The 54,710-nt window shown below is 70.0% G+C and carries 64 protein-coding genes (1 of these 64 running past the window's edge); 42 read left to right on the plus strand and 22 right to left on the minus strand.

Annotated features, from left to right (window positions below):
* Window positions 1-693: leucyl aminopeptidase family protein (locus GPZ80_RS24600; RefSeq protein ID WP_222719818.1), on the plus strand; the 693-nt coding region annotated here is incomplete at its 5' end.
* On the opposite strand, the gene GPZ80_RS24605 is transcribed toward GPZ80_RS24600, so the two are convergent.
* Together GPZ80_RS24605 and glgA are read right to left on the minus strand one after the other, a co-directional pair.
* Entirely contained in the window at window positions 618-1,121 is a 504-nt protein-coding gene (locus GPZ80_RS24605) for a GtrA family protein (protein WP_187223460.1), read from the minus strand. The genes GPZ80_RS24600 and GPZ80_RS24605 overlap by 76 nt on opposite strands.
* A 17-nt stretch (window positions 1,122-1,138) precedes the next feature.
* Window positions 1,139-2,311 carry a glycogen synthase gene (glgA, locus tag GPZ80_RS24610; protein WP_187223461.1) on the minus strand — a complete coding sequence of 391 codons (1,173 nt, stop codon included), beginning with the start codon at window positions 2,309-2,311 and terminating at the stop codon, window positions 1,139-1,141.
* 142 nt (window positions 2,312-2,453) lie between these two features.
* On the opposite strand from glgA, the gene glgC reads away from it, so the two are divergent.
* Window positions 2,454-3,671 (plus strand): glucose-1-phosphate adenylyltransferase, encoded by a 1,218-nt coding sequence (gene glgC, locus GPZ80_RS24615; RefSeq protein ID WP_187223462.1) that lies wholly within the window; start codon window positions 2,454-2,456, stop codon window positions 3,669-3,671.
* A 21-nt stretch (window positions 3,672-3,692) separates the two neighbouring features.
* On the opposite strand, the gene GPZ80_RS24620 is transcribed toward glgC, so the two are convergent.
* A complete protein-coding gene (locus GPZ80_RS24620; protein WP_312880551.1) occupies window positions 3,693-4,319 on the minus strand; it encodes an O-methyltransferase in 627 nt (208 codons plus the stop codon).
* A 244-nt stretch (window positions 4,320-4,563) separates the two neighbouring features.
* Between GPZ80_RS24620 and sigE the strand changes: the two genes are divergently transcribed.
* Genes sigE through GPZ80_RS24645 form a run of 5 tightly spaced genes read left to right on the plus strand, consistent with a single transcriptional unit; the run spans window position 4,564 to window position 8,558 of the window.
* On the plus strand, window positions 4,564-5,136 hold the full coding sequence (gene sigE / locus GPZ80_RS24625; protein ID WP_176926794.1) for an RNA polymerase sigma factor SigE: 573 nt from the start codon (window positions 4,564-4,566) through the stop codon (window positions 5,134-5,136).
* A 28-nt stretch (window positions 5,137-5,164) separates the two neighbouring features.
* Window positions 5,165-5,746: a zf-HC2 domain-containing protein gene (locus GPZ80_RS24630; RefSeq protein WP_187223463.1), complete on the plus strand. Its 582-nt coding sequence runs from the start codon at window positions 5,165-5,167 to the stop codon at window positions 5,744-5,746.
* A 39-nt stretch (window positions 5,747-5,785) separates the two neighbouring features.
* Entirely contained in the window at window positions 5,786-7,501 is a 1,716-nt protein-coding gene (locus tag GPZ80_RS24635; RefSeq protein WP_246477450.1) for a S1C family serine protease, read from the plus strand.
* A gap of 44 nt (window positions 7,502-7,545) precedes the next feature.
* The gene (gene tatB, locus GPZ80_RS24640) at window positions 7,546-7,926 is read left to right on the plus strand and encodes a Sec-independent protein translocase protein TatB (protein ID WP_187223464.1); all 381 of its coding nucleotides are present in this window, start codon (window positions 7,546-7,548) and stop codon (window positions 7,924-7,926) included.
* A gap of 20 nt (window positions 7,927-7,946) precedes the next feature.
* On the plus strand, window positions 7,947-8,558 hold the full coding sequence (locus tag GPZ80_RS24645; RefSeq protein WP_312880552.1) for a response regulator: 612 nt from the start codon (window positions 7,947-7,949) through the stop codon (window positions 8,556-8,558).
* On the opposite strand, the gene GPZ80_RS24650 is transcribed toward GPZ80_RS24645, so the two are convergent.
* Complete coding sequence (locus GPZ80_RS24650; RefSeq protein ID WP_312880553.1) at window positions 8,559-8,999, minus strand: HIT family protein; 441 nt, start codon at window positions 8,997-8,999, stop codon at window positions 8,559-8,561.
* Window positions 9,000-9,224: 225 nt separating this feature from the next.
* On the minus strand, window positions 9,225-10,370 hold the full coding sequence (locus tag GPZ80_RS24655) for an Mrp/NBP35 family ATP-binding protein (RefSeq protein WP_187223465.1): 1,146 nt from the start codon (window positions 10,368-10,370) through the stop codon (window positions 9,225-9,227).
* 159 nt (window positions 10,371-10,529) lie between these two features.
* Between GPZ80_RS24655 and GPZ80_RS24660 the strand changes: the two genes are divergently transcribed.
* Window positions 10,530-10,982 carry a MarR family winged helix-turn-helix transcriptional regulator gene (locus tag GPZ80_RS24660; RefSeq protein ID WP_187223466.1) on the plus strand — a complete coding sequence of 151 codons (453 nt, stop codon included), beginning with the start codon at window positions 10,530-10,532 and terminating at the stop codon, window positions 10,980-10,982.
* Between the two features lie 8 nt (window positions 10,983-10,990).
* Here the strand turns inward: GPZ80_RS24660 and GPZ80_RS24665 are convergent, their stop codons facing one another.
* The 3 genes from GPZ80_RS24665 to GPZ80_RS24675 all read right to left on the minus strand — a co-directional run bounded on the left by GPZ80_RS24665 (window position 10,991) and on the right by GPZ80_RS24675 (window position 13,316).
* Window positions 10,991-11,527, minus strand: a complete 537-nt coding sequence (locus GPZ80_RS24665; protein ID WP_187223467.1) for a DUF1003 domain-containing protein — start codon at window positions 11,525-11,527, stop codon at window positions 10,991-10,993.
* Window positions 11,520-12,761: a magnesium transporter MgtE N-terminal domain-containing protein gene (locus GPZ80_RS24670; protein WP_376771716.1), complete on the minus strand. Its 1,242-nt coding sequence runs from the start codon at window positions 12,759-12,761 to the stop codon at window positions 11,520-11,522. Before GPZ80_RS24670 ends, GPZ80_RS24665 begins: the two co-directional genes overlap by 8 nt.
* 255 nt (window positions 12,762-13,016) lie before the next feature.
* Window positions 13,017-13,316 carry a hypothetical protein gene (locus GPZ80_RS24675; RefSeq protein WP_187223469.1) on the minus strand — a complete coding sequence of 100 codons (300 nt, stop codon included), beginning with the start codon at window positions 13,314-13,316 and terminating at the stop codon, window positions 13,017-13,019.
* On the opposite strand from GPZ80_RS24675, the gene GPZ80_RS24680 reads away from it, so the two are divergent.
* Window positions 13,309-13,569: a hypothetical protein gene (locus GPZ80_RS24680; protein WP_187223470.1), complete on the plus strand. Its 261-nt coding sequence runs from the start codon at window positions 13,309-13,311 to the stop codon at window positions 13,567-13,569. The genes GPZ80_RS24675 and GPZ80_RS24680 overlap by 8 nt on opposite strands.
* Before the next feature lie 32 nt (window positions 13,570-13,601).
* Here the strand turns inward: GPZ80_RS24680 and GPZ80_RS24685 are convergent, their stop codons facing one another.
* Complete coding sequence (locus GPZ80_RS24685) at window positions 13,602-14,441, minus strand: aminoglycoside phosphotransferase family protein (protein ID WP_187223471.1); 840 nt, start codon at window positions 14,439-14,441, stop codon at window positions 13,602-13,604.
* A gap of 92 nt (window positions 14,442-14,533) precedes the next feature.
* Between GPZ80_RS24685 and GPZ80_RS24690 the strand changes: the two genes are divergently transcribed.
* The 13 genes from GPZ80_RS24690 (at window position 14,534) to GPZ80_RS24745 (ending at window position 26,162) form a co-directional block, all read left to right on the plus strand.
* Window positions 14,534-15,610, plus strand: coding sequence for an HpcH/HpaI aldolase/citrate lyase family protein (locus GPZ80_RS24690; RefSeq protein WP_187223472.1), 1,077 nt, complete (start codon window positions 14,534-14,536; stop codon window positions 15,608-15,610).
* A complete protein-coding gene (locus tag GPZ80_RS24695; RefSeq protein WP_187223473.1) occupies window positions 15,603-16,478 on the plus strand; it encodes an HpcH/HpaI aldolase/citrate lyase family protein in 876 nt (291 codons plus the stop codon). Before GPZ80_RS24690 ends, GPZ80_RS24695 begins: the two co-directional genes overlap by 8 nt.
* Window positions 16,479-16,986: 508 nt before the next feature.
* Window positions 16,987-17,829, plus strand: coding sequence for a hypothetical protein (locus tag GPZ80_RS24700; protein WP_187223474.1), 843 nt, complete (start codon window positions 16,987-16,989; stop codon window positions 17,827-17,829).
* Between the two features lie 227 nt (window positions 17,830-18,056).
* Window positions 18,057-18,179: a hypothetical protein gene (locus GPZ80_RS33490; RefSeq protein ID WP_281401458.1), complete on the plus strand. Its 123-nt coding sequence runs from the start codon at window positions 18,057-18,059 to the stop codon at window positions 18,177-18,179.
* Window positions 18,180-18,364: 185 nt separating this feature from the next.
* Entirely contained in the window at window positions 18,365-19,156 is a 792-nt protein-coding gene (locus tag GPZ80_RS24705) for a slipin family protein (RefSeq protein ID WP_187223475.1), read from the plus strand.
* 109 nt (window positions 19,157-19,265) lie between these two features.
* The gene (locus GPZ80_RS24710) at window positions 19,266-19,454 is read left to right on the plus strand and encodes a hypothetical protein (protein ID WP_091378294.1); all 189 of its coding nucleotides are present in this window, start codon (window positions 19,266-19,268) and stop codon (window positions 19,452-19,454) included.
* 91 nt (window positions 19,455-19,545) lie between these two features.
* Window positions 19,546-20,742: an acyl-CoA dehydrogenase family protein gene (locus GPZ80_RS24715; protein ID WP_091378291.1), complete on the plus strand. Its 1,197-nt coding sequence runs from the start codon at window positions 19,546-19,548 to the stop codon at window positions 20,740-20,742.
* A 99-nt stretch (window positions 20,743-20,841) separates the two neighbouring features.
* Window positions 20,842-21,369: a YflT domain-containing protein gene (locus GPZ80_RS24720; protein WP_187223476.1), complete on the plus strand. Its 528-nt coding sequence runs from the start codon at window positions 20,842-20,844 to the stop codon at window positions 21,367-21,369.
* Window positions 21,370-21,505: 136 nt separating this feature from the next.
* On the plus strand, window positions 21,506-22,747 hold the full coding sequence (locus GPZ80_RS24725) for an ABC transporter substrate-binding protein (RefSeq protein ID WP_187223477.1): 1,242 nt from the start codon (window positions 21,506-21,508) through the stop codon (window positions 22,745-22,747).
* Window positions 22,744-23,679 carry a carbohydrate ABC transporter permease gene (locus GPZ80_RS24730; protein WP_312880555.1) on the plus strand — a complete coding sequence of 312 codons (936 nt, stop codon included), beginning with the start codon at window positions 22,744-22,746 and terminating at the stop codon, window positions 23,677-23,679. Before GPZ80_RS24725 ends, GPZ80_RS24730 begins: the two co-directional genes overlap by 4 nt.
* A complete protein-coding gene (locus GPZ80_RS24735; protein WP_187223478.1) occupies window positions 23,679-24,524 on the plus strand; it encodes a carbohydrate ABC transporter permease in 846 nt (281 codons plus the stop codon). Before GPZ80_RS24730 ends, GPZ80_RS24735 begins: the two co-directional genes overlap by 1 nt.
* A 3-nt stretch (window positions 24,525-24,527) precedes the next feature.
* Complete coding sequence (locus tag GPZ80_RS24740; protein WP_187223479.1) at window positions 24,528-25,697, plus strand: ABC transporter ATP-binding protein; 1,170 nt, start codon at window positions 24,528-24,530, stop codon at window positions 25,695-25,697.
* A 99-nt stretch (window positions 25,698-25,796) separates the two neighbouring features.
* Entirely contained in the window at window positions 25,797-26,162 is a 366-nt protein-coding gene (locus GPZ80_RS24745) for a peptidase inhibitor family I36 protein (protein ID WP_187223480.1), read from the plus strand.
* Between the two features lie 831 nt (window positions 26,163-26,993).
* Here GPZ80_RS24745 and GPZ80_RS24750 read toward each other — a convergent pair.
* Entirely contained in the window at window positions 26,994-27,833 is an 840-nt protein-coding gene (locus GPZ80_RS24750; protein ID WP_187223481.1) for a ParB N-terminal domain-containing protein, read from the minus strand.
* Window positions 27,823-28,491, minus strand: a complete 669-nt coding sequence (locus GPZ80_RS24755) for a metallophosphoesterase family protein (protein WP_187223482.1) — start codon at window positions 28,489-28,491, stop codon at window positions 27,823-27,825. The genes GPZ80_RS24750 and GPZ80_RS24755 overlap by 11 nt, the downstream gene beginning before the upstream one ends.
* Before the next feature lie 184 nt (window positions 28,492-28,675).
* Between GPZ80_RS24755 and GPZ80_RS24760 the strand changes: the two genes are divergently transcribed.
* From GPZ80_RS24760 to GPZ80_RS24785, 6 genes are all read left to right on the plus strand, one after another.
* Entirely contained in the window at window positions 28,676-29,791 is a 1,116-nt protein-coding gene (locus GPZ80_RS24760; RefSeq protein ID WP_187223483.1) for a WXG100 family type VII secretion target, read from the plus strand.
* Between the two features lie 451 nt (window positions 29,792-30,242).
* Entirely contained in the window at window positions 30,243-30,803 is a 561-nt protein-coding gene (locus GPZ80_RS24765) for a hypothetical protein (protein WP_187223484.1), read from the plus strand.
* Window positions 30,800-31,615 (plus strand): ESX secretion-associated protein EspG, encoded by an 816-nt coding sequence (locus tag GPZ80_RS24770; RefSeq protein ID WP_187223485.1) that lies wholly within the window; start codon window positions 30,800-30,802, stop codon window positions 31,613-31,615. Before GPZ80_RS24765 ends, GPZ80_RS24770 begins: the two co-directional genes overlap by 4 nt.
* Window positions 31,616-31,690: 75 nt before the next feature.
* Window positions 31,691-32,905 carry a WXG100 family type VII secretion target gene (locus tag GPZ80_RS24775; protein WP_187223486.1) on the plus strand — a complete coding sequence of 405 codons (1,215 nt, stop codon included), beginning with the start codon at window positions 31,691-31,693 and terminating at the stop codon, window positions 32,903-32,905.
* Between the two features lie 32 nt (window positions 32,906-32,937).
* Entirely contained in the window at window positions 32,938-33,300 is a 363-nt protein-coding gene (locus GPZ80_RS24780; RefSeq protein WP_091383424.1) for a hypothetical protein, read from the plus strand.
* The gene (locus GPZ80_RS24785) at window positions 33,300-34,085 is read left to right on the plus strand and encodes an ESX secretion-associated protein EspG (protein WP_187223487.1); all 786 of its coding nucleotides are present in this window, start codon (window positions 33,300-33,302) and stop codon (window positions 34,083-34,085) included. Before GPZ80_RS24780 ends, GPZ80_RS24785 begins: the two co-directional genes overlap by 1 nt.
* A gap of 162 nt (window positions 34,086-34,247) precedes the next feature.
* Here GPZ80_RS24785 and GPZ80_RS24790 read toward each other — a convergent pair whose 3' ends face one another.
* Window positions 34,248-35,324 carry a magnesium and cobalt transport protein CorA gene (locus GPZ80_RS24790; RefSeq protein WP_187223488.1) on the minus strand — a complete coding sequence of 359 codons (1,077 nt, stop codon included), beginning with the start codon at window positions 35,322-35,324 and terminating at the stop codon, window positions 34,248-34,250.
* Between the two features lie 392 nt (window positions 35,325-35,716).
* Between GPZ80_RS24790 and GPZ80_RS24795 the strand changes: the two genes are divergently transcribed.
* On the plus strand, window positions 35,717-36,220 hold the full coding sequence (locus GPZ80_RS24795; RefSeq protein WP_187223489.1) for a MaoC family dehydratase: 504 nt from the start codon (window positions 35,717-35,719) through the stop codon (window positions 36,218-36,220).
* Window positions 36,221-36,238: 18 nt separating this feature from the next.
* Window positions 36,239-37,351, plus strand: coding sequence for a DUF2332 domain-containing protein (locus GPZ80_RS24800; protein WP_187223490.1), 1,113 nt, complete (start codon window positions 36,239-36,241; stop codon window positions 37,349-37,351).
* A 6-nt stretch (window positions 37,352-37,357) separates the two neighbouring features.
* On the opposite strand, the gene GPZ80_RS24805 is transcribed toward GPZ80_RS24800, so the two are convergent.
* The gene (locus tag GPZ80_RS24805; protein ID WP_187223491.1) at window positions 37,358-37,780 is read right to left on the minus strand and encodes an NUDIX hydrolase; all 423 of its coding nucleotides are present in this window, start codon (window positions 37,778-37,780) and stop codon (window positions 37,358-37,360) included.
* Window positions 37,781-37,922: 142 nt separating this feature from the next.
* Here GPZ80_RS24805 and GPZ80_RS24810 point away from each other — a divergent pair, with 142 nt between their 5' ends.
* Genes GPZ80_RS24810 through GPZ80_RS24825 form a run of 4 tightly spaced genes read left to right on the plus strand, consistent with a single transcriptional unit; the run spans window position 37,923 to window position 40,177 of the window.
* Entirely contained in the window at window positions 37,923-38,087 is a 165-nt protein-coding gene (locus tag GPZ80_RS24810; RefSeq protein WP_166657828.1) for a hypothetical protein, read from the plus strand.
* An 18-nt stretch (window positions 38,088-38,105) separates the two neighbouring features.
* Window positions 38,106-38,672 (plus strand): PH domain-containing protein, encoded by a 567-nt coding sequence (locus GPZ80_RS24815; RefSeq protein ID WP_187223492.1) that lies wholly within the window; start codon window positions 38,106-38,108, stop codon window positions 38,670-38,672.
* Between the two features lie 27 nt (window positions 38,673-38,699).
* Window positions 38,700-39,560: a PHP domain-containing protein gene (locus GPZ80_RS24820; RefSeq protein ID WP_187223493.1), complete on the plus strand. Its 861-nt coding sequence runs from the start codon at window positions 38,700-38,702 to the stop codon at window positions 39,558-39,560.
* Entirely contained in the window at window positions 39,560-40,177 is a 618-nt protein-coding gene (locus GPZ80_RS24825) for a MarC family protein (protein WP_376771715.1), read from the plus strand. The genes GPZ80_RS24820 and GPZ80_RS24825 overlap by 1 nt, the downstream gene beginning before the upstream one ends.
* Before the next feature lie 65 nt (window positions 40,178-40,242).
* On the opposite strand, the gene GPZ80_RS24830 is transcribed toward GPZ80_RS24825, so the two are convergent.
* Window positions 40,243-40,596, minus strand: coding sequence for an arsenate reductase family protein (locus GPZ80_RS24830; RefSeq protein WP_187223494.1), 354 nt, complete (start codon window positions 40,594-40,596; stop codon window positions 40,243-40,245).
* 155 nt (window positions 40,597-40,751) lie between these two features.
* Between GPZ80_RS24830 and GPZ80_RS24835 the strand changes: the two genes are divergently transcribed.
* Entirely contained in the window at window positions 40,752-41,558 is an 807-nt protein-coding gene (locus GPZ80_RS24835) for a RecB family exonuclease (protein ID WP_187223495.1), read from the plus strand.
* Between the two features lie 167 nt (window positions 41,559-41,725).
* The gene (locus tag GPZ80_RS32190; RefSeq protein WP_222719821.1) at window positions 41,726-42,172 is read left to right on the plus strand and encodes a hypothetical protein; all 447 of its coding nucleotides are present in this window, start codon (window positions 41,726-41,728) and stop codon (window positions 42,170-42,172) included.
* A gap of 176 nt (window positions 42,173-42,348) precedes the next feature.
* Here the strand turns inward: GPZ80_RS32190 and GPZ80_RS24845 are convergent, their stop codons facing one another.
* From GPZ80_RS24845 to GPZ80_RS24855, 3 genes are read right to left on the minus strand one after another with little or no spacing between them, the layout of a single operon-like run.
* On the minus strand, window positions 42,349-43,209 hold the full coding sequence (locus GPZ80_RS24845) for an alpha/beta fold hydrolase (RefSeq protein ID WP_187223496.1): 861 nt from the start codon (window positions 43,207-43,209) through the stop codon (window positions 42,349-42,351).
* A gap of 25 nt (window positions 43,210-43,234) precedes the next feature.
* Entirely contained in the window at window positions 43,235-44,557 is a 1,323-nt protein-coding gene (locus GPZ80_RS24850) for an Rv3212 family protein (RefSeq protein WP_187223497.1), read from the minus strand.
* A 5-nt stretch (window positions 44,558-44,562) separates the two neighbouring features.
* A complete protein-coding gene (locus tag GPZ80_RS24855; RefSeq protein WP_312880557.1) occupies window positions 44,563-46,203 on the minus strand; it encodes a DEAD/DEAH box helicase in 1,641 nt (546 codons plus the stop codon).
* A 290-nt stretch (window positions 46,204-46,493) separates the two neighbouring features.
* Between GPZ80_RS24855 and GPZ80_RS24860 the strand changes: the two genes are divergently transcribed.
* The gene (locus GPZ80_RS24860; protein WP_187223498.1) at window positions 46,494-47,165 is read left to right on the plus strand and encodes a ferritin-like fold-containing protein; all 672 of its coding nucleotides are present in this window, start codon (window positions 46,494-46,496) and stop codon (window positions 47,163-47,165) included.
* A 197-nt stretch (window positions 47,166-47,362) separates the two neighbouring features.
* The gene (locus tag GPZ80_RS24865; RefSeq protein ID WP_187223499.1) at window positions 47,363-47,587 is read left to right on the plus strand and encodes a DUF3107 domain-containing protein; all 225 of its coding nucleotides are present in this window, start codon (window positions 47,363-47,365) and stop codon (window positions 47,585-47,587) included.
* 62 nt (window positions 47,588-47,649) lie between these two features.
* Here the strand turns inward: GPZ80_RS24865 and GPZ80_RS24870 are convergent, their stop codons facing one another.
* Window positions 47,650-47,988, minus strand: coding sequence for a DUF4873 domain-containing protein (locus tag GPZ80_RS24870; RefSeq protein ID WP_187223500.1), 339 nt, complete (start codon window positions 47,986-47,988; stop codon window positions 47,650-47,652).
* 10 nt (window positions 47,989-47,998) lie between these two features.
* Window positions 47,999-48,751 (minus strand): TetR/AcrR family transcriptional regulator, encoded by a 753-nt coding sequence (locus GPZ80_RS24875; RefSeq protein ID WP_187223501.1) that lies wholly within the window; start codon window positions 48,749-48,751, stop codon window positions 47,999-48,001.
* A gap of 57 nt (window positions 48,752-48,808) precedes the next feature.
* Here GPZ80_RS24875 and GPZ80_RS24880 point away from each other — a divergent pair, with 57 nt between their 5' ends.
* Genes GPZ80_RS24880 through GPZ80_RS24890 form a run of 3 tightly spaced genes read left to right on the plus strand, consistent with a single transcriptional unit; the run spans window position 48,809 to window position 51,507 of the window.
* Window positions 48,809-49,720, plus strand: coding sequence for an AurF N-oxygenase family protein (locus tag GPZ80_RS24880; RefSeq protein WP_187223502.1), 912 nt, complete (start codon window positions 48,809-48,811; stop codon window positions 49,718-49,720).
* The gene (locus GPZ80_RS24885; RefSeq protein WP_187223587.1) at window positions 49,717-50,598 is read left to right on the plus strand and encodes an alpha/beta fold hydrolase; all 882 of its coding nucleotides are present in this window, start codon (window positions 49,717-49,719) and stop codon (window positions 50,596-50,598) included. Before GPZ80_RS24880 ends, GPZ80_RS24885 begins: the two co-directional genes overlap by 4 nt.
* Before the next feature lie 12 nt (window positions 50,599-50,610).
* Window positions 50,611-51,507, plus strand: a complete 897-nt coding sequence (locus GPZ80_RS24890; RefSeq protein ID WP_187223503.1) for an alpha/beta fold hydrolase — start codon at window positions 50,611-50,613, stop codon at window positions 51,505-51,507.
* A 4-nt stretch (window positions 51,508-51,511) separates the two neighbouring features.
* Here the strand turns inward: GPZ80_RS24890 and GPZ80_RS24895 are convergent, their stop codons facing one another.
* The 3 genes from GPZ80_RS24895 to GPZ80_RS24905 are packed head-to-tail and all read right to left on the minus strand — an operon-like array spanning window position 51,512 to window position 53,589.
* Entirely contained in the window at window positions 51,512-52,198 is a 687-nt protein-coding gene (locus tag GPZ80_RS24895; protein ID WP_187223504.1) for a hypothetical protein, read from the minus strand.
* Between the two features lie 19 nt (window positions 52,199-52,217).
* Window positions 52,218-52,895: a PP2C family protein-serine/threonine phosphatase gene (locus GPZ80_RS24900; protein WP_187223505.1), complete on the minus strand. Its 678-nt coding sequence runs from the start codon at window positions 52,893-52,895 to the stop codon at window positions 52,218-52,220.
* Between the two features lie 58 nt (window positions 52,896-52,953).
* Window positions 52,954-53,589 carry a TetR/AcrR family transcriptional regulator gene (locus tag GPZ80_RS24905; RefSeq protein WP_091383401.1) on the minus strand — a complete coding sequence of 212 codons (636 nt, stop codon included), beginning with the start codon at window positions 53,587-53,589 and terminating at the stop codon, window positions 52,954-52,956.
* A 184-nt stretch (window positions 53,590-53,773) separates the two neighbouring features.
* Here GPZ80_RS24905 and GPZ80_RS24910 point away from each other — a divergent pair, with 184 nt between their 5' ends.
* Window positions 53,774-54,710: the 5' portion of an alpha/beta fold hydrolase gene (locus tag GPZ80_RS24910; protein ID WP_312880558.1), read on the plus strand. It continues 44 nt past the right edge of the window; the window shows 937 of its 981 coding nt (coding positions 1-937); its start codon is at window positions 53,774-53,776; the stop codon falls past the right edge of the window.

Raw genomic sequence — 54,710 nt, forward strand, 5'->3', positions numbered from 1 at the left:
ACCTTCGACACCGGCGGCATCTCGATCAAGCCCGCCGACGGCATGCACCTGATGCGCACGGACATGGCCGGTGGCGGCGCCGTCATCGCGGCGATGATCGCGATCGGCACCCTTGGCCTGCCCGTGCGGGTCACGGGGCTGGTGCCGTGCGCCGAGAACCACGTATCCGGGTCGTCGTACCGGCCCGGCGACATCGTGACCCACTACGGCGGCACCACCACCGAGGTCACCAACACCGACGCCGAGGGCCGCATGGTCCTGGCCGACGCGCTGGCCTACGCGCGGGCGACGCTCAAGCCCGACCTGCTGGTCGACGTCGCCACCCTGACCGGCGCGATGAAGGTCAGCCTCGGCACGCGCACCGCGGGCCTGTTCGCCACCGACGACGCCCTGGCCGAGCGGCTGAGGCAAGCGGGAGAGCGGGTCGGCGAGGCCTTCTGGCGGATGCCGCTGCTCGAAGACCAGTTCGCCGAGGCCGTGGTCAGCGAGGTCGCCGACATCCGGCAGTGCCCGAGCGGCCCCAGCGGCATCACCGCGGCCCTGTTCCTGCGCCAGTTCACCGGGGACACCCCGTGGGCGCACCTGGACATCGCGGGCCCGGCGCGGTCGGACAAGTCCTACGACGACGTGGTACCCGGCGCCACCGGGTTCGCCGCGCGCACGCTCGTCGAGCTGGTGGCCTCGTACTCCTGACCGAACACGCGGTCCAGGAACGCGAACTTCGCCACGAACACCGGCAGCCCGCCAAGCAGGTAAGCCATGATCAACACCAGGGTGCGGGCGTCGCGGTCGACCACCAGCGGCGAGAACACCAGCTCGGCGAGGGTCGTGAGCCCCACCGAGACGAACCCGCCGAGTCCGGTGACCACGAGATAGCCGACGACCTGCCTGGTCAGCCTCGGCATTCCGCGCTGTCCCCACGCCCACCAGCGGATCATCACGAAGTGCGGGACCGCGCCCGCGACGAATCCGATCGTGCTGGCCGACGTCGCGTCAAGGCCGCCGGAATACAGCCCGTACAGCACCAGCTGGGTGATGCCGGTCGCGACCAGCGAGGCGACCGCGTACTTGCTGAACCGCAGCCGGTGCCGCAGGACCCAGCGAACCAGTCGACCCTCCACACCGAACACAGTAAGCGCTACTTCCTGACTGGTTTCTCAGCGGTCACGCTCGCGTAGACGGCCACCGTGCGCTCCGCCACCGTCGTCCACGAGAACTCCCGCTCGGCCCGCTCGCGGCCCGCCGCGCCCATCGCGGCCGCCCGTGCCGGGTCAGCGAGCACCCGGTTGACCGCGTCAGCCAGTCCGGCGCGGTAGGTCTCGGTGTCGGCCTCGTCGTAGTGCACGAGCAGGCCGTTGACACCGTCGGCGACCACCTCGGGGATGCCGCCCACATCGGAGGCCACGATCGCCGTCCCACAGGCCATCGCCTCCAGGTTCACGATGCCCAGCGGCTCGTAGACCGAGGGGCACACGAACACGGCGGCGTGGCTGAGCACCTGGCGGACCTCGCGCTGTTCGAGCATCCGCTGGATCCAGAAGACCCCTTCGCGCGATTCGGCCAGCTCGGCTACGGCCGCGCGGGTCTCGGCCTCGATCTCCGGTGTGTCGGGGGCGCCCGCGCACAGCACGATCTGGGCCGCCGGGTCGATCCGGTGGGCGGCGGCGATCAGGTGCCCGACCCCCTTCTGGCGGGTGATCCGGCCGATGAACGCCACGATCGGCCGAGCCGGGTCGATACCCTCGCTGACCAGCGCGTCCGTCTCCGTGACCGGGTGGTACTCGGCGGTGTCGATGCCGTTGCGGACCACGTGCACTCGGGCCGGGTCGAGCGTCGGGTAGCAGGCCAGGACGTCGGCGCGCATGCCGTCGCTGACCGCGATGACCGCCGCCGCCGACTCGTACGCCGTGCGTTCGATCCAGCAGGACAGCCGGTAGCCGCCGCCGAGCTGCTCGGCCTTCCACGGCCTGCGCGGCTCCAGCGAGTGCGCGGTGACCACGTGTGGCACGCCGTGCAGCATGGACGACAGGTGCCCGGCCAGGTTCGCGTACCAGGTGTGGGAGTGGACCAGGTCCAGGCCCGCGGTCGCCGCCGTGATCGCCAGGTCGGCCGAGAGCATGCCCAGGGCCGGGTTCACCGCGGACAGGTCCGGCAGCGGGGCGTGCGCGAAGGCCCCCGGGACCGGTCCGCCGATGCGGTGCACGTCGACGTCGACCAGCCCACGCAGCCGGGGCACCAGGGCCCCCACGTGGACGCCGGCGCCGCCGTAGACCTCCGGCGGGTACTCGCGCGTCAGCAATCCGATGTGCACGCGAGCCAGGTTAGGTCCAGGGCCCGAGTCGCGGGTAGTCGGCGGAACGCATTGCGGCGCATGGGTGAACGTGCGGCGACGAGGGGCCTGGCCGGCGTGTCAGCGGTGGCCGGGGTCCGGGGCGGCCGGTTAGGGTCGAGACGTGAAGGGCCGGCCGCGCGTACTAGGCATCGTGCTGGCTGGCGGGGAGGGCAAGCGGCTCTGGCCGCTGACGGCCGACCGCGCCAAGCCCGCCGTGCCCTTCGGGGGCAACTACCGGCTCGTCGACTTCGTCCTGTCGAACCTGGTCAACGGTGGCTTCCACCAGCTGTGCGTCCTGACCCAGTACAAGTCGCACTCGCTCGACCGGCACATCTCCACCACCTGGCGGCTTTCCAGCGTCCTCGGGCAGTACATCACCCCGGTCCCGGCGCAGCAGCGGCTCGGCCCGCGCTGGTACACCGGCAGCGCCGACGCGATCTTCCAGTCGCTCAACCTGGTCTATGACGAAGCGCCCGACCACATCGCCGTGTTCGGCGCCGACCACGTCTACCGGATGGACCCCGAGCAGATGCTCGACCGGCACATCGACTCCGGCGCGGGTGTCACCGTCGCGGGGATCCGGGTGCCGCGTGCCGAGGCGCGCGCGTTCGGCTGCATCGACTCCGGCGCCGACGGCCGGATCACCCGGTTCCTGGAGAAGCCCGCCGACCCGCCGTCGGTGCCCGACGACCCGAACGTGACGTTCGCGTCCATGGGCAACTACCTGTTCACGACCAGTGCGCTCCTCGACGCTCTTCGCGCGGACGCGGCGAACCCGGATTCGCTGCACGACATGGGCGGCGACATCATCCCGATGCTCGTCGACGCGGGCACCGCGCACGTCTACGACTTCGACGACAACGACGTCCCAGGTGCCACCGAGCGCGACCGCGGCTACTGGCGCGACGTCGGGACGCTCGACGCCTACTACGAGGCCCACCAGGACCTCGTTTCCGTGCACCCGGTGTTCAACCTCTACAACCAGCGGTGGCCGATCCGGACCGCGACGCCGCCGCTGCCGCCCGCGAAGTTCGTCAACCTGGGGTCCGCGGTCGAGTCGATCGTCGGCCCGGGGGCGATCATCTCCGGCGCGTCCGTGGTCGACTCGGTGATCAGCGCGGACGTGGTGATCGAGGACGGCGCGGTGGTCGAGGGCAGTGTGCTGCTGCCGGGCGTGCGGGTCGGAAAGGGTGCGACCGTGCGGCGCGCGATCCTGGACAAGAACGTGATCGTCGCCGACGGCGCGCGCATCGGTGTCGACCAGGAGGCCGACCGCCAGCAGTACACGGTGAGCGCGAACGGGGTCGTCGTCCTCGGCAAGGGCGTCCGCGCGGAGTAGCTAGTGTCCCGACTCGGGACACTAGATCTTGGCCGCGACCAGCAGTCCGTCGCCCGTCGGCAGCAGCAGCGGGACCAGCCGGTCGTCCTCGCGCACCAGTTTGGCGACGTCGCGCAGGGCCGTGCTCTCGACGTCGCGGCGGGCGGGGTCGGCCGCGGCGTTGACGTCGTCGAACGCAAGCACTCCGCCGGGGCGCAGCAGGCGCACACCCTGGGCGTAATAGGTCAGGTAGTCGGCCTTGGCGGCGTCGGCGAACATCAGGTCGTAGCCGCCGTCGGTCAGCCGGGGCAGCACGTCGACCCCGCGGCCCATGATCAGCCGGGCGCGGCCGGGCGCCACGCCCGCGTCGGAGAAGGCGCGTTTGGCGACAGCCTGGTGCTCCGGGTCGACATCGATCGAGGTCAGGACGCCGTCGGGGGCCATCCCGCGCAGCAGTGACAGGCCGCTCACACCGGTACCCGTGCCGATCTCCACGACGGCCTTGGCCTGCAGGGCCGCGGCGAGGAAGCGCAGCGCGGCACAGGTGGCTGAGCTCGCGGGCGGGCAGCCCATGGCCACGGCGCGGGCCCGTGCGGCGGCCAGCACCTCGTCATCGGCGAGGTATGCCTCGACATAGTCGCTGAGCTCAGCCGCGGTTTCCGGTCCCACAGGGACGCAGACTAGCGAGGGAAGTCCCAAAATCGGGTGAACCTTGCCGTGGAGCACGTCACCGGTTTTCTCAGGCAGGTCTCAGCCGACTCTCACGGTCGCCACATGGGCGTGCTGAATGCTGATCGCCAAGACGGGGAATCTGTCGTGGAGGGGGAACAAGATGGGCGACACGCACGTTGGAACCGGCAGTGGGCAACACAGCCTTCAGGAGGTGCGTATCCCCACGATGCAGACGCAGCCGATGAGCGAGACGGTCCTGGACAACAAGCCGGTCGGCTTGGACGCCCCGGCCTGGACGCCGCCGTCCTGGGACGAGGTCGTGCGCGAACACGGCGACCGCGTCTACCGCCTCGCGTACCGCCTCTCCGGCAACGCGCACGACGCGGAGGACCTGACCCAGGAGACGTTCATCCGCGTCTTCCGGTCGCTGGCGTCCTACAAGCCCGGCACGTTCGAGGGCTGGCTGCACCGCATCACCACGAACCTGTTCCTCGACATGGCCCGGCGCCGCTCCCGGCTGCGCATGGAAGGCCTGCCCGAGGACACCGACCGGCTCGTCGGCGACGACCCAAGCCCCGAGCAGGTCTACTCCGACACCCATCTCGACCCGGACCTGCAGGCCGCGCTCGACGAGTTGCCGCCCGAGTTCCGCGCCGCGGTGGTCCTGTGTGACGTCGAAGGCCTTTCCTACGAGGAGATCGGTGCCACCCTCGGGGTGAAGCTCGGTACTGTGCGAAGCAGGATCCACCGGGGCCGCCAGGCCCTCCGCGCGTCGCTCGAGCGTCGCCGCGAGCTCGCACGGGAAGGCCTGTGATGACCCTCTCGACCACGGAGTCGAACCGATGAGCCTTGAGCGTGGCTGGGGGCTGCCCGAACAGCACCTGCTGCCCGACGCCGTCGTCGCTTTCGTAGACGGCGAGTTGTCGCGCACCGCGGTCGACCGGGTGACCTCGCATCTGGCCAAGTGCCCGTGGTGCGCGGCCGACATCAACGCCCAGCGCCAGGCCCGCGCCGCGGTCCGCGCCGCCGACACCCCGGCCATGCCCGCGGGTCTGCTCGCGTCGCTGCGGGCGATCCCGCAGGAAGTCGACCTGCCCGCCACCCCGGACGGCCTCGCGGTCACCGAGGACGGCCAGCTCGTCGCCGTCCAGCGCACCGACCGGGCCGCCTTCGGCAGCAGCGTGCCGCTGGGCTCGTCCCCAAAACTCGGCGAGAGCCGCAACGTCCTGGGCCGCCGCCCGGGAAGACGCGCCGCACAGGGCGCGGGCGTCGTGGTGTCCGGCCTGGTCCTTGGCGCGCTCGCCTTCGTCAACACCGGCGGCCCCGAGGGCCCGGCTGACCCCAACTTCGGCTCCGACGCCGAACCCGCGGGCTTCGTCGGCGGCCAACTGAACGCCCACTTCGGCACCGTCCCCTCCCGCTAGTACGCGCACTTAACCGGTCGGCGGGCATCCTGAGCAGTGATGAGCGAGCACAACCCGGACCCGACCCAGGCCGCGAACACCTCCGCACCGCCCCAGCCCACCGCGGCTGACCGCGGCCCGGGGGCCAGTCCGGACTCGGAAGCCACCCAGGTGGTCGATGGCGCGGTGCCATCCGGTCAGCAGACAGTGCCCGCGGGCTCGACGCATCCGGTCGACCCCACCGTCACCCAGCCCGTCCTCGACCGAGACGCGCGCCTGGATCCGCCCGCCACCGACTATCAGCAGCGAGTCGGGCCCCGGCCGCTCGATCGACCCGCGGTCGACCCGTCCGCCGCCGCCGTCTTCGGCAGGCCCGCCGGGGTCGACGGCGCGTTCTCACCCACCGCCCCCGCGCCCGCGCCGCTCGGCAACCTGACTTCCACACCGCCGCCCCCGGAGTCGCTCAGCAGCGCCTTCGGCAGGCCCCCGGGCGATTCCGCTGTCGTGCTCCAGCGCCCCCCGGGGCTGCCCGGCGCGGCCCCCCAGGACGACCCGATGTGGACCGAGGACGGCTTCGACCCGTGGCGCGACCCGGCCGCGGGCGCCGTCATCGGCCCACCGGCCCTCGACCGCGAACCCGACGACACGAAAGGCGCTGCCAAGCGCCCGCCGGGTGGTCAGCTCAGCCTCACCGAGGTGCTCTTCGGCAGGCGCGTCAAGCCGCTCGCCCTGGGGATCCTTGGCCTTGTCGCGCTGTTGATCGGCGCCGTCGGCGGTCTCGTCGGGTGGGTCGTCGCCCGCGGCGGCGACGCCCTGACCAGCGACGTCACCCTCGCCCAAGCCGAAGCGGGCAAGGAGCGCCCCGCCGGTTCGGTGTCCGACATCGCCGCCAGGGTGCGGCCCGCCGTGGTGTCCATCGAGGTGCGGATGGAACAGGGCGGCGGCACCGGTTCCGGCGTCCTCATCGACGGCGCGGGCTACATCGTGACCAACTGGCACGTGGTCACCCTCGAGGGCCGCGCCGACGACAAAGCCAAGATCACCACCGTCTTCACCGACGGCACCCGGGCCGAGGCCAAGCTCGTCGGCACCGACCCGAAGACCGACCTCGCCGTCATCAAGGTCGCCGTCACCAACCCGACCGTCCTGCAGTTCGGCAACTCCGACGACCTCAAGGTCGGCGACGCCGTCATCGCCGTCGGCTCGCCGCTCGGCCTGACCGACACCGTCACCGAGGGCATCGTCAGCGCCCTGCACCGCCCGGTCGTCGCGGGCGGCGACAACGGGCAGGCCCCGATCACCTACGACGCCATCCAGACCGACGCCTCGATCAACCAGGGCAATTCCGGCGGTCCGCTGGTCGACTCCACCGGCGCGCTGGTCGGCATCAACTCGGCGATCCGCAGCAGCGGCTCGGGCAACACCGGCAGTGTGGGCCTCGGCTTCGCCATCCCGTCCAACGACGCCAAGCGGATCTCCGAGATGATCATCCGCGATGGCAAGGTCAAGCACGCCGACCTCGGCGCGAACGTCCGGTCGGTGTCGGCGGAGACGGCCGAGGGCGCCCAGGTCGTCAACGTCACCGAAGGCGGCGCCGCCTCCCGGGCGGGCATCGCCGAGGGCGACGTCATCCGCAAGCTGGGCGACCGCCAGGTCCGCAACGCCGCCGAGCTGACCGTGGCGGTCCGCAGCCACCAGCCCGGGCAAACCGTTCCGGTCGTGTTGGCCAGACAGGGCCAAGAGCTGACCATTCAGGTAACCCTGCAGTCAGATTGACGGGATAACCTGGGCGGGGACGGTTGGCGAATTCGGAGGTAAGGGTGTTCGAGAGCATCGGTTGGGCCGAGATCCTGGTGCTCGGCGTGGCCGGCCTGTTCATCCTGGGCCCCGAACGCCTCCCGGACGCCGCGGCCTGGGTGGGCCGGACCGTGCGCAAGGTCCGCGAATACGCCACCGGCGCCCGCGACCAGCTCAAATCCGAACTCGGCCCCGAGTACGACGAGCTCCGCAAACCCCTGCAGGACCTGCAGCAACTTCGCGGCCTGGATCCGAAAACGCTGGTCGCGAACCATCTCTTCGGCGACAACGACAACGGCGTCAAGCCCAACGGCCACGCCCCGCAGCCCGCCATCCCGGCGAAGCCCGTGGACCCGCCGAAGGCAGGCCCGCAGCAGTCCCCGTTCGACCCCGACGCCACCTGAGCCGGGAAAGGCACCCGAGGGTGCCGTTCCCGGGTCGGTCAGGCGTCGAGTCCGACCCCGGCCTGACGGTCGTGGGCGAGGCGGCCACCGGCGCCGAAGCGGTCGAGGTGGTCCGGCGCGAGAACCCGGACGTTGTGCTGATGGACATCCGCATGTCCGACGTCGACGGCATCGAGGCCACCCGCCGCCTGGCGGATTTCCCTTGCCGCGTCCTGATCTTGACCACTTTCGACCTCGACGAGTACGTCTACGCCGCGTTGCGGGCGGGGGCCGGCGGGTTCCTGCTCAAGGACACCCCGCCCGGCGACCTGCTCTCCGCCATTCACCGCGTGGCCGAGGGCGGCGCCCTGCTGTCGCCGTCGGTGACCCGCAGACTGATCACCGAATTCGCCCGCCTACCAGGACCTTCCGCGCCGCCGCGGGAGTTGACCGGTGTCACCGAGCGGGAACGAGAAGTGCTGACCCTGATCGCCCGCGGCAGTTCGAACACGGAGATCGCGCAACGGTTGGTGCTGAGCCAGGCGACTGTGAAGACTCACATCGGCCGGTTGCTGGCGAAACTCCAGGCGCGAGACCGGGCGCAACTGGTGATCGCGGCCTACGAATCGGGACTGGTCAAGGCAAACAGCTGATCAGCCCAGCTGAAGCGCCAACCGCGCGGACAACTCGACAACCTCGTCGACGCCACCGCGCTTCGCACCCGGCCATTCCGCGCTCTCCATCCACGAGTAGTGCTCTGGGGTGCCCCGGTGGCGGACGAACAGGTGCTGGTGGAAGTGGGCGACCCGGCGACCGACGATCGCGGAGAAGACGAACTCGGGGTCAAACTCAGCCCGAAGGGCACGAGCCGCCCGCCAGGCCGCTCTGGCCGCGGCCCCAGCCTCGACTTCGGTCAGCGCGTCCAACGAGGGGGCGTGGCGACGGCTTTCCACGAACAGGTACCCCAGGACGGTCGTTGCGTCGTCTCCTACCGGCTGGTGCGACACGATCACGTGTTCGTCAGCCCAGATCTGGGGACCGACCAGCGGGCCTTCCCCGCGGTGCTTGGCGCAGATCAGGCATCCCTCAGCCACGCCTTCAGACTATGCACGGCCCCGCTGCTGGCGGGGTGGTGCCTGTTCAGGTGGAGTGGTTTCTTCGGGCCCCTACGAAGAAACCACTCCACCCAAAAAGGCCGGTTGGGTTGCCCCTTGCGTTGTGGGTGGGGTGGGATGACAGCCGCCCCCGACGGGCCGGAGGTTCAGCCTGTTGAGGGGGCGGTGGTGTCAGTGCCGCGTTGTCGTCGTGTGAGGCTCGGGCTAGCGGCCCGCGGGGCTGACCGACAGCATCCGGCCTGCCAAACCGCGGGCGCGGATCGACAGCTTGCCCGCGATCTCGTCGAGGACCTTCGCCGCCGGGGCGTCCGGCGTCGACTTCACGAGGGGCTGGCCGGAGTCGCCGCCTTCGCGCAGACGGGGGTCGAGCGGCACCTGGCCGAGCAGCGGCACCGTGGAGCCCACCGCGCGGGACAGCGATTCCGCCACGAGTTGGCCGCCGCCCGTGCCGAAGAGGTCCATCCGGGAGCCGTCGGGCATTTCCAGCCACGACATGTTCTCGATGACGCCCGCGATCCGCTGTCGGGTCTGCAGGGCGATCGCACCCGCCCGCTCGGCCACCTCGGCGGCGGCCTGCTGCGGGGTGGTCACCACGAGAATCTCCGCGTTCGGGATGAGCTGGGCGACGGAGATCGCGATGTCGCCGGTGCCCGGGGGCAGGTCGAGCAGGAGCACGTCCAGATCGCCCCAGAAGACGTCGGCCAGGAACTGCTGCAACGCTCGGTGCAGCATCGGGCCGCGCCACACCACGGGGGTGTTGCCGGGGGTGAACATGCCGATGGAGATGACCTTCACGCCGTTCGCCTCTGGCGGCAGGATCATCTTCTCGACCTTGGTCGGCTTCTCGCTGGTGCCGACCATGCGGGGGATCGAGTGGCCGTAGATGTCGGCGTCGACGATGCCGACCTTGATGCCGCGCGCGGCCATGGCCACGGCGAGGTTGACGGTGACGCTGGACTTGCCGACCCCGCCCTTGCCGGACGCGACGCAGTACACCCGCGTCAGCGAGCCCGGTTCGGCGAACGGGATGCGGGGCTCCTCGCTGTCGCCGCGCAGCGACTTGCGGAGGGTGGTGCGCTGCTCGTCGTTCATCACGTCGAGTTCGACGGCCACGCTGGTCACGCCGGGCAGTGCGGCGACGGCGGCGGTGACGTCCTTGGTGATCTTGTCCCGGAGCGGACAGCCCGCGACGGTCAGGTACACCGCGACGTCGACCTTGCCGTCGTCGTGCACGGTGATGCCCTTGACCATGCCGAGTTCGGTGATCGGCTTGTGGATCTCGGGGTCCTCGACCTTCGCCAGCGCGGCACGCACTGTCTCGACGCTGGGAACCTGCTCCGTTGTGGTCACCAGACCATGCTACGACCGAGTAGCCCGCCGCTTTCGTGCGGATGGCGGGCGCCACAGGGCACTGCGCGTCGAGCCAATCGCATTCCGTAACATCGATCCCCCGCTCAGCCTTAGCCAGTTCGACCCCGAGGGCCGCGAGGAACGCAATCAGGAGGAACCTTGACCGTGCCGGACCAGTCCGCCCGGCCCACCCGTGAAGAACTCCATGCGTGGCGCACCTTCCTGCGCGCCCACGCGAAGATCACTCGTGTTTTAGAAGCCGAACTCGTCGCCGAGCAGCGGCTTTCCCTTGGGGGATATGACGTGCTGGTCCAGCTCGCGGAGGCGCCCGACCGCAAGCTGCGGATGGCCGAGCTGGCTGACGCCGTCCTGTTGTCGCGCTCGGGAGTGACCCGACTGGTCGACCGGCTGGAGCGGGTGGGGCTGGTTTCCCGCGAACGGGTGGCGGGCGACGGCCGCGGCGTAGTGGCGACGCTCACCCCGGAGGGCCTAGACACACTCCGCACCGCCGCCCGCACGCACCTGGCGGGTGTTTCGCGTCACTTCGTCGCCAAATTCGACACCGACGAGCTCAACGACATGGGCTCCCTCTGCGCCAAACTCATCGACTGACCCGCGGGTCAGGTGTCGTCGTCCCAGCGGGGGTCGTCGCGCATGGATTGGGCGGGGGCGCGGGGGCGGGGCTTCTTGGTGGCCTTGAGGTCGCCGCGCAGCTTGTCCAGTTCCCCGCGCAGGTAGTCCCGGGTGGCGACCTCGCCGATCGCGAGCCGCAGCGCGGCGAGTTCGCGGGCCAGGAACTCGGTGTCGGCCTTGGTCTGCGACGCCCGGGCGCGGTCTTCCTCCAACGACACCCGGTCGCGGTCGTCCTGCCGGTTCTGGGCGAGCAGGATCAGCGGGGCGGCGTATGCGGCCTGGGTGGAGAAGACCAGGTTGAGCAGGATGAACGGATACGGGTCCCAGCGAAGTGACACCGCGACCAGGTTCATCGAGATCCACGCGAGCACGACCATGGTCTGCCAGAACAGGAACTTGCCGGTGCCCAAGAACCGGGCCAGCCGCTCCGAGAACCGCCCGAACGCCTCCGGGTCGATCTCGAACCGCAGCGTCCGCGGCCTGCGCGGCTGGTCGAGGCGTCGGCGATAGATGGGCTCAGGCATTGGCGCGCTCCCGCCAGCCCTCGGGCAGCAGGTGATCGAGCACGTCGTCGACGGTGACCGCGCCGAGCAGGTGCTCCTCGTCGTCGACGACCGGCGCGCACACCAGGTTGTAGGTGGCGAAGAACCGGGTGACCTCCAGCAGCGAGTCGGTGGGTCGCAGACTGGTCAGCTCCTTGTCGACGGCCCCGGCCACCAGGTCGGACGGCGGTTCGCGAAGCAACCGCTGGATATGGACGCAGCCCAGGTAGCGCCCGGTGGGCGTGGCCGACGGCGGGCGGCACACGAACACCATGCTGGCCAGTGCCGGTGTGTTGTCCGGGTTGCGCACGCGCGCGAGCGCCTCGGCGATGGGCGCGTCCGGGGTGACCACGATCGGCTCCGGGGTCATCAGCCCGCCCGCGGTGTCGAACGAGTACTTCATGAGTCTGCGGACCGGCTCGGACTCCTCGGGCTCCATCAGCTCCAGCAGCCGGTCCTTGTACGTCTCCGACAGCTCGGCGAGCAGGTCGGCCGCGTCGTCGGGGTCCATCGCCTCGAGGATGTCGGCGGCCCGCTCCTCGTGCAGGTGCGTCAGCAGGTCCTTCTGGTCGTCCTCGGGCAGTTCCTCGATGACGTCGGCGAGCCGCTCGTCGTCGAGCGCGTCGGCGACCTCGTAGCGCCGCTTCGCGGGCAGGTCCTGCAGGGCGGTCGCCACGTCGGCGGCGCGCATCGAGTCGAAGACCGCGAGCAGCCGGTGGGCGCTCTGCGGCTGCCCGGCCAGCTCGGTGATGCCCGGCGCGCGGATCTCCGCCCATGGCAGCACCTGCAGCGGCCCGCGCCGCGCCAGCCGCCCGGTGCGCTCCCGGATGGCGACCCGCCCGAGCACCCAGTCGCGGGTCCGGGTCGGCTCCATCGCGGTGTCGACGACGATCGCCTGCGTCCCGCTCGCCACGATCTCGACCCGCGCGTCCATCAGCTGGCCGACGACGAGGACCTCGTTGGGCCGCTGGTGGAAGTGCCGCATGTTGACCGAGCCGGTGGCCAGGGTGATCGCGTTCGAGTCGATCGAGGTGACCCGCAGCATCGGCACGAAGATCCGCCTGCGGGTCAGCAACTCGACGACCATGCCCAGGACCCGCGGTGGCTGCCGGTCCACTCGCAGCCCGGCCACCACGTCCCGGATCTTGCCGATGGACTCGCCGTCCGGCCCGAAGACCGGCAGGCCCAGCAGCTGCGCCACGAAGATCTTGCCGATTCCTCCCACGATCGCCAGGCTAGCCGCCAACCGCCTGCCCAGCGCGCCGCGGCGCTCGGTGCGCCGGTCACGCGCGGCGGTTGCGAGCCCGGCCAGGATTCGACGAGCGTCGAATCGTTTCGCCCTGGTCTTCGGATGCGGTGTGCTGGCGCCGTGCCACTGGGGGTACGGCCGGGGCTTGACCAGCCCCGGCCGTGCTGTTTCTCACCGGATGCGTCGCCGACCTCGGTTCGCCGATAGAGCACCGACCGCTGGTCACGGCTCTTGGCGACCAGACCCGACCCGTGCGGCGGCCACCCCTTCGCGGGCCATGATCCGGGCGCGGTGGTCGAGGTCGGCGTCGAGGCCCTCCCGCAGACCGGCCAGCTCCTCGCGCATCGCGCACGCCCAGAACTTGGCCATCCCGTTCGCGGCGCGGGCGGCGAACTCGCCCGCGTCGACCGCGGCCCGCACGCGCGGGTCGCCCGCGCCCGCCGGCAGCTGGCCCGCCGCGACCGCCCCGGGTGTCGCCGCCATCCGCACGAGTTGCGCGTCCAGGATCCGGTCGGTGGGCACCCGCTCGGGCTTTGGGGGTGAGCAGGTCCGGCAGGCCCTTCGTCGGGTCGCCCAGCGTGCGGGCGACCATGGCGACATCCGGGTCGCGCAGGGCGAACCGCGCCGCCGCGCCCGGGTCGCCGAACACCGGGTGGGACCCGCCGTGGCGGCCAGCCGCAGCCAGGTCATCGCCTCGATCGCGGGTGAGGCCGACAGCCGGACGCCGGACAGCGTCTCGATGTCGAAGCGGGCCACGATCACACCCGGACACTAATGCCCTCCGACCGGGTGTCCATGGCCGAGATTTCAGTGCGCCATGGCCTGGGCCACCGCTTCCGCGTCCGCGTGGTCGTCCTGGTCGATCCACGTGTCGATCGCCCGGACGAACGCCCACCGCCGGGCGACGTCCCAGTCGGTCCCGGTGGCCTCGACGACCGCGTCCAGCCGCGCCCGCGGGTCGTCGAGCCGGTTCCAGAGCAGGGCGATCAGGCCGAACTCACGATCGCCCGCGACCGGCTTCGGGTCGATCACCAGCCACGGCTCGCGCTCGGCGCGCAGCACGTTCTCGTAGTGCAGGTCCTCGTTGACCAGCCGGTCGCCGGACTTCGGGCCCAGCTCCCGGCAGTACGCCACGGCCTGCTCCACGAACTCGCGCGGCACGTCGCTGTCGGAGCGCTCCATCTCGTCTGCCCAGCGCAGCGCCTTCTCCCGCACCGAGCGGACCACCGGCGGGGCGCGGCGGTCGAGCCTGCGCATCAACCCGGCGATGACGTCGATCGCCTCGTCGATCGGCACGTCCATCAGGTCGGTGCCGGGGTCGAGGCGTTCGAGGAGCATCGACCAGTCGGAGGGCTCATGGGCCAGCAGCCGGACCGCGCCGTCGCCGTCCCACAGCGACAGCGTGAGCGCCTCGTGCTCGGCCTCCTCGTGCGGCCACGGCAGCTTCAGCACCGCCGGAGTCCCGTCGGCCCGGCGCACCGGCAGCACCAGCGCGGCGTAGCCGTACGTCAGGTCGCCGTCGAGGGTCAGGTCCCATCGCCGCAGACAGCGGGCCGCGAGGTCGGGCAGGCCCGTGATCCACGCCCGCTCCTCAGGGGCGTCGAAACCGTCGGCGAAGTCCGTCGGGACGATCAGCTTCGGTGTCATGGTGGCCACAATGGCGGTCCGCTCCGGGTCGTGGTCGACTACAACTCTTCAGTGGTTACCGGACGGTTAACCTCGTACCGAACGGAGGCTCGATGCGTTCACCGAAGGACTTCTTCCGCCCGCTCGCGGTTGGTGCGCCCGAGCCGGTGCGGGAGATCCCGTTCCGGCCCTCGCGGATGATCCACTTCTTCGACCCGAGCAACGAGAAGATGGCCGCGAAGGTTCCCGACATGGCGGCGCAGGCCGATGTCGTGCTGGGCAACCTGGAAGACGCCGTGCGCGCCGACCGCAAGGAAGCCGCGCGCGAGGGTTTGGTGAAGATCGCCCGGGCCACCGACTTCGGCGACAGCCAGCTTTGGACCCGGGTCAACAGCCTCGACTCGCCGTGGGTTCTCGACGACCTGATCACCCTGGTCACCGAGATCGGCGACAAACTCGACGTGATCATGGTCCCGAAGGTCGAGGGCGCCGCCGACATCCACTACGTCGACCGTCTGCTCGCCCAGCTCGAAGCCCGCGCGGGCCTGGACAAGCCGCTGCTGGTGCATGCCATCCTGGAGACCGCCAGCGGCGTGGCCAACGTCGAGGAGATCGCCACCGCGAGCCCGCGTATGCAGGGCATCTCGCTGGGCCCGGCCGACCTCGCCGCCAGCCGCCGGATGAAGACCACCCGCGTCGGCGGCGGCCACCCCGGCTACCTGGTGCGCACCGACCCGGTCGGCGACAACTTCACCGAGGGCCGCGTCACCTACCAGCAGGACCTGTGGCACTACACCGTCGCGCGCATGGTCGACGCCTGCGCGGGCGCCGGGATCCTGCCGTACTACGGCCCCTTCGGCGACATCGCCGACGTGGTGGCGTGCGAGGACCAGTTCCGCAACGCCTTCCTGCTCGGCTGCGTCGGCGCGTGGAGCCTGCACCCCAAGCAGATCGCCATCGCCAAGAAGGTCTTCTCCCCGGCGCCGGAGGACGTCGCCTGGGCCCGCCGCGTCATCGCCGCGATGGGCGACGGCACGGGCGCGGTCATGATCGACGGCAAGATGCAGGACGACGCCACGGTCAAGCAGTGCCGCGTGGTCGCCGAACTCGCCGACGCCCTCGCCGCGCGCGACTCAGACCTCGCCGCCGCCTACGACGCCGCCACGAAGGAAGCTCTCGCACATGACTGACCCGCTGCTCCGTCCCCGCCGCTCGGTGCTCTACATGCCGGGCGCCAACGAGCGCGCGCTGGAGAAGGCCAAGACCCTCCCCGCCGACGCGCTGATTCTCGACCTCGAGGACTCCGTCGCCCCCGACGCCAAGGCCGAGGGCCGCGAGCGGGTGTGCGAGGCGGTCGCCAACGGCGGCTACGGCAAGCGAGAGCTGACGATCCGGGTCAACGGCCTGGGCACCCAGTGGCACGCCGACGACCTGCGCGCGGTGGCCAAGGCGGGCCCCGACGCCGTCGTGGTGCCGAAGGTCAACAGCGCCACCGAGGTGCACGCGATCGAGCGCGCACTGGAAGCCGCGGGCGCGCCCGACCACACGGCGATCTGGGCCATGGTCGAGACGCCGATCGCCATGCTGCGCGCCCACGAGATCGCCGCGGCCAGCGACCGGCTGACCGTGTTCGTCATGGGCACCAACGACTTGGCGAAGGAACTGCACGCCGAGCACGTGCCCGGCCGGGCGCCGCTGCTCGGCGGCCTGTCGCTGGCGCTGCTCGCCGCCCGTGCCACGGGCAAGGTCATCCTCGACGGCGTCTACAACGACGTGAAGGACCTCGACGGCTTCGCCGAGGAGTGCGTCCAGGGCAGGCAGTTCGGGTTCGACGGCAAGACGCTGATCCACCCGGGCCAGATCGGCCCGTGCAACGAGATCTTCGCGCCGTCGGAAGCCGCGATCGCCCAGTCCCGCAAGATCATCGAGGCCTTCGAGGAGGCCGCGGCGGCAGGCCGTGGCGTCGTCACCGTCGACGGTCGGATGATCGAGAACCTGCACGTCGACAACGCCCGTCGCATCCTGGCGGTCGCCGCCGCCATCGACGGCCTGGGCTGAGTTCCGATCCAGGCAGCGCCGCCCACCCCGCCCGGGGTGGGCGGCTTTTCATTTGCGCACGTCATTGCCGGTTCCGTTTCGCGATTCCGCCGGCGGGCGGAACTGTGGTTGTGCCCTAGACCGTGTTCGACGCCATTTGGTTGCCAATCTTCCGTGCCTTTTTTCGCGACTCAGCGTGATCGCTGATTCGTAGAAAGTCGGCGGCGCGTGGAGCGCGCTGTAGCCGATCTTTGGGGTTACAGTGTCGCCTGTGACCGACCGGCGGAGTGCTGATCTCGAATGCTTCTCAGGTACCGCACGGAGAGTGCGTTTGTGGCGGCTCGTTCGCCCGTTAAGGTGTAACACCCGCTCCCTTCGAGGTGGCTACGGAATGTAGTCGCATTCGGACACGAGTGGATCGTGAGTATTACTCCCCATTTCTCACCGCGACCGGATTCCGGTCGGCCGCGGTGAGTAATTCGGAAAGTATTCGGCGGCTCCGCCGCCGACGCCCGAGAAGGATTCTGTGTTGGACGATGACGACGTCTCCGTCTGCGGGTCGCGGGCCGCGGGCCGCCGCGGGCAGGCCGCGCTGGCCAAGCTGCCGACCACCGACGACTTCACGAACCGCAAGCTCACCCTGCACGACCGCAAGCTGATTCTGTTTCTGCTGGTCACGCTGGTAGACCGGTACGACAGGCTGACCGACACCTACGACCGCCTGGTCCTCGCCTACGGCGGCCGGGAAGGTCACTGGGCCTTCGGAAAGGAGGTGGCCGACCTGCAGAAGGGCTGCGCCAGTTTCCTCGGCCGCGGCGCCCGGCGGGCCCCGCGCTGGCCGGAGATCGTGGACCTGTTCGCCGCAGGCGTGTCCGACCGCAACCGGGCCCGAATACTCGCCTTCGCCGCGGGGCTGCACTGCCGCGCCGCGGGCGTGGAGAGACCCGCGGGCTACGCCGGGCCGATCGCCTACCCGATCTGGGTCGACTCCCCGCGCGTCTACGCGACCCAGATCCGCGCAGAGCTCATCGAGCTGACCACCAACGGCTCCGACGTCCTCGACCTCCCGATCCCGCGCGGGGCCTCCGACCCGGCCGACCTGGCCGCGGAGGTGGTCGCGCTCAAGGCCGAACTGCTCGACCGCGACCGCAGGCTGCGCACGGCGATGGAGTCGTTGCGGCACAAGGCCGCCGAGCTGTCGAACCTGGGCCACCGGGTGCGCGCGCTGACCGGTGAACTCAACATCCTGCGGTGCTCGGAGACCGTGCTGCGCAACGAAGTGCACGTCCTGCGCAGGCAGACTGCCCGCCTGCTGACCGACGTGCCGACCGTCCGTATCCGGCCGGTCGCGTTGCCCGCGCCCCCGGGGTGACCTGACTCGGCGTCGAAGTCCTTGTGAACCAAGGCTTCCGCGCCGTCGTCCCGACCATCCACGCGTGGCCTTTCGTCCCGTGACTCGATCTCTGGCGCGCCGGCATCGAGTCGGTTTCAGTACGAGGACGGAGAACCATGACGAAAGGGGATCGGGACACCCCTGCCGAGGACGGCACCAAGCCGGCGCGGCGGGGATGGCGGGACCCGGGTCGATGGTGGCGAGCGGTGCGAACACCGCTGCGGCTGCTGCACGGCTGGGCGGTGCTCACGCAGCACGAAGCCCTTGCCGTGACGACAAGGGCTCTCGTGATGATCGGTGACGCGGTCTTCGGCACGCAACAGCGCTGACCGCGGCGCCTGCTGAGGATCGGCCCGGTGTCGGATGGACCCCGGCATCGGGCCGATTCTCTCCGTGCGCGGCGTTTCACTCCGGCACGGCGAGTATGTTAGCCGCGCTCAGTGTTCACCGGGTGTGATCAGGGCCCGCTTCACTCGCTCGGCGTAACATCGAGGTGCTGAATGGAGGCCCCACGATGGTTCTCCTCTACATCCTCATCACGATCGCGTCCGTGGCCGCGCTGGTCGCCGCGGCCAGCGCCCGCGTGGTCAAACAGTACGAGCGCGGACTCGTCTTCCGCTTCGGCCGCGTACGGCCTGACCTGCGCAATCCCGGTCTGACGTTCCTCATGCCGGTCTCGGACCGGCTGCACAAGGTCAACATGCAGGTGGTCACCATGCCGGTGCCCGCCCAGGACGGCATCACCCGCGACAACGTCACGGTCCGGGTCGACGCCGTCGTCTACTTCAAGGTCATGGACCCGGTTCTCGCCGTGGTCAACGTGGAGGACTACCGCTCCGCCGTCGGCCAGGTCGCGCAGACGTCGTTGCGGTCGATCATCGGCAAGAGCGACCTCGACGACCTGTTGTCCAACCGCGAGCGGCTCAACCAGGGGCTCGAGATGATGATCGACAGCCCCGCGCTCGAGTGGGGCATCCACATCGATCGGGTGGAGATCAAAGACGTCGCCCTGCCCGAATCGATGAAGCGGTCCATGTCACGCCAGGCCGAGGCCGAACGCGAACGCCGGGCGCGGGTCATCTCCGCCGACGGCGAGCTCCAGGCCTCCTACAAGCTCGCCGAAGCCGCGCGGACGATGGCCGACACGCCCGCCGCGCTGCAGCTGCGGCTGCTGGAGACGGTGGTCGAGGTGGCCGCCGAGAAGAACTCGACCCTCGTCCTGCCGTTCCCCGTCGAGCTGCTCCGGTTCCTCGAGAACGCGTCGAGTTTGCCAAGCCGTGATCGTTCAACGATGACTACGGAATGATTACGCAGCAGGTCAAGGACGTGACAGGGCGTAGGAGGTTGCCGTGACATAACGCACAGATAACGGGATTGGCTTGCTTCGGCCCCAGGAGTCGACCAACGCTAGGCCCATGGGTAGACACCGCGACACCTCATCGGAGGGCCGAAGTCTTCTGAGCCTGTTCGGCGGACGACGCCGTCAGGCCGACGACCTCTTCGACCGCAGCTTCCGTTCTTGCGACGGCTGTGGGGCTGACGTTTACATCCTCGCCGAGGAATGCCGCGGCTGCGGCGACGAACTGGTGCTTCGCGCGGGCTGAGTGGTCCTGCGCACTTCCGTACCGCGAACGGCCGTTAACCGGTGGATACTCCCGGGTAACTCTTCAAGCCGTCTTCGTCAAGGGAGCTCGCATGGCCCGCCTCGCCCAGACCGCTGGATTGACCGACATCCAGCGCGAGATCCTCTCCACGGTCAAGGACTTCGTGGACAAGGAGATCATCCCCCACGCGCAGGCGTTGGAACACGCGGACGAGTACCCCGCGGACATCGTCGCCGGGATGAAGGAGATGGGCCTGTTCGGGCTCACCATCCCGGAGGAGTACGGCGGCCTCGGCGAGTCGCTGCTCACCTACGCGCTGGTCGTGGAGCAGATCGCGCGTGGCTGGATGAGCGTCTCGGGTGTCATCAACACCCACTTCATCGTCGCGCACATGATCAAGCAGCACGGCACCGAGGCGCAGAAGCAGCACTTCCTGCCCCGCATGGCCACCGGCGAGGTCCGCGGCGCGTTCTCCATGTCCGAGCCCGACCTCGGCTCCGACGTCGCCGCGATCAAGACCCGCGCGAAGCGTGACGGCGACGACTACGTCATCGACGGCGCCAAGATGTGGCTGACCAACGGTGGCTCCTCGAACCTCATCGCGCTGCTCGCGAAGACCGACGAGGGCGCGGACAAGCCGCACCAGAACCTCACCACGTTCCTCATCGAGAAGCCCGAGGGCTTCGGCGAGGTCGCCCCCGGCCTGACCATCCCGGGCAAGATCGACAAGATGGGCTACAAGGGCGTCGACACCACCGAGGCCGTGTTCGACGGCTACCGGATCGGCGCGGACAAGGTCCTCGGCGAGGCGCCCGGCAAGGGCTTCTCGTACATGATGGACGGCGTCGAGGTCGGCCGGGTGAACGTCGCCGCCCGCGCCTGCGGCATCGCGATCCGCGCGTTCGAGCTGGCCGTCGAGTACGCCCAGCAGCGCCATACCTTCGGCAAGGCCATCGTCGAGCACCAGGCCATCGCCTTCAAGCTGGCCGAGATGGCCACCAAGGTCGAGGCCGCCCACCTGATGATGGTCAACGCCGCCCGGCTGAAGGACTCCGGCGAGCGCAACGACGTCGAGGCGGGCATGGCCAAGCTCATCGCCTCGGAGTACTGCTCCGAGGTAACCCAGGAGTCGTTCCGCATCCACGGCGGCTACGGCTACTCCAAGGAGTACGAGATCGAGCGCCTCATGCGTGAGGCGCCGTTCCTGCTCATCGGCGAGGGCACCAGCGAGATCCAGAAGACGATCATCTCCCGCGGCCTCCTGCGCGACTACAAGTCCCGCGGGTAGAAGCCTCGCGTTCCGGACGGCCCACTCCCTCACATGGGGGAGTGGGCCTTTCCGCGTCCCGGGTTCGCTCACGGCGGCGAACATTGGCAGGATGGGGGGATGACCGGTGCGTTTTCGGGCTCTGGACGTTCCAACCAGGGCCTGCCCAAAGTGCCCACTCCGCCGAGCGGGTGGCCCATCGGCTCGTACGGCACCTACCAGGAGGCCCACCGCGCGGTGGAGCATCTGGCGGGCAATGACTTCCCCGTCGAGGAAGTGACCATCGTCGGCGTCGACCTGATGCTGGTGGAGCGGGTGATCGGGCGGCTGAGCTGGCCGAAGGTCCTCGGCACGGGCGCGCTGTCCGGCGCTTGGTTCGGCCTGTTCGTCGGGCTGCTCCTGGGCCTGTTCAGCCAGCAGCAGGCGTCTTTCGCCCCGATCCTCGTCGGCCTGTCCGCCGGTGTGGTCTTCGGCCTGATCTTCGCCGCCGTCGGCTACGCCAGCACCCGCGGCCGCGGCCGTGAGATCGCCTCCGCCACCCAACTCGTCGCGGGCCGCTACGACGTGCTCGCCCAGCCGCGCAACGCCGAGAAGGGGCGCGACCTCCTGGCGAAGCTGGCGATGGGGCCTGGGGGAGCGCTCAGCTAGCGCCGAATTGCGGACCGTGATCACCGGGCTTACGTTCGGATGATCCGGTGCGCGGTGGCTGGGCGGGCCGGTGGCACGTCGGGGTGCTGAATCGCAGGGGGCCTTCCCGACGTGTCCGTCGGGAGGGAGGCCGGCAGTGCGTGCTGCCCGTCGAATCACCGCCGCGGTCTGTGCCGTGGCGCTCGCGTCCGCCTGTGGTTCCGAGGAATCCGGGACCACGGTCAACGTGTACTACTCGACCGAGGAGAACTTCGACCAGGTTGTCGCCAAGTGCACGGAGGCGGCGGGCGGTCGGTACCGGATCGCGCTGAACACCTTGCCGCGTGAGGCCGACGGCCAACGCGAGCAGATGGTCCGCAGGCTCGCCGCGGGCGACAGCGACATGGACGTGCTGGGGCTCGACGTCACGTGGGTCGCCGAGTTCGCCGAGGCGGGCTGGATCGCCGAATGGACCGGCGCGGACAAGAGCGCGGTCGAGGACGGCACACTCGAAGGTCCGCTGGACACCGCGCGGTGGACGGGAAAGCTCTACGCCGCGCCGAAGAACACCAATGTCCAGTTGCTCTGGTATCGCGGCGACCTCGTCACGCAGCCGCCCTCGACGTGGGCGGAGATGCTCGACCAGGCCCGGGCTCTGAAAGCGGCCGGGAAGCCGAGCACGGTGCTCATGACCGGTGCGCAGTACGAGGGTCTGGTCGTGCAGTTCGCCACGCTCGTCGCGTCCGCGGGCGGCAAGATCCTGTCCGACGACAGCACCCGAGCGGTGGTCGACGACGGTGCTGTCCGGGCGCTGCAGGCGTTGCGAGACCTGGCGACTTCGCCGGTGTCGAGTCCGTCGCTGTCCAACGCGAAGGAAGACGACATCCGGTTGGCGTTCCAGGGTGGCGAGGCGGCCTTCCAGCTGAACTGGCCATTCGTGTACGCGGCGATGGCCAAGGCGAATCCCGAGCTGGCGTCGAAGATGAAGTGGGCGCCGTATCCCTCGGTCGACCAGGGAAAGGCGGGCACAGTCACCATCGGCGGCTTCAACCTGGCGGTCAGCGAGTACTCGCGGCACAAAGCGGAGGCGTTCGAAGCGGCGAAGTGCTTGCGTGACGCGGAAAGCCAGAAGTACTCCGCGATCAACTCCGGGGTGCCGCCCACCATCGAGTCGGTCTACGACGACCCGGACCTGGCCGGACCGTACCCGATGCGTGACGCGATCCGCGCCGAACTCAAGCGCGCCGCGGTCCGTCCGCTCACTCCCGCGTACCAGACCGTCTCGACGCTGATCTCCACGATCCTGTCGCCGCCGTCGTCAATCGATCCGCCCGCCACCGCGGACCGGCTGCGCAAGGAGCTGCAGGACGCCTTGGACTCGAAGGGAGTGCTGCCGTGACCCGCACACTCGACCGGCCGGTCGCGCGCCGCGCGGAACGCAAAGGGCTCAGCGAGGGGAAGAAGGCCGAACGCAAGCTCGGGTGGATGCTCTGCGCGCCCGCCGCGCTGGTGATGCTCGCGGTCACGGGGTATCCGATCGTGTACTCCGTCTGGCTGTCCCTGCAGCGCTACGACTTGCGCTTTCCCGACCAGCGGCAGTTCATCGGGATCGACAACTACGTGACCGTGCTGACGAATTCCTACTGGTGGATGGCTTTCGGGGTGACCACGCTGATCACCGTCATCTCGGTGGCCATCGAACTGGTGCTGGGCATGGCTTTGGCGATCGTCATGCACCGCACCCTGGTGATGCGCGGGCTGGTGCGAACGGTCGCACTGATCCCGTACGGCATCGTCACCGTCGTCGCCGCGTTCTCCTGGCGCTACGCCTGGACCCAGGACACGGGCTACCTCGCCGATCTCTTCGCCCCGGGCGCCGCGCTGCTCACCGAGCGCGTTCCGGCGCTGGGCATCATCATCCTGGCCGAGGTGTGGAAAACGGTGCCGTTCATGGCTTTGCTGCTCATGGCGGGCCTGGCGCTGGTGCCCGACGACTTGCTGAAGGCCGCGTCGATGGACGGCGCGTCGGCGTGGCAGCGGTTCGTCAAGGTGACGGTCCCGGTGATGAAGCCCGCGATTCTCGTCGCGCTGCTGTTTCGCACGCTGGACGCCTTTCGCGTGTTCGACAACATCTTCGTGCTCACCAACGGCGCGCAGCAGACCGGTTCGGTGTCCATGCAGACGTACAACAACCTGATCAAAGGGCTGAATCTCGGCATCGGCTCCACCATGTCGGTGCTGATCTTCCTGGCGGTGGCGCTGATCGCCTTCCTGTTCATCAAGGTGTTCGGCACCGCCGCACCCGGTGGCGCCGATGAGAGGAAGCGCTGATGGCCGCCATCGGAACCGCCGCGCCCGCCGGAGCCAAGGCGCGTTGGGCGCTGATCGACATCCTGGTCGTGGTCTACGCCCTGGTGCCGGTGCTGTGGATCGTGTCGCTGTCGTTCAAGACCAAGGAAACGCTGACCGACGGCAACTTCGTCCCGCGGTCGTGGACCTGGCAGAACTACGTCGACATCTTCAACACCACGGAGTTCATCCGGGCGTTGGTGAACTCGATCGGCATCGCGCTGATCGCCACTGTCATCGCCGTGGTGCTGGGCACGATGGCCGCGTACGCGATCGCGCGCCTCGAATTTCCGGGGAAGCGTGCGCTAGTGGGTGTTTCGCTGCTGATCGCGATGTTCCCGCAGGTGTCGTTGGTGTCGCCGCTGTTCGAGATGGAGCGCGGTCTCGGACTGTTCGACACCTGGCCGGGGCTGATCCTGCCCTACATCACCTTCGCTCTGCCGCTGGCGATCTACACGCTGTCGGCGTTCTTCCGCGAGATTCCCTGGGAACTTGAGAAGGCCGCAAAGATGGACGGCGCGACGCCGGCGCAGGCGTTCCGCCGGGTGATCGCCCCACTGGCCGCGCCCGGTGTGTTCACCACGGCGATCCTGGTGTTCATCTTCTGCTGGAACGACTTCCTGTTCGCCATCTCGCTGACCTCCACCGAGGCGTCGCGCACGGTGCCCGCGGCGCTGTCGTTCTTCACCGGGTCCTCCCAGTTCGAGGACCCGACCGGGACCGTGTCGGCGGCGGCCGTCGTCATCACCGTCCCGATCATCCTGTTCGTGTTGTTCTTCCAGCGCCGCATCGTCGCGGGGCTGACCTCCGGTGCGGTGAAGGGCTGACCCATGGCTGAGATCGTCCTGGACAAGGTGACCAAGCGTTACCCCGACGGCGCGCTCGCGGTGTCCGATGTGGACATCGAGATCGCGGACGGCGAGTTCCTCATCCTGGTCGGCCCGTCCGGCTGCGGGAAGTCCACTACCCTGAACATGATCGCGGGCCTGGAGGACATCACCGACGGCGAGCTGCGCATCGACGGCCAACGGGTCAACGAGCGAGCGCCGAAGGACCGTGACATCGCCATGGTGTTCCAGTCGTACGCGCTGTATCCGCACATGAGTGTCCGCGAGAACATGGCCTTCCCGCTGCGGCTGGCCAAAGTCGACAACCAGACCGTGAACCAGAAGGTCGACGAGGCCGCGCGCATCCTCGACCTGACCCAGCACCTCGACCGCAAGCCCGCGAACCTTTCCGGCGGCCAGCGGCAGCGAGTGGCCATGGGGCGTGCGATCGTGCGCGACCCCAAGGCGTTCCTCATGGACGAGCCACTGTCCAATCTGGACGCCAAGCTGCGGGTGCAGATGCGGACCTCGGTGTCCAAACTGCAGAAGCGGCTCGGCACGACGACGGTGTACGTCACCCACGACCAGACCGAGGCGATGACTCTCGGCGACCGGGTCGTGGTGATGCGCGGCGGACATGTGCAGCAGATCGGCTCACCGCAGTTTCTCTACGAGCAGCCCGCCAACCTGTTCGTCGCCGGATTCATCGGGTCGCCGTCGATGAACTTCCTGCCCGCGACCCTGGAGAACGGCGGACTCTCCACCCCGTTGGGCGCCTTCCCACTCACCGACCGGATCCGCCTGCTGGTGGAGGGAGCCAACGCGCCCCGCGAGGTGATCATGGGCCTGCGCCCGGAGCACTTCGAGGACGCGGCCCTGGTGGACGGCCAGTCCACCACGTTCGAGGCGACGGTCGACGTGCTGGAGTCGATGGGCTCGGACAAGTTCGCCTACTTCACCGTCGAAGGCGAGACCGCGACCTCGGCGGAACTCGAGGAACTCGCCGCCGACGCGGGCTCGGCGGACCTGACCGACAGCGGCGCCCAGATCGTCACCCGGCTGTCCGCGGCATCGGCGGCCAAACAGGGCACGCCGTTGGATGTGTGGTTCGACGCGGACAAGGTCCAGCTGTTCGACCCGGCGGACGGAAGGAACCTGACCTACTCCGGCTGACCCTGTGGACAGCCGTTTGCGCCGGTCCCGCCATGGGAGGAACGTGAACCAGGTCGGACGTTTCAGCGTGAAGCGTCCCGGGGACCAGGGGAAACACACATGCGCACGCTCTTGCGCGCGGCACTGGCCGCGCTGTTCACTCTGTCCACTGTGCTCGGTCTGAGCACCCTTGCCACAGCCGATCCGATGCCCTGCGACAGTGGTGAGCTGTGTCTGTGGGCCGAACCGACCTTCGCCGGCCCACGGGCCGTGATGACCTTGTCGAACACCACCCTGGAGGAATGCGTCCCGGTGCCGGACGGTGTCGAGGGCCGCTCCTTCGCGAACCGCCTGAGCAGGCCCGTCACCGTGTACCAGGACGCGGACTGCGCCACCGAGGGCGAGTTCGACACATACCCGGGTAGAGGCACGTACGTGCCGGACGCGCCGTTTGTCGTCCGGGCGGTGCAGATCTGGTTCAGTTGACCGCCCTCGGCGTTGGCACGACCGCCCGGGCCACGAACGACACCACTCGTGGCTCGCCCGCCCGCGCCGTTCGTCGGGTAGGGATGCCACTCCTTGGAGCTTCGACCTCCTGTCACCCGCCACCCCGGCAACCGCGACCAGCGGCATACGCCGCCCCAACCCGGCCGGACCTGCTCGGCCGCCTGTCAACGGCGTTACGGACGCCCACGGTTGCTCATGCCCGAGCGCCGGCTGGGCGACGGCGATCCGGTTCGTCTGTGCGGGTGGGCAGGGGTTTCGCGGTCGCGGGCGGCCGTCCGAGCCCGCGAGGCTGCAAGGTCGGCGAGCCCGGTCAGGCCGCTGGTCAGGGAGCAGAGCGGGGCTTGCTCGGTCGTCGGGAGACGGGTTGTAGGTGGCTGTGGTTGTTTGGTGCCCGGTGTGTCGCTGGGCGACGGTGATCTGCTGGTTGTCGGCGCGCTGGTGGGCAAGGGTCCGCCGTTCCGGGCGCCGCCCCGGCACGGTCGGGTGTGCTCGGTCGTTGGCCCAACTGCTTGTGGGGCCGCGGTTGCCTATGCCCAAGCGTTGGCCGTGCGGGGGTGTCCGAACGCGGTCGGGTGCTCGGCCGCCAGTCAACGGCTTGCCGGTTCGGCGGTTGCTCGTGCCCGAGCGTCGGACGGGCGACCGCCTGCCCAGGACGCTCCCGTTCGGCCGCACCGCGCATCCAACGCGGTGCGGCATGTCGGGCTGGTCGAACGTGCTGGGGAGAGCTTGACCACTGGGGCCGTCACTCTCCCGAATCTGTCCCGTTGGCTGATGTGGCAATCGGCGGCGGCGTTTGCGGCGGCTGGTGGGTCAGCGGCGGTCGCGGAGGGCGGTGATCACTTCGTCGTCCCAGCGGTGGGTGCGGATCAGGCGGTAGCGCTCGGCGATGACCCACAGGTACGCCTCCGCCTCGGTCTGCGTGCTGATCATCCCGGCCTGCCGGAGGAGGGCGACCACGGGGACGAACTCCTCGGTGTACCACCGGGCGGCCACGGTGGCGCGGTCGAGGAAGGTGTGTTCGTCCTGCATGAGCCGGAAGCCCCACGCCTCCACGGCTTCCGAGAGCTGCGCGTAGTCCCACGGCGCGACGAGGTTGATGGCGGTGCGGGCCTCGCCGCGCAGGGGGACTCGGTCAAGGAAGATCCGGCGGTAGTCCTTGACGATCAGGTCGCCGCGGTACCGGATGCCGTCCGCCTGAACGCGGGTGACGATCTCGGTGACGTAGGCGTCGATCGTGCGCAGGTTGAGCGCGTGCGCCACCGACACCCGGTGGTGCCCGTCCACGACGAAATGGAGATCGCCTATGCGGTAGACCTCGATCGGTGGGATCGACTCGCCCCTTCGCTGCGCCCTCGCCAGGCGTTCCCAGCGGTCGCGGGCCCGGCCGGACGTCGGCCGGAACCTGCGGTCGAAGTCGCGGGTGCGGTCGACACTGCCGATGATCGAGTCGAGCGGAATCACCTGCAGCCCCAGGCGCTTCTCGCCTTTGCGGCCCAGCGCGGCGACGACCTCGTCGAACGGCAGCATGATGTTGACGTCGTCAGGTTCGCGGCGCAGCCAGGCCGCGAGCCGGGAGAGGACTTGGCGTCTGCGCATGCGCAGGAAGTCGTTTTCCGCGTCGGCGCGGGTGAACCCGGTGTCACGCGCCATGGTCCGGCTCCGGGATGTCGAGGATGCGGTAGCCGACGGCGTTGATCACCCGGGTCTCGCCGAGCGTGCGGTCGGGGACGGGCTCGCCGTGCGGGTGGATGTGGCCGTGCAGCAGGACGGTGGGCCGCAGCGCGCGCACCGTGGTGTGCAGGCATTCGAAGCCGCGGTGCGGCCGGTCCTCGCGGTCGCCGAGGTGCCTCGGCGGCGAGTGGGTCAGCAGCACGTCGACACCGCGGCCGTCGCGCAGCCGGCGCCAGGCGGCGCGGCGGCGCAGGGCGCGGGCGCGGCGTGCCATCTGCCGCTCGGTCCACTGGTTCGGCCCGGCGCTGTAGCGGATCGACCCGCCCAGGCCCGCGATCCGCAGCCCGGCGACGTCGGCGACCTGGCCGTCGACGTTGATCGCACCCGCGGGACCAGGCCATTCCACGGGAAGGCCGCCGCTGGTCCACAGTCCCCGCGACGAGCCGTAGCCACCGAGGTCGATGTCGTGGTTGCCTGGTACGAACACGCATGGTCGGTCGAGCGCGTCGGAAAGGAACTCGAGGTAGTCGAACGGCAGGTCGCCCGCGGCCAGCACCAGGTCGACGTCGTGGCCGCGCACCCGGGTGGTCCACAGGTGTTCCACGACCTCGTCCGCCACCGCGAGCACCTTCGGCATCGTCCGAGCGTACGTCCGATCAGGTATCGATGTGCCGCCGCGAAACGAGAAGCACCTCGGGGGAACGGTTCTTTCCCGGGCCGCGTCGGAACAGCTAGCGTGATCATCGGATGCGATCGTCCAGCGGGCGGTCGTTCAGTCACGGGTGCGGTGGCCAGGCCTGCCACCGAGGGGAGTTCGTGGGATGGGCAGTGGGCAGCAGGAGGGGGACCGGTACGTCACCGGTGGCGTGAACTGGGAGGCCTACTCACTCGAAGACCTCGTCGCCATGGTCGCCGAGAACGCGAGCGCTCCCCAGTTGGAACGCCTCGCCGACGACTGGCGCGCCGCGGGCACCGAAGTCACCGACGCGGCGGCCGTCTTGGCGACCGCCCTCGAGGAGCTGATGCAGTACTGGTCCGGCGCGGCCGCCGAACAGGCCCGCGCCGACGTCGCGCTCAACGCGCAATGGGTGGGTGACCTGGGGGAGACCGCCCACCAGATCGGCGACCCGATCCAGGAGGCGGCGGGCGCGCTGAAAGCCGCGCAGGACGCCATGCCGGAGATCCCGCCCGCCCCGCCGGTGGACCCGGCCCTCGCGGTGGACGCGGCCGAACGCGGCGGCCTCGCGGGTGGCCCGATGGCCGCCGCGATCAACGCCACCGCCGCGGGCGCCGACAGTGCCTTCGCCGCCCAGCAGCAACAAGCGCAGCTCAAAGCCGTGGCGGTGGAAGCGATGCGCCGCTTCGAGGGCGCCGCCCTCGGCATCGACGCCGCGACACCGCGGTTCGAGGAACGCGAGACCGAACTGCGTCCCCGCCCGGACGCCCCGAACCTCCCGCAGCCGCCCACCTGGGGTCCGACCGTGCCGGTCTCCTACGTGACGGACGTCGAACTTCGCTGGCTGGAACTCACCGGAGGCAACCCCGCCACCACAGCACAATCCCTCGACAGCAGCACCGGGGCGTCCGCCGGGAGCGGTTCCGGTGGCGCAGGCGGCTATGGCGGGGGAGCCGCGGCCGCGGTGGGGGCGGGAGCGGGCGGCGCCGCCGCAGGCCCCATCGCCCGCGGACCGCAGTCTGGTCAGCGGACCGGCATCACCGAGTCATTCCAGAACCCGGTCAAACCCGTCACCGCGGGTCCCGCGCTGCACGCCGCCCCGGCGGCCGCCCACGGGGCGATGGCAGGCGGAATGCCGATGGGGGCAATGGGCGCGGGCCAAGGCGGTGACCAGGGTGAACACCGCAGGCGCTACCCGTTCGACGCCGAGGACCCGTTCGCGTTGGACCAGAAGGCATCGCCGCCGGTGATCGGCCTGTAGGCGCGGAGATGACCAGGGAGACGACTAGAGACGAGATGCCGGTCATGGACTCGCCACAGGCGCGCGGGGATAGGGGGAAGACATGAGAGAAGAACTCGAACGGCGGTCGCTGATCGAGGAGCGACTGGCAGGCCCAGAGATGCTTACCCCCGACGCGGCGGACATCCCGCCACCGCCCATGCCCACCCCGCAGCCACCGCCAATGCCGGCGCCCGCCCCCGCACCCCTGCCTGCCCCCGCACCGGCGCCGCCTGTCTCCGCCCCCGCACCGCTACCTGCTCCCGAGCCGGTTCCCGCACCGCCGACCGCGCCCGGGCAGCCGGTCGATGCGACGCAGCCCGTTCCGCGGCCGGGTGAGCCCGTGCCGGTTCCTGGCGGATCTGCCCCGCCGCCCAGCGCCACGCAGCCGGTTCCGTTGCCCGGCGGGTCCGCACCAATCCAGGTGCCGCCGGTGAGCCCGGGCCAACCGGGTCCCGCGCCGGGGGAGCCCGGCGCCCTCCCAGCGCCATTACCCGACCTCGGCAAGCCCGCGCCGCCGCCTGGTACCCCGACGCCCGCCCCCACCGGGCCGCCACCACCCGCAACCCCGACCGACGGCGCGACGACCCCACCCCACGGAGCAACGCCGCCACCCGGCACCCCAACCCACGGCGGCACCCAGCCCACCCCGACCGAGCAGTCGCCCGGCTACTGGGATGTCGACACCGACAAGCTCACCGGCTTCGCCATGGCCGTCACCTCCGCCCGGTTCGGCCTCGCCGCCGTGCAGGCTCGGGTCGAGCGCATGCAGGGCGATGAGTACACGCCCAAGCTCGGGACGAGTCCGGTCGGGCAGCAGCTGGCCAAGAAGTTCGACGACCGCCTCAACGGCGAAGCGGGCCTGCGCGGCCTGCTGGCCGAGGCGATGCGTCGGATGGACCAGTTCATCGAGAGCGCCGAGAAGGTCCGCGACACCTACCGCGAGACCGAGGCCGACGCCCAGCAGTCGATCAACCGGGTGAGCGGCGGATGACCGCGCCCACCCGCCAGGGCATTTGGCTGCAGCCCGCCGAGGTCGATCTCCTCTGCACCTTCGCCGAGGTCTCGCCCCCGTTCCCCCTGGCGATCCCGTCCCACGGCGCGACCGCCGACGAGCGCCAGGACATCTTCCGCGCCGCCCGCGCCGAGTTGTCGGCCCGTGGTCTGGCCGACCACCGTGGGCCGCAGGGGCTCGCCGCGGCGTTCGTCGGTCTGCTGCGCGACGGCGCAGGGTCGCTGGACCTGATTGTCGCCCGCCGCGGCGGTGTGCGGCGGGTGCTGGTCTTGACCAGGCGCGAGCAGGCTTTGGTCGCGCGGCAGGACAGCGGCGACTCCGCCGTGCAGCTGCTGGCCCTGTCCACCCATGACGCCGTCGAGCACCTGATGCGCATGGTCCCCGACCAGCCCCCGGCCATGGCGGCGCCGTTCAGCCTGCCAAGGCGGGCGGTCGACCAAGCCCACCGGGAGATCCTTGCCGCGACCGGCCGCGGCGGCGACCCGCGCAGGCTCTCGCCCGACGAGGTCGACCGCATCCTGCGCCGCCACGGTCTCGACGACGCCACCGTGCGCCGGATGGCCACCCACCTGCAGCCGGTGCTCGGCAACGGCCAGGCGGGCATCGCCGTCAAACGCGGGTACGCCGAGGCCTGGACCCGATCTGGCGAGGAACTGCGCTGGTTGGACACCGCCCGCGGCCGCTTCCGCATCGCGGGCGGCGGGCAGGCCGACTGGATGAGCGTCAACCCCCTACCCCGCGACGACCTCCGCACCGAGTTGCGCGCCCTCGCCCAGGAGCTCTGGCAGTAAATGCGGAACTCGCCGAAAACGACGGGCGGACCAGCTACCGTCATGGTCGGAAACGATGGTTCGGGAGGCTGACGCATGATCGATGTCGAACAGCTGGTCCGCCGGGTCAAGGAGAACGCCGAGCAGGCCGCCGCCGCGCGCGCCGCCGCCGAGCAGGACCGCAGACGTCGCCGCGAGACCGACGACACCTACGTCACCGGCGGCGTCCACTGGAACGGCTACAGCCTCGAAACGTTGCAGCGCATGGTCGGCGACCACGCCAACCCCAGCCAGCTCGACATGCTCGCCGAGGAGTGGGCCCGGCACGGCGACCGAATCGGCCGCGCCGCGAAGGACCTGTCCCGCTCGCTGAGCCGCCTCATGGACTTCTGGTCGGGGACGGCTTCGGAAGCGGCCAACCGCACGGTGATCACCAACGCGGCCTGGGTCTCGGAGATGGCGGCGACGGCCAAGAGCATGGCCGACCCGATCCAGGACGCCGGTGGCGCGCTGCGCTCCGCCCAGGACACGATGCCGGGCAGGCCGCGCAGCGCCTGGTACGCGACAGCCGGGGGCGGTGCGGCCGTCGGTTTCGCCGTGGGCGGTCCGATCGGCGCGGCCTTCGGCGCGGCGCTGGGCGGTCTCGCCAGCGCGTTCGGCTTCGGCAGCAACAAGAAGAAGCTCAAGCGCAAGGCCGTGCAGACGATGCAGCGGTTCGAGGCCGCGGTCCTCGGCATCGACGGCTCCACCCCGCGTTTCGGCGGCTCGGCGTCCGGTGTCGACCCGGGCACCGGCCCCGGCACGACCCCGCCGCCGGGTGTCGGCACACCCGGCCCCGGGGTCACCGTGCCGGGCGGCCCGTCGCACCCAGGCTGGAACGGCGCCAACCCGCCCACGGGTGGCACCACCCCGTCCTTCGCGCCCCCGTTCGGTTCCGGCTGGGAGGTGCGCTGGCAGGGCCTCACCGGCTACGGCGGCGGCAACGCGGGCCTGGGCGCGGGCGGCCTCAACGGTCTTGGGGCGGGCGCGTTCGGCTTCGGCGCGGGCGGGCTCGGCACCGGACGCGGCGGGCTCGGTGCCGGACCGGGCGCCGGTGTCCGCGGCGGCGCCAACGGCCGGGGCGCCCGGGCGGGCGCGGGACGCTTCGGCCGGGTCAACGGATTCGGTGACGCGGCCCGCGGCATGGGCGGCGCGGGGGCCGCGAGCGGGCGCGAGGAAGAAGACAGCGAGCACCGCAGGCGGGTCCCGATCGAGGAGGACCCGTTCGCCATCACCGACCTGAAGTCCGCGCCACCGGTGATCGGGCTCTAGCGTCACACAGCGGAACTGTGGAGAGGAACCCCATGTACGTCGATGAGCCAGGCCCGATCGGGAACTTCGACGGCGCCAACGGCTGGCAGGTCGACCCCGCGCAGGTCCGCGAGTTCGCCGCCGCGGTCGAGGACGTGCGCGCCGACCTCGACGCGATCATCGCCGAGGTCGCCGACCTGAGTTCTCCCGCGTTCCAGCCAATGCTGGGCACCAGCCCCGTCGGCCAGGAGCTGGCGGAGAAGTTCAGCGACCGGCTCGGCTCCGAATCAGGGCTGCGCGGGCAGTTGGAGACCGCCCTGCAGCGAATGGAGGAGTTCGTCGCGAGCGCGGAGCGGACCGCCGCCGGTTACCAGGAAAGCGACGAGCACGCCGCCAAGCGGTTCCCGAACACCTGATGGCCGAGGTCGCCCTGCACCCGGTCGAGGTCGACCTGTTGTGCGTGTTCGCCGAAGTCGAGGCGCCGTTCCCGATCGAGGTCCCCGCTTCCGGGCAGAGTGACATCGAGCGCGGCGTGCTGTTCTCCGGTGCGGCGCGACAACTCCGCGACCGCGGACTGGCCGACGAACGCGGTCCGCTCGACGTCGCCGAGGAGTTCGTCTACCTCCTGCGCGCCTGCACGGGCGTGGTCGACCTGATCGTGCTGAGCGACGACCGCAAGCTCGCCGCGGCCGTCCTCACCGCCTGCGACGAAGCCCTGCTCGTCGTGCAGGACAGCGCCGATCCCCACGGCATGATCCGCCTGCGCGCGGCCACTCTCGACGACGCCATCGGCACGCTGGAACGCATGGTCCCGCGGGTCGACGCCCCACTGACCGCGCCGTTCAGCCTGCCCCGCCGCGGGCTTGAGTCCGCGTTCGAGGCGATCCTCGCCGAAGCGCCGAAACCCTTGGCGCAGAACGAGATCGAGCACATCCTCGCAGCCAACGGGATCGATGACCGGGTCGCCCGCCGGATGGTGTCGCACCTGCAGCCCGTGCTCGGCAGCGGCCAGACCGGCGTCGCCAGGCGCGACGACAGCGAAGACCAGTGGCGCCGCGTCGGGGAGGAGATCCGGTGGATCGACACCCCGCGCGGACGCTATCGGCTGGCGGGCGACGCGGACTGGATGAGCGTGAACCCCTTGGGAACAGACGACTTCCGGGCGACGCTGCGGACCATGGCGGGGTCGGTCAGGGCGTAGGCGGCATCTCCGCGATGAGCGCCGTCACGACCGCGATCCAGGTGATGATCGTGGCCAGAAGCCAGAACTTGAGGTTGGTGAACAGCCGGGTCATGGCGGAACCTCCCATCGGGGAAGCGGGTGGGGGACCTGGGTGTCGCTGGAGCCGGGAAAGGCCTCCAGCTAGAGCCATCGGTTCTTGCGGAAGATTCGATACAAGACGAGACAGGCCGTGAAGATCACGACCATCACCAGCGGGTACCCGAACTTCCATTTGGTCTCGGGCATGAAGTCGAAGTTCATCCCGTAGACGCCGACCACCATCGTCGGCACGGCCACGATCGCCGCCCACGAGGTGATCTTGCGCATGTCCGAGTTCTGCTGCAGCGTGATCTTCGCCAGCGTGGCGTCGAGCAGGGTGGTCAGCAGCTCGTCGAACGCCGCCACCCGCTCCGACACCGTCGTCAGGTGGTCGTCGACGTCGCGGAAGTAGGAGCGCACCTCTTCCGGGATCAGCGGCGAGCAGCCCTCCGCGAGCCTGCGCAGCGGATTGGCCAGCGGCATGACCGCGCGGCGCAGCTCCAGGATCTCCCGCTTGACCAGGTACATCTGCTCCGCACCGATTGGGTTCTCCGGCGCGAAGACGGCTCGCTCAAGGAGGTCGATGTCGTTCTCGAACGCCTCGCTGACCGCGAGGTAGCTGTCGACGATCCAGTCGGCGATGCCGTGCAGCACCGCGGCGGGTCCGGCGCTGAGCCGCTCCGGCGAGCGCTCCAGCTCCTCCCGCAGGTTGTGCAGGCCCGAGTGCGCGCCGTGGCGGACCGTCACCACGTAGTCCTTGCCGAGGAACGCCATGATCTCGCCGGTCTCGACGATCTCGTTGGCCGTCGTCGGCGACTCGTGCTCCACGTAGCGGACCGTCTTGAGCACGATGAACAGGTTGCTCTCGTACCGGTCGAGCTTCGGCCGCTGGTGCGCGTGCACCGCGTCCTCGACCGCGAGTTCGTGCAGGCCGAACGTCTCCGCGACACCCTGGATCTGCTCGGCGTCGGGCTCGTGCAGGCCGATCCAGACGAAGCCCTCGCCGCGCGAGCGCACCTCGGCGACGGCGTCGGTGTGCGTCCAGCGTCCGGGCAGTCGCTTGCCGTCGACGTACACCGCGCAGTCGACGACGTACTCCGACTTCCGCACCGGGGTCGGGCGCGGCGCGGACACGGGGTTGCGGCCTCTGCGGCCGCCGAGCGAGGGAATGAAGGCCATCGGGGTCTCCAGGTGCTCCCGCCGCGAACGCGGCGGACCGGACGACCTATCGCCGCTCCGGTGACGGAGCGTCCCTGCCGGACCCGCGGAACCTGCCGCTAGCGGCTGATTCCTCCGGAGGGGACGCGGGTACTACTGCAACCTGTCGCGCTTTCATGACCATGCGGGTCGCCCATGTGCGTCCTCACCTCCTCGCGGCCGGTGGTGAGCCGGGCCGAATGCCCACGCCCACCGGAGCGACAGCCTACATCCTGGGTCCGACCTTTCGATGTTCAGGGATGCGTGATCACACGCGGTGCACTCCCTCACACATCGGTTGCACGCTGGGCCCGCGCGCCGTACACAGTTGTCTACTCGGCGGCCTACTCGCCGGTCACTTACTTGGAGGAACAGTGCAGTTCGGTCGGTACTACGAGGAGTTCGAGGTCGGCGCGGTCTACAAGCACTGGCCGGGCAAGACGGTGACCGAGTACGACGACCACCTGTTCTGCCTGCTCACGATGAACCACCACCCGCTGCACATGGACGTCAACTACGCCGAGAACACCACCGATTTCGGCAAGAACGTCGTGGTCGGCAACTACATCTACTCCCTGCTGCTGGGGATGTCGGTGCCCGACGTGTCCGGCAAGGCGATCGCCAACCTGGAGATCGAGTCGCTGCGCCACGTGAAGCCGACCTTCCACGGCGACACCATCTACGGTGAGACCGAGGTACTCGACAAGACCCCGTCGAAGTCCAAGGATGATCGCGGCGTCGTGTACGTCGAGACGCGCGGCTACAAGCAGGACGGGACCGTCGTGTGCATCTTCCGCCGCAAGGTGATGGTGCCCAAGCAGTCCTACGGCGACGCGCGCGGCGGCGAGCAGCCCGGCAGGCCTGAGCCCAAGGTGTAAAGAGCAAACGGAGGAGCCGTGACCGTGTCGCTGGAGGAGATCAGGCAGCGGTTGCGGCGCTTCGCCGAGTCGGAGGCGGCGGGCGCCTCCCCGCTCTATGAGCACCTCGCCGCCCGCGCCGCCGAGGACGACGCCGTCGCCGGGCTGCTGACCTCCGCGCAGCCCGGTTTCGGCCACCCGACCCTGCTCCTCGCCGCCGTGCACCGCGCGCTGCAGGCCGAGCCGTTCCACGAGCTGGTGAACTACTACCCGTCGATGGGCGGCACCTACGGCCTCGACGCGGGCACCTGGCCGCTGTTCCGCTCGTTCGTGGTGGAGCGGTCGGAGAAGATCCGCGCGCTCATCGCCGCGCACACCACCCAGACCAACGAGGTCCGCCGCGCGGCCCTGCTCTACCCGGCCGTCGCGCTGGCCGCCAAGCAGGCCAAGGCCCCGGTCGGCCTGCTGGAGGTGGGGTGCAGCGCGGGCCTGCTGCTCGACCTCGACCGCTACGCCTACCGGTACCAGACCGAGCAGGCGGGCCAGGTCGTCGCGGGCCCCACGAAGACCGCTCTGGGTCTGCACTGCGCGCTCGAACTCGCCCCCGGCGCCACCCTGCCCGTCATCCCCAAGAAGCTCGCCGTGGCCGCCAAGGTGGGCCTGGACCGCGACCCCGTGGACCTCGGTGACGAGGACGCCGCGGCGTGGCTGGAGGCCTGCATCTGGGCCGACCAGCCCGAGCGGCAGCGGCTGTTCAGCACCGCGGCCGCCATGCAGCACAAGAGCCCGCCAGAGTTGGTCCAAGGCGACGCCGTGGCCGACCTCGCCCGCGCCGCGGGCCGGATCCCGGCGGACGTTCCGCTCGTGGTGATCACTTCCAGCGTGCTCAGCTACCTGCCCGAAGCCGACCGGGCGGCTTTCGCCGAAGCCGTCGCCGCCCTCGCCGAGACCCGTCCGCTGTGGTGGGTCAGCAACGAGTCCTACGCCGCCGCGCTCACTTATGTGCTGCCCGGGCGTGACGAACTTGTCACCGCCGAGAGTGAAACGGCGCTGGGCGTGCTGGGCCTCACGACGTGGTCCCAGGGGCGTCCGGAAGCGGTCGCGCTGGCTCGGACCGCTCCGCACGGCGAGCGGCTGCTCTGGCTGGCCTGACCTGCGCTAACGGGGTAGAACACCCCACCCTCGAAGGGTGTCCGAAAGCTGCTCGACAAGATCGTTACCGGCATCGAGTGTGGTGAATGTCGCAAGGTCGACCCACGCTGCCTCAAGGGCGTCATCACCGGCTTGAAGATCACCGCCCGTAACCGAACAGGCGTAGTCGTAGATCACGTACACCCCCTTGGGGCCCTTTCGCTCCACTACGCCGATCAGGTCCCCGACGATCACTGTCAACCCGGTCTCCTCCTGGAGTTCACGAACCAGAGCGACGTCGTCGGCCTCGCCGGATTCGACCCTCCCGCCAGGTAGAGACCACTGGCCGCGGCCGGGATCGTTCGCCCGCCGAATGAGCAGGAGGCGGCCGGACGAGTCACCGACAATGCCTCCGACACACCGGATTCTCCCGTTTGGACCAGCGCTCATAGCTACAGAGCGTAGCCGTGCTTCTTCGGTAACGCTCCGCATTGACCCAAGCGCGGGACACCCCTCCCGAGCGGGCTCCGCGTGCGGTACAACGGTTTTCAACAAGGCCACTTCGGGTGCGGACGGAACGGGGTAGATCGCAGTGGACGTCAAGAAGGTAATGATCTTGACTGGGGCAGCGTTGCTCGTCTTCTTCCTGGTGACGCAGCCGGTTCAGTCGGCGGGCATCGTGAACTCGATCATCCAGACGCTCAGGGAGGGCGCCGAAGCGGTGATCACCTTCGTTCGTACTGTTTTCTCCGGCTGAGCCGGGTAGCGTCGAACCATGTTCGCGCCCCGAGACCCAGACGAGTACTTGCTGGACTCCGAACGCCGGGTCATCCGGGTGCGCAGGCACTGGGCGAGCCTGGTCTGGGAGGTCTTCGAGGCAGTCGCGCTCCTCGCGATCTGCGTCATGATCTCCTACCTGCTCCCGCCTGCGGCTTGGCTGGTGCAGAACATCCTCTGGTACGTCGCCCTTGCCGTCGTGCTGCGCTTCACCTACCAGGTCATCGACTGGTGGGTGGAGCGCATCGTGGTCACCGACAAGCGGTTCATGATGACCACCGGTGTCATCACGACCCGGGTGTTGATGATGCCGATCGGCAAGGTCACCGACCTGACGTACAAGCGCACGGCGATGGGCCGCATCTTCGGCTACGGCACGATGGTCGTCGAGTCCGCGGGCCAGATCCAGGCGCTCAACAACATCGAGTACCTGCCGAGGCCCGAACAGGTCTACGACGCGATCTCCGAACTCGTCTTCGGCGACAAGAAGGCGGCGGCGGAGCGGTTCTCGATGATCAAGGCGCAGCGGATGGCGCAGGGCAAGCGCAAGGCAATGAAGGCGTGACCCGGGTCATCGTCCACACTGACGCAGGTGCGGATCGACCTTCACTGCCACTCCACTGCCTCTGACGGCACCGACAGCCCGGCCGAGCTGATGCAGGCGGCCGGGCGGGCGGGCTTGGACGTCGTCGCCATCACCGACCACGACACCACAGCCGGGTGGGCCGAGGCCGCGGCCGCGCTCCCGCCCGGGCTGCGGCTCGTCCGCGGCGCCGAGTTGACCTGCGTGTCCGAGGACGGCCGCGGCGACACGTGCACGGTCCACCTGCTGGCCTACCTGTTCGATCCCCAGGCTGAAGCCGTGGTGACCGAGTACGCCCGCACGCGCGCCGAGCGGCGTACCCGGCTGCACACGATGGCGGCCCGCATGGCCGCCGACGGCTATCCCGTCGACCCGCACACGCTGCTGGCAGCGATCCCCGACGACGTCCCCGCGGGCCGCCCGCACCTCGCGCAGGCCCTGGTCCGCGCCGGGATCGTCGGGTCGGTCACCGAGGCGTTCACCAAGCTCCTGCACGGCCGTGACGGCTACTACGTGCCCAGCCAGAAGACCCCGGTCCGCGACGCGATCGACATGATCAAGGCGGCGGGCGGGGTCACCGTGCTGGCCCACGGCTTCGCGCACCGCCGCGGCCCGACGATCAGTGCGGCCGTGGTGGCCGACCTGGCCCGCAACGGCCTCGACGGTGTCGAGATCGACCACCCCGACCACGACGGGCAGGCGCGCGATGAACTGCGCTCCCTGGCGGTCAAGCACGACCTGGTGGTCACCGGCTCCAGCGACTACCACGGCACCAACAAGACCATCGCGATCGGCGCGGAGACCACCGCGCCCGCCATGCTGGACGCGATCATCGAACGCGCCACCGGCGCCAAGATCCTGGAGGGCTGATGAGCTGGTTCGACGTCCAGATCTTCACCCACGCGCTGATCACCCTGCTGGTGATCATGGACCCGCCGGGGACGATCCCGGTCTTCCTGAGCCTCACCGGCCGCAAGACGAAGGCCACCAGGCTGCGCGCGGCCCGCCAGGCGGTGCTGGTCTCGCTCGGCGTGATCACCCTGTTCGCGATCGGCGGCGAGGCGATCCTGTCCTACCTCGGCATCGGCATCCCCTCGCTGCAGGGCGCCGGCGGTCTGCTGTTGCTGCTGATCGCGCTCGACCTGCTCACCGGCCGCGGGATGACGGAGCCGGAGGCGGTGGAGGACGTCAACATCGCCCTGGTGCCGCTGGGTACCCCGCTGCTCGCGGGCCCCGGCGCCATCGCCGCGACGATCGTCTTCGTCCGCCAGGCCGACAACGACAGCGGCACCGCGGGCTACGTCGCCGTCGGCGCCGCCATCCTCGCGGTGCACCTGATCCTGTGGCTGTGCCTGCGCTACTCGGGCGTGGTGATCCGGATCATCAAGGACAGCGGCATTTTGCTGCTGGCCAAGATCGCGGGTCTCCTGCTCGCCGCCATCGCCGTGGAACTGATCGCCAACTCGGTGAAGGGTTTCATGCAGTGACATGGCGCCGCCTTCGGCGGCGCGGGCTCGGTCGCTTTGGTGGTCACCGCGACCGAGCGGGTGGATCACTTGTGGTTGAGTAAGGTGTTGAGGGCTTCCTGGGTGCGAACGATGGCGGCGGTGCCGTCGTCGTGGATCACGATGGGGCGTTCGATCAACGCCGGGTTCGCCGCCAGTACGGCGATCCACTGCGCGCGGTGGTGCGGGAGGTCGGCGAGCCCGAGTTCCTTGGCCAGCGGCTCCTTGAGCCGGGTGATGTCCCAGGGCTCCAGATTCAGCTTGACCAGCACCTCTTCGATCTCCGCGGCGGTTGGCGGATCTTCGAGGTAGCGGCGCACGGTGTGCTCGGCTCCCAGCTCGCCAAGAGCCAGCTCGGCGCTGCGGGACTTGCTGCATCGGGGGTTGTGCCAAATTTCCACACCCTCGATTGTGCCCCGCGCATCGAGTGTCGGTGGCACTGCGTACGGTGAGACCCGCGCTCGGTCGCGGTCACCATGAAGGTGACCGAGCCGCGCGCCCGGAGGGTGCGCCATGACAGAGGGGGGCCGTGCAGGGCCAGCTGGGTTTTGAGAGCATGCCGCGGAAGCTGATCAAGGTCACGCCGTCGCGGCTTTCGGTGTGGGCGGACTGCCCGCGCCGGTTCCGCATGGCGTACATCGACCGCCCCACACCGCCGCGCGGTGGGCCATGGGCACACAGCACGCTTGGCGCGGTGGTGCACAACGCGCTCAAGGCGTTGTTCGATCTGCCGGTGGGCAAGCGGACACCCGACGCGGCCGCGGCGCTGGTGGGCACGCACTGGAAGGACGACGGGTTCGCCGGGACCGAGCAGGCCGCCACCTTCCGCGAGCGCGCCGCGGCCTGGGTGCACGACTACGTCGCCGAGACCGACGTCAGCCACGACCCGGTCGGCCTGGAGCGCTGGGTGTCCGCGCCGGTCGGCACGATCGTCGCCGAGGGCCGGGTCGACCGCATCGACCAGCGCGACGGCGAACTGGTGATCGTCGACTACAAGACCGGCAGGCACGCGCTGACCACCGACGACGCCCGCGGCTCGCAGGCGCTCGCGCTGTACGTCCTGGCGGCGCGCCGCACGCTGCGCAGGCCGTGCACCAAGGTCGAGCTGCACCACCTGCCGTCGGGGACGGTGTCGTCCTGGGAGCACACCGACGAATCCCTGGCCCGCCACCTGCGCCGCGCGGAGGAGTCGGCAGACGAGTTCCAACTCGCCACCGACACGCTCAAGGCGGGCGGCGACCCGGAAGTGCTGTTCCCGCCCACCCCCGGCCGCCAGTGCTCGTGGTGCGACTTCCGCCGCAACTGTGACGACGGCCGGGCGGCTGGACCGCAGATCGAGCCATGGGCGATGCTCGCACCGTGACCGGCCCGACCGACCGTTTCCCGCACTCTGACCCCCGCACGACCCGACTCCCCACCTCCGCACCGGCAGCCGCGGTCGCCAGAGCCGCCCCGGCCGCCCCTCCCGCACCCTCGACCGCAGCCGCACCGGCGCGCACGGCCGCACCCGCGACCGCAGGGGCCGCGACGGTGCCGCTACCCGCGGCGGCGCACAACGAGTCGTCGCGCTCGGCGCGGCACGGTGTGAACCGGCCGGGGCCGGGACGCGGGCACGGCCGAGCGGGCGGCTTCGAGCCGGACACCGCACCCGGCGACTACCCGACCGAACCCTTCGACCGACCCGACACGGCCGACGACGAGCCCAAGCCCCCCGGCTTCTGGCGGGAGCTGTCGGGCGCGCTCACCCTCGGCCTGTGCGTGCTGGCGCTGGTGGTCGTCGGGCTTCAGCTGCTCGCCTCGTCCAAGGGCATGCCCGGTCCCGGATTCCCGGTCGTCCTCGGACACGCGGTCGCCGCCATCGCCGCCGTGGTCTTCCAACGGCAAGCGGACCGCCGCCAAGGTTCGGTCGCCGTGCTGCCGGTCCTGCTGGTCGCCGCGCTCACCGCGGCGACCATCTGGTTCTTCTGGTGGTCCTGACCCACCCGCGAGTCGCCCCTCCAGGCAAGTGAGTTCAACACCCAGGCACGTGAGTTCGACGTTTGGGACGCGCCCACTCGCTGATCGCCCGCCGCCAAGCACTGCATGCGAGTGCCGAATGTCGAACTCGCGTGCCTGGGTGTTGAACTCGGGTGGCTGGAGGGGGAGTCGTGGGGTCAGGCTAGCCAGGTTTTCCAGGTTGGGAGGAGGGTGGCCAGGAGCTCGGCGGGGTTTTCCGTCGCGGGGGAGTGGGCCGCGCCTGCGATCATGCTGAAGTCGGCCTCCAAGCGGTCGGCCATGTCGCGCTGGGCCGAGGGCGACCAGGCGTCGTCGTCCGCGCCGCAGGCCACCAGGCAGGAGGTTCCGCGGGCGCGCAGCGAGCGGGCGAGGTCGCCGACCAGGTCGGGTTCGCCGCGCAGGCCGGTGCCCATGCCGACCAGTGCCGCGACGCTGTTGCGCAGGAACCGGTCCCGCAGGAACACCCGCTGCTCCGCGGGCACGTTCTGCCAGCGCGGGTTGCTCGCGTTCAGCTTCTCCAGCACGTCGTGCGTGGGTCCGATCCCGTGCTGGTGCAGGATCGGCTCGGCCAACTCCAACACGGCCCGCCGCCCACCCGAGGGCAGCTCGCCCGGCCCCGAACTGAGCAGAGTCAGTCCGACGATCTCCGCCCCCGCGAGCACGGCCCGACGGGACACGAGACCGCCGTACGAGTGGCCCATGAGCACCACGGGCCGACCGTCGGCGGCGAGCTTGCCGACCAGTTCCGCCACGACCTGGCCGAGGGGCGCGGGCAGGTACGACGCCTCATCAGCCGGTCCGGGGGAGTCCTGGTGGCCTGGCAGATCGATCGCGACGACGTCGAATCCGGCGTCGGCGATGGGGTCCAGCAGCGGCGCGAAATCCTCTTTGGACCCCGTGCAGCCGGGCACCAGCAGCGCGATCGGGCCCTCACCGCGGATGCGCAGGGCGCCGATCGGTCCATATGGCCCGGACAGGTCGGCGCGGACGGCCCGGTGCGGGCTCAGCTGCGAGTGCATGAATTGAGTGTGCCGCGCGCGGCGGTCAGTGCAAAGCGACGAGGGTCGTGCCGCGCTGTTCGAGCACGATCGGACCGATGGAGCTCATCGTGACCATGCCCGTGTGGTTCGCGCGGTCGACAGGGATCCGGCCGACCTCCGTGCCGTCGGCCTGGCTCACCACCGCGATGGCGTCCTTGACCGGAAGCAGGGCCCGCCCGGCGAACACGGTGCCGGGACCGAGCGTGTCCTTGATTGTCCACAGAGGACGAAGCTCGGTCGCCGACACGACGACCGTGCGCGACCCGCTGAACCAGTGGAACGCGCCCGTTGCCTTCGTCACCGGCGACGCCCGGCCGGGCGGGTCGGCGCCCAGGTCGTCGGGGCCGAGGTCGAGGTCGTAGCTCGCCGTCTGGGCGCCCTCGGCGCCGTAGACGACCAAGCGGTTCGGCGAGGGTACGGCGACCGCGGTCAGGTCGTCGTTCATCGCGACGACCTGAGCCGACTCGCTGCCGAGAACGGTGCTCAGCACCTCGACCGGCTTGTCGGACTCGTTTTCCTTGCCGGTGGCCTTGTAGACCGTCAGCCGGACCGCCGCGTCGTTCGGGCAGCGCTCGATGACGGCGATCTTGTTCGACGCCGCGTGGGCGGACTTGTACGCGCACCCCGTGCGCGGCTGCTTGTCCGCGTTGACCATCGCCGGGATCTGGCCGTAGTCCATCGTCTCGACGAGGTCCGAGCGCACGCTCGTGATCAGCCGCTCGCCGGTCGCCGTCAGGTAGACGCCGTCGCCGATGAGCCGGGTGCCGAGTTCGGCGTCGCTGTTGCGCTGCCGGTCGCGCTTCCCGCTGACCGGGTCGAGCGACGTCATCTCGCTGCAGCCGCCCGCGTGCCGGGGATCGCTCTCGGGCAGCGCGTTCTCGGTCGTGCGGTAAAGCGCCACGGCGGTGCGCCACTGCGTGCCGACCGTGCACAGCTCCAGGTCGCGGCTGTAGATCCACCGGACGTCCCCGGTCTCCGGGTCGCGTCCGGCCACCTCGCCACCGCGGCCGGTGACCACTGTCGGACCGGCGACTACCGGCTCCCAGGTCGCGGGGCTCTCCGCGCGCCAGACCTCGCCGAGGGACGGCGGGAAGAACTCCGGTGCCACGGGCTCCTCGTACTGCCGCTCGGTGGTGATCGATGTCGTCGCCCGCAGATCGCTCTTCTGCCACACGACGACAACGGCCCCGATGAGCGCGACGACGATCAGGCCGATGGCCGCGTAGTCGCGTTTGCGGTTGAACCTGGTGCGCGGCGCGCGCGGCGGCGGGACGTCCCCATCGAGGACGTCCTCGCTGCCCACACCGTCAGAGTCCGCGGAAGTCACGGACGCTAGTCTGCCGCGCCCGATGTGTCGTTGGCGTTCGAACTCGCGTCCGCGCCGACCTCGGAGCCCGAGCGCCTGCGCCGACGACGCGCCCGCGCCGGCTTGTCCTCGGTGCCGCCGGTCTCGGCCGGAGCCGCCGCCTGGGCTTCGCCCGCGGCTTCGACGCCGGAGCGCCTGCGCCGACGACGGGGCCTGCTGGCGCGGTCCTCGGACTCCTCACCCGACGTGCGGGTGGCGGCGTCCTCACCGCCCGCACGGCCACGCGAGGACGAGACCCGGGTGGTGCGGACCGGGGCGGCGCCGCGGCCGCGGCCGGGACGCTTCTGGCCCATGTCCTCCTCCGGCTCGGCGTCGAGGCCCGCGCGGGTGCGCATGGCCAGCGGCAGCCTGCCGGTGGAGCCCTCGGGGATGCCGAGGTCGCTGAACAGGTGCGGTGAGGTCGAGTACGTCTCCACCGGCTCGGGCTTGCCCAGGCCGAGCGCGTCGCTGATGCCCTTCCAACGGGGCTCCTCGTCCCAGTCGACCAGGGTGATCGCCACCCCGGTCTTGCCCGCGCGGCCGGTGCGGCCGATGCGGTGGACGTAGGTCTTCTCGTCCTCGGGGCACTGGTAGTTGATCACGTGCGTGACATCGGTCACGTCGATGCCGCGCGCGGCGACATCGGTGCAGACCAGGACGTCGACCTTGCCGGAGCGGAACGCGCGCAGCGCCTGCTCGCGGGCGCCCTGGCCGAGGTCGCCGTGCACGGCGCCCGCGGCGAATCCGCGCTCGGTCAGCTCGTCGGCGACCTTCTGCGCGGTGCGCTTGGTGCGGGTGAAGACCATGGTCAGACCGCGACCCTCGGCCTGCAGCGAGCGGGCCACGACCTCGATCTTGTCCAGCGAGTGCGCGCGGTAGGCGAACTGCTCGGTGCGCTCGTGGGTGGCGCCCGCGTCGTTCTCCTCGGCCCGGATGTGCGTGGGCCGGGTGAGGAACGTGCGCGCCAGGGTGATGATCGGCCCCGGCATGGTGGCCGAGAACAGCATCGTCTGGCGCTTGTCCGGGACCATGCGCAGGATGCGCTCGATGTCGGGCAGGAAGCCCAGGTCGAGCATCTCGTCGGCCTCGTCGAGGACCAGGCCGGAGACCTTGCCCAGGATCAGGTCCTTGCGCTCGGCCAGGTCGAGCAGGCGCCCGGGGGTACCGACCACGATGTCGACGCCCTTGCGCAGGGCGGCGACCTGCGGCTCGTACGGGCGGCCGCCGTAGATGGCCAGCACGCGCGCGCCGAGGTGCTTGCCCGCGTCCTTGAGGTCGTGGGTGACCTGCAGGCACAGCTCGCGGGTCGGGACCACGACGAGCACCTGCGGGGTGCCGTCGCCGGGGGTCTCGAGGCGCTGCAGCAGCGGGACGCCGAAACCCAGCGTCTTGCCGGTGCCGGTGCGGGCCTGACCTATGAGGTCGTCGCCCGCCAGGGCCAGCGGGAGCGTCAGCTCCTGGATGGCGAAGGTCCGGATGATGCCCGCTTCGGTCAGCGCGCGGACGATCTCCTCGCGGACGCCCAGCTCGGCGAAGGTCGGTGCTTCTTCCTTCACCGGCGCGCCCGCGACCAGTGGGTGCGACGTGTCGGTCTCCGGAACGCCCGCGACGCTGTGGTCCAGCGTCACGGGGTCGAGATCGACGGCGTCGGCAGTGTTGTCATTGTCGTGCGTCAGGGTGATCAGCCTCTCTCATACCAGCGCGCACTGCCCTGGACGGGCACTCGACCGCACCGGATTCCCTACGCCGGAGCAGGAGGCCCAAGAGGTATGCGCGCACCCTCACACTCGGTCCGCGGCGTGCTTCGCCACGAGTTTCCCGAGGTCCTCGTCAGCCCTGCGTCGCCTGCCGAGACGGCGGCGAGACACGGGCGTCCTGCCGAGTCTACCCGCGACGGTCGCCCGATACGCTGCCAACCATGGAGAACGCTGAGCCTGAGGTGTCCCGAGGCGTGTTGTCGGCTGCTGTAGTGGACCTGCTCGGCGTGCTGGCCTATGGCGAATTGTCCGCTTTCGACCGCATGTCGGAGGACGCCAGGTCCGCTCCGACCGTGGCCGGGCGGGCCGCGCTGTCGGCGATGGCCGCCGCCGAGATGGGGCACTACGCCAAGATCGAGAAGTTCCTGGCGGAGCACGGGGTGCAGATCGAGGACGCGATCCGCCCGTTCATCGCCCACATCGACACCTGGCACGCCTCGACCGCGCCGCGCTCCTGGCTGGAGTCGCTGGTCAAGGCCTATGTCGGCGACGGTCTGGCGGCGGATTTCTACCGCGAGATCGCGAACTGGCTCGACGAGGAGACCAAGGACCTGGTCCTCGAAGTCCTGGCCGACACGGGCCACTCCGCCTTCGCCGAGCGCGAGGTCGCCGCCGCCATCGAGCGCGACCGGACCGTGCGCGATCGGCTCGCCCTGTGGGGCAGGCGGCTGCTGGGCGAGGCACTGACCCAGGCCCAGTACGTGGTGGCCGAGCGCGACGCGCTGGCCGAGCTGATCGTCGGCGGCACCGGCGACCTGACCGGTATCGCGGCCCTGTTCCGCAAGCTGCAGCAGCAGCACGGCAAGCGCATGACCGCTCTCGGCCTCGGCTGACCCGCGAGTCCCCACCTCCCGACAACGACTTCTCACTTCAGCTGTGGACAACTCAGCCCGAGATGAGAACTCGGTGTCGGGAGGTGGGGACTCGCGATTACGCGCGTGGTGAACGTCGCAGGGCCTGAACGGTCCTCGGGGCCGATCTCCACTAGCCTGCGATAGTGAAACAGTCGTATGACGCACGGAGGTCTGGCGTGGAGGTCAAGGTCGGTGTCGCGGACACCGCGCGGGAAATCGTCCTGAACAGCGCGCAGACCCCCGACGAGGTCGAGGCCAAGGTCGCCGACGCCCTGAAGGACCAGACGGGCAGCCTCGTGCTGCTCGACGACAAGGGCCGCCGCTTCGTGATCCCGTCGGCGCGCATCGCCTACGTCGAGATCGGCGGAGCCGACGCTCGCAAGGTCGGCTTCGCTCCCTGAGGGCACTGAAGACATGACGATGGCCACCTCCCGCCGGGAGGTGGCCATCGGTTTGTCCAGGCTCAGATGTCGGCGTGGTCCAGCGTGGTCTGCACGACGAACGGCGGCCTGCTGGTGCCCATGATCCGGTAGCGGTCCCATGGATCCGGGTCGGACAGTTCACCGTCGGCTTCCGCGCCGGGCGTGCGCAGCGTGGCCTTGGTCTTGCGGCCGCCCACCGCCTCGGATACCGCCGGGTCGGCGTCGATGCGGCCGTACCAGCGGTAATAACCGTCGATCGGCTGGAAGTGGCCGCGCAGGGTGACCCGGACGTCGAGTTCCCGCTCGCCGATCACCAGCGTCGCCGCGCCGGTGTAGCCGTCGTCCTCGGGGTGTTCTTCGTGCTCGCTGTGTTCGCTCAAGGGATTGCTCCTAGCCCGCCGCGGTGCCGCTGTCGGCGGCGTCGCCGTTGGTCAGTTTCACGATCTTGTTGATGTCCAGCGGCTTGTGCGGGTCGATGGTGACGCCGTAGCTGCGCAGGGTCCCGTCGATCGCGGCCCAGATGGTCATGGTCAGGTACTCGACGACCGCGTCGCGGCCCATCGTGCGCCGCTCCAGCCACCACTCGCCGACGTTCTGCACCATGCCGACGATGCCGTGTCCCCAGACCTCGGCGCCGCCCGAGTCGATCTTGAACGCGCGCATGTAGTCGCCGAGCAGGCTCGACAGGGCGTTCGCGATGACCTCTTTGTCCTCGGCGACGATGTCCGCGTCGATCTTGCGGTCGGCGAACGTGCTGCGCACGAGCAGGCGGTAGAGGTTCGGGTATTCCTCTATGAACGAGAAGAACGCGTCGAGGCTCTTGCGGATGCGCGGCATCGGCGCCTCTTCGCGGTTCATCGCCGGGATGAGCCGCTCGAAGAGGATCTCGGTCGCCCGGTGGCCCAGGGCCACGAACAGGTCGGCCTTGTCGGTGAAGTGCCGGTAGAGGACGGGCTTGGTGACCCCGGCCTCCGCCGCGACGTGCTCCATAGCCAGGTCCGGCCCGTGCGTTGCCAGCGCTCGCAGCGCGGCTTCGACGAACTCCTCCCGCCGCGCGGCGCGGTGCGACTTCCACCGGTCCCGCCGGGCGTCTCCGGAATCCGTCGAGCTGTGTCCCTTGACACGATCCGTCATGGATTGCATGCTACCAGAAGTAACTGTTACCTGCAGTCACACGCATGCCGAGGAGATGACTCGACGATGAGCCGCGCTCTACAGATCGCCAAGGTAGCCGACCGGGAGAAGACCGCGGGTCGTTTGCTCAAGTCTTCGGCCGAAAAGTTCTACGACCCGGACATCGACATCGACTGGGAAGCGCCGGTCGTGGAGGGTCTGCACTACCACCCTGAGCACCGCATCTCGCTCTACGGCACCGAGATGTGGAAGCAGATGACGCCCGAGCAGCGCATCGAGCTGGGCAAGCACGAGATCGCCAGCATCGCGAGCACCGGCATCTTCTTCGAGGTCCTGCTCATGCAGATGCTGCTCAAGCAGGTCTACCGCAACGACCCGACCACCAACCACGTGCACTACCTGCTGACCGAGGTCGCCGACGAGTGTCGGCACTCGACGATGTTCGGCAAGGCGTGCAAGCGCTTCGACGTGCCCGCCTACGGCCCTCGGGTGTGGGTCAAGCAGCTGGCCAAGATCCTTCCGGTGATCGGCCGCGGGCCGTCGACCTACGCCGCGATCCTGGTCGCCGAGGAGGTCCTCGACCGCATGCAGCGCGAGGCCACCGCCGACGAGACCATGCAGCCGCTGATCCGCATGGTCAACCGGATCCACGTCCTCGAAGAGGCCCGGCACGTGACCTTCGCGCGGGCCGAGGTCGCCAACGGCATGGCCGAGGCGGGCTGGTTCGCCAAGAAGTACCACCGGCTGCTGACCGCCGTCGTGTCCTACTTCGTCGCGCTGAGCCTGGTGAACCCGAAGGTCTACCAGGCCGTCGGCCTCGACCCGCGGGCCGCCCGCAAGGCCGCGCGGAACAACCCGCACTTCCAGGCCACGATGGCGTACTGGGGCGAGCGGATCATGGGCTTCCTCGACGACGCGGACCTGGTCGGCGGACCCGGGATGGTGCTGTGGCGGCACTCGATGTTGCTCCCGCGATGACCTTCCACACCTCCGATGGCGTCCGGCTCAACGTCGTCGAAAGCGGGTCCGGGCCGGACACCCTCGTGCTGCTGCACGGCTGGGTGATGGACCACCGCTCCTGGGACCACGTAGCCGCCGAGACGCGGGGGGTGCGCGTCCTGCGGTACGACGCCCGCGGCCACGGCTCGTCCGGCGCCGCGCCGAAATCGGCGGCGACGATCGACCGGCTCGCCGACGACCTCGCCGAACTCATCACCCACCGCGCGCATGGCCGGGTCTTCCTCGCAGGCCACTCGCTGGGCGGGATGACGATGATGGCGCTGGCAGACCGCCACCCGAAGCTGGTGGCCGAACGCGTCGCAGGGGTCGCGTTCGTCAATTCAGCTTCGGGTGGGCTCGCCGAGCTGACCTTCGGCCTGCCGAGGTGGGTGGCCGCGCCGATTCTGTTCATCGAGATGCTGGCGAACCTGCTGATCGTGCGGCTGCGCGGACGCAGGCTGCTGAGCCCGCGGCTGTGCTCGGTGACCCGGCCGCTGGTGCGGTTCCTGGCGTTCGGCCGCAAGCCCGTCAAGGGACACGTGGCCGCGGCGGCGAGCCAGCTCGGGGCGTGCAGCCCGTCCGGGATGGTTGCGTTCCGAGAGGAGTTGAAGTCGCACGAACGGGCACACGCGCTGCGGGTGTTCCAGGACGTCCCGGCGATCGTGCTGGCGGGTGACCGTGACCGGCTGTGCACCCTCGCGCAGGCCCAGGCCATCACGGACGCGCTGCCCAAGGCCGATCTGGTGGTCTATCCGGGCGCGGGGCACATGCTGCCGTACGAGCGGACGTCGGAGGTCGTGTCGCACCTGTCGAGGCTGGTTGCTCACACGGGACTTCTCATGAAAGCTACTGCCTAGTAGGTTAGGTGGGTGGCTGACTCTTTCCGCACCTCGGACGATCTCGACCTGCACGTCGTCGAAACCGGTCCGTCGAACGCGCCGGTGACCGTGCTGCTGGCCCACGGCTGGACGAGTTCGCAGGCCGTCTGGGACCACGTCGTGCCCGAACTGGGCCCGGACGTGCGCACCATTCGCTACGACCACCGCGGCCACGGTCGGTCGATGCCCGCGCCGGTGGACGCGGCGACCATCGCGCACCTCGCGGACGACATGGCCGAGCTGATCAAGGCCAAGGTGCCGTCGGGGAAGCTGGTGCTGGTGGGGCACTCGATGGGCGGCATGACGATGATGGCCCTCGGTGAACACCACCCGGAGATCGCCCAGCGGGTCAGCGCGGCGCTGTTCGTCTCCACTTCGGCGGGGCGGATGAGCGAGGTGACCTTCGGGCTGCCGAAGCCACTGGTCCGGGCCTACGTGAAGCGCACCCAGCGGCCCGCCGGCTCGAAGCCTTCGACCGCTCCTCGCCGTCCGCGCAAGCAGACGGTCAAGGTGGAGGTGCCCGCGCCGGTCCAGCGCGCGCTTTCGCTGGTACTGACCCGATGGCTCGTTTTCGGCAGCCGGTTCCGGATGATCGACGTGCGGGCGACCGCCGACCACGCCGCCGCCGTCCACCGCCGCACGGCCGCCCTGCTGCGTCGCAGCATCGGCAAGCATGATCGGGTGTCGGCGCTGGATGCCTTCGCCCATGCGGATGTGCGGGTGTTGGTGGGGGATCGCGACCGACTCACCCCGGTCGACCACGCTCGGGCGATCGCGGATGCGTTGCCGAACGCGCGGTTTGTGCTTTATCCGGCGGCGGGGCACATGCTTCCGTATGAACGGGTTCGTGAGGTAGCGACGCAGATTCGTCGGGCCGCGGCGTTCTGACCAGTCAGTGCCCGCAGTGCTTGTGGGGGACCAATTGTTGGTCTGCCGCCACGAGAAGGCGTTCGCTGATCAGGTAATCCGGTAGTTCATGGCGGTGTCCTTGTGGAGTGCCCCAGATCTCGGTGACGACCTCGTTCAGTGCCCGCTCCAGTTGGGTGAACGAGGTCAGGCCCATGCACTTTCTTGTCTGCATCCGGTCAAGCGGGGCGGGCGAGGCGATACCTGGCGTGAAGTACTCCCGGTAGTACGCGGCCAACACCGTGCGGTGGCGGGGTTTTCGGCTGAGCAGCAACTCCACGCGCACTGCCGCTCCCGCTAAGCCGAAGGTGGTTGGCGGTCCGATGTGGACAGTCTCGGTCGTCGTCGGTGTGTCGCTGACAACCAACCGCACTCGGTAGTGGGAGTCCCACACGTGCAGCTCGGATTCCCCGTCTGGCAAGGGAAACGCGCAGCGCTCGCCGACGGTGAACCTGCGGCTTTCGCCCGCCACCCACACCGTCAGTGGCGCCTGCTTGCTGTTGACCACCCACCAGCGGCCGCTCATGTGCCGCAGATACGGCGCGTTGCAGCCTCTCGACAGGCGTTCGTCGGTGCCGCCGCTGAGGAAGTCACGGTCGAGTGTGAGCTGTTCGTCCGGTGAGAGTGGGCGTGGTTCTGGGAGGGAGTGGTAATCGACCAGCAGACGGGCCATCTCAGACACCTCACGCTCTTCAGACGATGTCGGCGACGACCACCGTCACGTTGTCATGTGCGCCGGCGTCGCATGCGAGCTTCACCAAGGTGGACGTGCAAGTCTGCGGGTCCGTTGCCCGCAGGTCGGCCAAGATCGGGCCGAGGTCGTCGCCGAGGGCGTCCGTCAGGCCGTCGGTGCACAGGACGTAGCGCTCGCCGGGGACGGCGGGGCGCGACCATGTCTCCGGCTCGATCTCGCTGTCCAGGCCCACCGCGCGCACCAGTGCGGCGCCCTTGGGGTGGCGCTCGGCCTGTTCCGGCGTCAGGTGTCCGGCCGCCACCAGTTCGGCGCCCAGGCTGTGGGGCCACGTGATCCGCTCGGACTCCACGAACGTGACGCTGTCGCCGATATGGGCGCCCAGGACGTGGCCGTCCCGCAGCACCGCGATCTCCAGGGTCGTGGCCATCCCGGTGGTCGCCGGGTCCTGGGCCGCCCGTGCCCGCACCGCCTCGTTGGCGTGCCGGGCCGCCGTGGCGGGGTCCACCGTCGGGCCCGCCGCCACGACCGCGTCGACCGCGAGTCGGGACGCCACCTCGCCCGCGGGGGCCCCGCCGACGCCGTCGGCGACGACGATCAGCGGGCCGTCCGCGTGGAACGAGTCCTGGTTGTTGGTCCGTCCGCCGACCACGCTGGCGCCCGCTACCCGCATCCTCATGAGTCCACAGTGCCGCATCTCGCGCGAAGTCAGCAGGGGGAGACCTCTCCCCGCCCGGTCAGTCGTGCGGCTGTAGGGGGAAGCCGCCGCCGATGCCGCGCCACGCCAGGTTGGAGATCAGGGCGATGGCCTCGTCCTTCGGCATCGCCCGGTTGTCCTCCAGCCACGCGCGGGCCGCCACCTGGCTGACCCCCACCAGGCCGACCGCGAGCAGCCGCGCGCGGTGCACGTCCAGGCCCGCGTCGGCGGTGATGGTCGCGGTGATGGCGTCGACGCTGGCCGTGGTGGCCCGGTCGATGGCATCGCTTACCAGCGGCTCACCGCGCAGGTCGGACTCGAAGACCAGTCGGAACGCCTGGCTCTCGCCGTCGACGAAGTCGAAGTACGCGCCGACGGCGTTGCGCACCCGGACCTTGTTGTCGGTGGTGGAGTCCATCGCGGCGTTGACCCGGCGGATCAGCTCGTCGACGTGCTTCTCCAGAAGCGCCATGTACAGCTCGAGCTTGCCCGGGAAGTGCTGGTAAAGGACCGGCTTGCTGACTCCGGCGCGCTCGGCGATCTCGTCCATACCAGCGGCGTGGTAGCCGTTGGCCGCGAACACGTCCTGGGCGGCGGCGAGCAGCTGTGCCCGGCGCGCGGTCCGCGGGAGTCTGGCCCCCCGGCCGACCCCGTTCTGCTGAATCGTCTCAGACATTCAAGTCTCCACCCTCAATTGTGCCTACGGGTCGGGATCGCCAACCCGCGACGGGTGGTTCGACCGTACTACTCGGTAACCCCATTCGGGTTCAGTGTCCAGCCATACGGACAGCCCGTCCAGTATCGGACGTGACGCAGGTCTCACCCGAGCGAGGGCCTGAATCACACTGCACACTGGTCGGGTGTCCCTTTCCACCACTTTCCGCGCGCCGCTCACCAGGGTCCCGCTCTCGGAGACGCCGCTGCCGCCCCTGGACCTGTCCAGCCCAGCGTGGCCGGGGGAGGAACTCACCTCCGGCGGCCACACCCTGCACGTGCGGCGCACGCCCGGCACCGGCGACGTCACGGCCGTCTACGTGCACGGCCTCGGCGGCTCGGCGATGAACTGGACCGACCTGGCGGGCCAGCTGAGCGGCCGGGCCCCGGGGTTGTCGGTGGACCTGCCCGGGTTCGGCCGGACGTCGCCCGCCGAGGCGTTCCCGTACACCCTCGAAGCCCACGCCGACACGGTCGCCGACTGGTTGCGCGGCCTCGACCTGGGCCGAGTGCACCTGCTGGGCAACTCGATGGGCGGGGCGATCTCGATGGTGCTCGCCGCCCGCCACCCGGACCTGCTGCGCACCCTCACGCTGATCTCCCCGGCCGTGCCCGACCTGCGGCCCAGCGTCAACCGCATGTCCGACCCGCGCATGGCCTTGGCGTTGCTCCCGGTCATCGGCCCGCCGATGCGCAGGCAGCTGGCCCGGCTCACCCCGCGCCAGCGTGCCCAGCAGCTGCTCGACCTGTGCTTCGCCGACCCGAGCCTGGTCACCGAGGAACGCCTGGAGGAGGCCGCCCACGAGTTCGCCGAACGGGCGAAGCTCGCCTGGGCGAACCCGGCGCTCGCCCGCAGCACAGTCGGGCTGATCCGCGCGTGGATGGTCCCGCGGACCAAGTCCCTGTGGGCGCTGGCGCCCAAGATCACCACGCCCACCCTGGTGGTGTGGGGCACCGAGGACAAGCTGGTGACCGTGCGCAAGGCGCCGCGCATCACCCGGCTGCTGCCCCACGCGCGGCTGCTGGTGCTGCCTCGGGTGGGCCATGTCGCCCAGATGGAGCGACCCGCCACCGTCGCCCGTG

This window comes from Actinokineospora xionganensis (assembly GCF_014323725.1).
Taxonomy (GTDB): Bacteria; Actinomycetota; Actinomycetes; order Mycobacteriales; family Pseudonocardiaceae; genus Actinokineospora; species Actinokineospora xionganensis.

What these genes read in the sequence shown, in the direction of transcription:
- GPZ80_RS24750 (WP_187223481.1), bottom strand. Translation starts at nt 27,833, where the DNA reads ATGGCGCGTGACACCGGGTTCACCCGCGCCGACGCGGAAAACGACTTC.
- GPZ80_RS24745 (WP_187223480.1), top strand. Translation starts at nt 25,797, where the DNA reads ATGCGCACGCTCTTGCGCGCGGCACTGGCCGCGCTGTTCACTCTGTCC.
- GPZ80_RS24690 (WP_187223472.1), top strand. Translation starts at nt 14,534, where the DNA reads ATGCGTTCACCGAAGGACTTCTTCCGCCCGCTCGCGGTTGGTGCGCCC.
- GPZ80_RS24860 (WP_187223498.1), top strand. Translation starts at nt 46,494, where the DNA reads ATGGAGAACGCTGAGCCTGAGGTGTCCCGAGGCGTGTTGTCGGCTGCT.
- GPZ80_RS24835 (WP_187223495.1), top strand. Translation starts at nt 40,752, where the DNA reads ATGCCGCGGAAGCTGATCAAGGTCACGCCGTCGCGGCTTTCGGTGTGG.
- GPZ80_RS24635 (WP_246477450.1), top strand. Translation starts at nt 5,786, where the DNA reads ATGAGCGAGCACAACCCGGACCCGACCCAGGCCGCGAACACCTCCGCA.
- GPZ80_RS24715 (WP_091378291.1), top strand. Translation starts at nt 19,546, where the DNA reads ATGGCCCGCCTCGCCCAGACCGCTGGATTGACCGACATCCAGCGCGAG.
- GPZ80_RS24770 (WP_187223485.1), top strand. Translation starts at nt 30,800, where the DNA reads ATGACCGCGCCCACCCGCCAGGGCATTTGGCTGCAGCCCGCCGAGGTC.
- GPZ80_RS24790 (WP_187223488.1), bottom strand. Translation starts at nt 35,324, where the DNA reads ATGGCCTTCATTCCCTCGCTCGGCGGCCGCAGAGGCCGCAACCCCGTG.
- GPZ80_RS24710 (WP_091378294.1), top strand. Translation starts at nt 19,266, where the DNA reads ATGGGTAGACACCGCGACACCTCATCGGAGGGCCGAAGTCTTCTGAGC.
- sigE (WP_176926794.1), top strand. Translation starts at nt 4,564, where the DNA reads ATGAGCGAGACGGTCCTGGACAACAAGCCGGTCGGCTTGGACGCCCCG.
- GPZ80_RS24780 (WP_091383424.1), top strand. Translation starts at nt 32,938, where the DNA reads ATGTACGTCGATGAGCCAGGCCCGATCGGGAACTTCGACGGCGCCAAC.
- GPZ80_RS24775 (WP_187223486.1), top strand. Translation starts at nt 31,691, where the DNA reads ATGATCGATGTCGAACAGCTGGTCCGCCGGGTCAAGGAGAACGCCGAG.
- GPZ80_RS24815 (WP_187223492.1), top strand. Translation starts at nt 38,106, where the DNA reads ATGTTCGCGCCCCGAGACCCAGACGAGTACTTGCTGGACTCCGAACGC.
- GPZ80_RS24805 (WP_187223491.1), bottom strand. Translation starts at nt 37,780, where the DNA reads ATGAGCGCTGGTCCAAACGGGAGAATCCGGTGTGTCGGAGGCATTGTC.
- GPZ80_RS24720 (WP_187223476.1), top strand. Translation starts at nt 20,842, where the DNA reads ATGACCGGTGCGTTTTCGGGCTCTGGACGTTCCAACCAGGGCCTGCCC.
- GPZ80_RS24705 (WP_187223475.1), top strand. Translation starts at nt 18,365, where the DNA reads ATGGTTCTCCTCTACATCCTCATCACGATCGCGTCCGTGGCCGCGCTG.
- GPZ80_RS24735 (WP_187223478.1), top strand. Translation starts at nt 23,679, where the DNA reads ATGGCCGCCATCGGAACCGCCGCGCCCGCCGGAGCCAAGGCGCGTTGG.
- GPZ80_RS24785 (WP_187223487.1), top strand. Translation starts at nt 33,300, where the DNA reads ATGGCCGAGGTCGCCCTGCACCCGGTCGAGGTCGACCTGTTGTGCGTG.
- GPZ80_RS24885 (WP_187223587.1), top strand. Translation starts at nt 49,717, where the DNA reads ATGACCTTCCACACCTCCGATGGCGTCCGGCTCAACGTCGTCGAAAGC.
- GPZ80_RS24695 (WP_187223473.1), top strand. Translation starts at nt 15,603, where the DNA reads ATGACTGACCCGCTGCTCCGTCCCCGCCGCTCGGTGCTCTACATGCCG.
- GPZ80_RS24880 (WP_187223502.1), top strand. Translation starts at nt 48,809, where the DNA reads ATGAGCCGCGCTCTACAGATCGCCAAGGTAGCCGACCGGGAGAAGACC.
- GPZ80_RS24755 (WP_187223482.1), bottom strand. Translation starts at nt 28,491, where the DNA reads ATGCCGAAGGTGCTCGCGGTGGCGGACGAGGTCGTGGAACACCTGTGG.
- GPZ80_RS24825 (WP_376771715.1), top strand. Translation starts at nt 39,560, where the DNA reads ATGAGCTGGTTCGACGTCCAGATCTTCACCCACGCGCTGATCACCCTG.
- GPZ80_RS24900 (WP_187223505.1), bottom strand. Translation starts at nt 52,895, where the DNA reads ATGAGGATGCGGGTAGCGGGCGCCAGCGTGGTCGGCGGACGGACCAAC.
- GPZ80_RS24895 (WP_187223504.1), bottom strand. Translation starts at nt 52,198, where the DNA reads ATGGCCCGTCTGCTGGTCGATTACCACTCCCTCCCAGAACCACGCCCA.
- GPZ80_RS24630 (WP_187223463.1), top strand. Translation starts at nt 5,165, where the DNA reads ATGAGCCTTGAGCGTGGCTGGGGGCTGCCCGAACAGCACCTGCTGCCC.
- GPZ80_RS24740 (WP_187223479.1), top strand. Translation starts at nt 24,528, where the DNA reads ATGGCTGAGATCGTCCTGGACAAGGTGACCAAGCGTTACCCCGACGGC.
- GPZ80_RS24875 (WP_187223501.1), bottom strand. Translation starts at nt 48,751, where the DNA reads ATGCAATCCATGACGGATCGTGTCAAGGGACACAGCTCGACGGATTCC.
- GPZ80_RS24665 (WP_187223467.1), bottom strand. Translation starts at nt 11,527, where the DNA reads ATGCCTGAGCCCATCTATCGCCGACGCCTCGACCAGCCGCGCAGGCCG.
- GPZ80_RS24845 (WP_187223496.1), bottom strand. Translation starts at nt 43,209, where the DNA reads ATGCACTCGCAGCTGAGCCCGCACCGGGCCGTCCGCGCCGACCTGTCC.
- GPZ80_RS24685 (WP_187223471.1), bottom strand. Translation starts at nt 14,441, where the DNA reads ATGACACCGAAGCTGATCGTCCCGACGGACTTCGCCGACGGTTTCGAC.
- GPZ80_RS24905 (WP_091383401.1), bottom strand. Translation starts at nt 53,589, where the DNA reads ATGTCTGAGACGATTCAGCAGAACGGGGTCGGCCGGGGGGCCAGACTC.
- GPZ80_RS24760 (WP_187223483.1), top strand. Translation starts at nt 28,676, where the DNA reads ATGGGCAGTGGGCAGCAGGAGGGGGACCGGTACGTCACCGGTGGCGTG.